This window comes from Cupriavidus sp. 21MJTG02-4 (assembly GCF_057798975.1).
This window is the reverse complement of record NZ_JBYOJP010000001.1, coordinates 170016-226354: the sequence shown is the minus strand read 5'-3', so window position 1 is coordinate 226354 and position 56339 is coordinate 170016. Positions and strand designations below refer to the sequence as shown.

Below are 56339 nucleotides of genomic sequence, written 5' to 3'. Positions count from 1 at the left end.
GGCTGCCAGCAGCATGGGCGCGCCAAGGCAAAGCAGGGCCAGGCGGCGGGATCGGTTCATGTTCGGCATTCAGGAAAGCGGGGCCGCCCTGGTGGGACGGCCCGCGACAGATGGCGCGGCCGGTCGCATGGACCGGCCCGGGCTTACTTGGACAGCAGGACGTTGTAGCGGCGCAGGGTATCGACCAGGATTTCGTTTTCCGGCTCGATCTTGGCGGCTTCGGTCCATGTCTTGCGGGCTTCGTCGCGCTCGCCGAGCTGCCACAGCACTTCGCCCAGGTGCGCGCCGATCTCGGCCTCGGGCGCCTTGGCGTAGGCGTTCTTGAGCAGTTCCGCCGCCGGCTGCAATTCGCCCATGCGGAATTTCACCCAGGCCAGGCTATCCATGATGTACGGATCATCCGGCCCGAGTTCGGAGGCGCGTTCAAGCAGCTTGCGCGCCTCGGGCAGGCGTACGTTACGGTCGGCCAGCGAGTAGCCGAGCGCGTTGTAGCCCTGCTTTTGCTCAGGCTGCAGCGCGATCACGCGGCGCAGGCCCTGCTCCATCCGGTCGTAGCGCTTCTGGCGCTCGTCCAGCATGGCCAGCTCGTAGATCCAGTCGGCATTCTCCGGCTCGGCCGTGATGCGTTCGTCGAGCAGCTTGCGCGCGCGGTCGTAGGACTTGGTCTCCATCAGCGTGGCGACCTCGGCCTGGCGGATCGCCATCATGCGCTGCGAGCGCTGGGCCGGATCGGGGATGTCCTCGGCGTCGCTGAGCATGTCGCCGAAGATGGCCTGGGCATCGTCGAGCTTGCCCATGCGTGCGAGCAGCTGCGCGCGCTTGGCCGCGGCGGCCGGTGCCAGGCGGCTGTCCTCGATGCGTTCGAGCCACTGGATCGCGCCGGCGTAGTCCTTGCGTTCCTCGGCAATCTGCGCCAGGTACTGGAAGGCGATGTCCGGATTGGCGGTGGGTACTTTCTCGGCCAGCTGCAGGTATTCCTTGAGGTACTGCTCGGCCTCGCCGAAATCCCGGGCCTGGAGGCTGGTCAGCCCCAGCGCGAGCGGCACGCGCGGGTCGTTTGGCGCAACCTTGCGCAGCGTCTCGAATTCCTGGCGCGCGGCTGGCATGTCATTGCGCATCAGGTACAGGCGCGCCAGCGTGATGTGGCCGCTGACCGACCGCGGCGACTTGTCGAGGAAGCGGCGCAGGCCGGTAATCGCCTTGTCGGGCTCGCTCTCGGCGCGCAATTCGGCTGCCATCAGCGCCGCGGGCTCGAAATCGGGGCGCAGCCGCAGCGCTTCATCGAGCGCCGCAAGCGCGGCTGGCATGTTGCCCGCGATCTCCTGTGCCCGGGCAATGGCAAGCTGCGTTTCGGGCAGCCGCGCATCGTCGCGGGTCAGCTCCTGCAGCAGCGCCGCGGCGCCCGCGGGATCGCTCGTGCGCGACATCTGCTGTTGAAGCTGGAGGATGCCCTCGGCACGATGGTTGGCGGGCACGCCGGCCAACTGCTGGACCAGCAGCGGCCGTGCGTCGCTCCAGCGCCCATTGAGCACCAGCAGGGTCGAGAGCACCTGGCGCGCCGCGGGCGAGCCGGGCGCGATGTCGCTCCACAGCCGCGCGGCGTCGAGCGCCTGCTGCGGGATGCGCGCATTGAAGGCGATCTCCGTCGCACGCTGGGCAAAGCGCGGGTCACGCGTGGAGCGGGCCAGTTCGACGTAGGTCCGATAGGCCGGGCCGACCAGGCCGCGCTGCAGCGAGATCTCGGCAGCCATCACGCTGTACATGATGTCGCCGGTCAGCGATACGTTCGGCAGCGTGACGCCGGCGGGCGCCTTGTCGGGCTGCGCCGGCGCGGCCTGGACCGCGCCGACCGCGCCAAGCGCCAGGCAGGCGCCCGCGATCAGGGACCGGATGTGGCGCCCGGTACTGGCCGCCGACCGAGCGGGCATGCCTGGGCGCACAGTGATGGCCTTCGCGGGGAAGTCCATGGCAGCGGGTCTCGCAACGGGATCCGGAAAAAGTTCCGACATGTGATGATTGCTCCGGCGCGTTCAGGCGTTCGAATGATAGGGGCATTGTAGCCTGCCGCTACAATGCGCTGCTTGCCGGCGCAGCAAGGCGTGCGCGCTTCCGGCAGGAGTTTGGAGCGGTAACCAACGGAGAGGTTCGATGCCTGAATTGCCGGAGGTCGAAGTGACCCGGCGCGGCCTGCTGCCGCATGTGGTGGGGCGGCGTATTGCCGACGTGATCGTGCGCCATCGCGGCTTGCGCTGGCCCATCGACGACGACCTGGAGGCACGCCTGGCCGGCCGCCTGGTGCAGCGTATCGAGCGGCGCGGCAAGTACCTGCTGCTGGAGTGCGTCGATGAAGCCACGGGCGATGCCGGCTGGTTGCTGGTCCACCTGGGCATGACCGGGACGCTGCGCGTGCTGCCCGATGCGCCGGCCGCCGGCACCCACGACCACCTGGACCTTGCGCTGGACGATGCCGGCGGCAACCGTATCGTGCTGCGCTTTCGCGATCCGCGCCGTTTCGGCGCCGTGCTCTGGAGCCCGCTGAGCGAGGCCATGCTGCCCGGACACCCGCTGCTGCGCGGGCTCGGCATTGAGCCGTTCGATCCGCATTTCGACGGCGACTGGCTGCACCGCCATACGCGCGGGCGTTCCGCGGCGATCAAGACCGTGCTGCTGGCCGGCAATATCGTGGTGGGCGTGGGCAATATCTACGCCTCCGAAAGCCTGTTCCGCGCGGGCATCCGCCCGACCACGCCGGCCGGCCGGCTGAGCCTCGCGCGCTGCGAACGGCTGGCGCTGGCGGTGCGCGAAACGCTGGCGCAGGCCATCGAACGCGGTGGCAGCACGCTGCGCGACTTTGTCGGCAGCGACGGCGCGAGCGGCTATTTCCAGCTCGACTGCTTTGTCTACGACCGCGCCGGAGAGCCTTGCCGGATCTGCGGCACGCCGGTGCGGCAGATCGTCCAGGGCCAGCGTTCGACCTTCTACTGTACGCACTGCCAGCATTGAAGCGCGGCGCCCTGGCGGCCAAGGGGGCGTCCCGCCGGGTGTCGATGGCTCGGCGCAACACTCTGCGGCCAAGGGGCGCGAATTCCACAAAAGCGCCACAAAAGCGCCCCGGAAACCTGTATCTTGTGCGCAGTCATAAAAAGTTACAAAAACACCGCACGCTTGCAAAGTCGGCACTTGCGCCAGATTGCCGGACAGGAACCCAGCCGAACCGCCGCCATGACCACGCTCGCACACCAATTTGAACAATACGGCGCCTGGAGAACCGGGGTACTCCAGTCGCTGGCCGAATTCCAGTCGTGGCTGCAGCAGCACGACCTCTACGACGCGACCGCCGAAGAACGCGTGCAGCGCATCCAGAGCGTGCTGCGCAGCGACCGGCTCAAGGTCGCCTTCATTGCCGAGTTCTCGCGCGGCAAGAGCGAACTGATCAACGCCATCTTCTTCGCCGACTACGGGCGCCGCATCCTGCCGTCATCGGCCGGGCGCACCACCATGTGCCCCACGGAGCTGCGCTACGACGAGCAGGAGCCGCCCAGCATCCGCTTGCTGCCGATCGAAACCCGGCTGCAGGAAGCCTCGACCGCGGATTTCCTGGAGGCCGGCACTTCAGCGTCGCACTGGCACTCGGTGCCGCTGGACCCGTCATCGCCCGAGGGCATGCTGGCGGCGTTCCAGCATGTGGTCGAGACCATCCGCGTGCCGCCGGCCCAGGCCGAAGCGCTGGGCCTGTACCACGAGGAAGACCCGGACGCCGCCTATGCGGTGGATGCCGAAGGCATGGTCGAGATCTCGCGCTGGCGCCACGCGGTCATCAATTTCCCGCATCCGCTGCTGCGCCAGGGGCTGGTGATTCTCGATACGCCGGGACTGAACGCGATCGGCACCGAGCCGGAGCTGACGCTGCGCCTGATCCCGGATGCACACGTGGTGGTGTTCGTGCTGGCCGCGGACGCCGGCGTGACCAAGAGCGACCTGGAACTCTGGCGCGGGCACGTGGGCGCCGGCCATCGCCGCGGCTGCCTGGCCGTACTCAACAAGATCGACGGCCTGTGGGACCCGTTGAAGTCGCAGGGCGAGATCGCCAAGGAGATCTCGGGCCAGGTCACCTCGACGGCGCAGGTGCTCGGCATCGAGCAGGGGCGCGTCTATCCGGTGTCGGCGCAGAAGGGCCTGGTGGCCAAGGTCACGCATGACCAGACGCTGCTGGCACGCAGCGGCCTGCCGAATTTCGAGCACGTGCTGTCCGAGCAGCTGATTCCGCGCCGGCGCGAGATCGTCGCCGACCAGGTCCATCGCTCGGTGCAGGACATGGCGCGCGGCGCGCAGCAACTGCTGCAGAGCCGCCGACGCGACATCGTCGAACAGCTGTTCGAACTGCGCGGCCTGCGTGGCAAGAACCACGCGATGGTCAAGCACATGCTGATGCGCGTGCAGAGCGAGAAGGAAGAGTTCGAGCAGAGCATCAGCAAGTTCCAGGCGTTGAGACTGGTGTTTGGCCGCCACAGCGCGGACATCATCAAGAGCCTGCAACTGCGCGACGTGCGCCGCACCATGCGCGAGGCGCGCGAGCAGATGAAGGAGCGCTTCTTCTCGCGCGGGCTGCGTGAAGACATGGACGCGCTGTTCGCGCGGCTGACCACGCTGATCACCGACGCGGATAACAAGATCGGCCAGCTGCACCAGCTCATCGACAGCATGTACCGGCGCTTCAATGCCGAGCATGGCTTCACGCTGCCGGCGCCGATGCAGTTCGTGACCTCGCGCTATGTCGCCGAACTCGGCGAGATCCTGCAGCTCGTGCAGTCGCACTTCGGCGCGGTCAACATGCTGACGCGCTCAAGGCCAAACCTGGTGCAGGGCGCGTTCGACACCATGGCCAGCCGCGTGCTGGAGAATTTCCGCGACCTGAACCGTGATATCGAAGTCTGGCTCAAGTCCGTGATGACGCCGCTGGAAGCGCAGGTGCGCGAGCATCAGAAGCAGCTGCGGCGCCGTGTCGATTCGATCGAACGCATCCACGAGGCCACCGACACGCTGGAAAGCCGCATCGCCGACCTGGAAGAAGTGCTCAACGGCCTGGACGAACGCAGCGGGCGCATCGAGGCCCATATCCAGCGCATCATCCGTCCGGACGGGGCTGACACGAAGGGCGCGCAGCTCGCCGTCGCCTGATCCCGGGCCGGGCGGTATATCATGTGGCGCCGCCTTCGAGCGGCGCTTTTTCTATTGCGCGGCCGCTTTGCCTGCCGTGCGATTCATGCGCCTGATTGTCCCGATGCCCCGCAAGTCCGCCCCCGCTGTCTCATCCGCCAATGCCAACGCCGGCGCGTTGCAGTCCGACATCCATGTCCCCGCCGACTTCGGCGCGCGCGTGGCCGACTGGCAGCGCGTGCACGGGCGGCACGACCTGCCGTGGCAGAACACGCGCGACCCGTACCGGATCTGGCTGTCGGAGATCATGCTGCAGCAGACCCAGGTGAGCGCGGTCATCGACTACTTCCAGCGCTTCATCGCGCAGCTTCCGACCGTGCAGGCGCTGGCCGCCGCGCCTGCGGATCAGGTGATGGCGCTGTGGGCAGGGCTGGGCTACTACTCGCGCGCGCGCAACCTGCACCGTTGCGCCATGCAGGTCGTCAGTGAGCATGGTGGCCGGTTTCCGACCGATCCCGCGGTGCTGGCCACGCTGCCCGGCATTGGCCGCTCCACCGCGGCGGCGGTGGCGGCCTTCAGCGCGGGCGTGCGATCGCCGATCCTCGACGGCAACGTCAAGCGTGTCTTTGCGCGCGTCTTCGGCATTCACGGCCACCCGGGCGAGCGCGCCATCGAAAAACGCATGTGGGAACTGGCAGAGGCCGCGTTGCCCGCGGCCGGGCCGCGCCAGGCGGACGATATGGTGGCCTACACGCAGGGCCTGATGGACCTGGGCGCAACCGTCTGTTCGCGCGGCAAGCCGGCATGCCTGGCCGATGCCGCGGCTTGCCCGCTGTCGGCGGACTGCGTGGCGCGCCGCGATGGCCTGACCGCCATGTTGCCAACACCCAAGCCGCGCGCGGCGATACCGGAGCGCAGTACCGTGATGGTCATGGTGCGCCATGGCCGCGACGTGCTGTTGCAGCTTCGCCCGGACAGCGGTGTCTGGGGCGGCCTGTGGAGCCTGCCCGAAATGCCCGTGGCAACGGTGCCGTTCGATGCGGAACTCGCGGAGGACGATGCACTGGGCTATGCGCGCGCCTTCGGACAACCCGCACGCGCGGCGCTGGCCGGCGAACTGGTCCATGTCTTTACGCACTTCCGGCTGCAGATCCGAGCGATCCGGGTCGACATGGCCGCGCTGTCGCTGCGTGAACCCGATTCGGGGCCGGCCCAAAGATGGCTTTCGCTCGATGATCTCGACGCGCTCGGCACGCCGGCACCGGTGCGCAGGCTGCTCGAACTGCAGGCTCGCGGCGGCCTGTTCTGAGTCGCGCTCGGCGAACCGGACTGGCTACACCATGTGGTGCTGCCGCATGTAGCGGTGCACGATCTCGATGCGCATGCCCGCGTCGGGCAGCTCCATCAGCATCTGCTTGGCCTTGAGCGGCACCGGCAGCAGTTCGCACAGGCGGTTGGTGACCCAGCTTGGGTCGTCCCACAGGTAGGGCTCGGCAACCGGCATGCGATCGGGCTGCTCGGCATGCAGCCGCGTGACGATCCGACGCAGCACCGTCAGGCATTCCCCCAGCAGTTCCAGCTTGCAGTCGATGATGTCGGCGGGCAGCAGCTCGGCGCTCGCCACGATCAGGCCGTCGTCGCGCTTGTGGTGCTCGAGCACGCGGAAGCGCTGCCGTCCGCGCGTTTCGATCAGCAGCACGCCAAGCTGCTCCATATTGCAATCGATGATCTCGGCCAGGCAACCGATCGATTCCGGCACGGTTGGCTTGCCCGAGCGCGCGACTTCCTCGCCACTGGCGATCAGGCATACGCCGAACGGCGCCGCGTCGCGCAGGCAATTGCGCACCATGTCCACATAGCGTTTCTCGAATACGCGCAGCGGCAGGCGGCCATCCGGGAACAGCACCGTGTGCAGCGGAAAGAGAGGCAGGTCGTCCAGCGTCAGCGGCGTCGCGTCGACGGGAGCGGTGTGGCGGAGAAGGTCTGTCGAGGACATGCGATGGCTGGTGTTCCACTGGATCGGGGAAACCGGCCGCCGGTTGGGGTGCGGCGACCGCCATGCTGCCAGGCTTGACGTACCTGGCGACACGGGAAAACCACGCACGCAGGCTATGCCGCCGGCGCGAGTTCCCGGTGTCTCACCAGCACATTACCATGCGCGCGGAAATAGTTGGCGAGCCTTTCCGCAATATAGACCGAACGGTGCTGTCCGCCGGTACAGCCGATGGCGACGGTCAGATAGCTGCGGTTATCCGCAATGAAGCTCGGCAGCCACTTTTCGACATAGGCGCGGATGTCTTCGGCCATGGCCAGCACCATCGGCTGGGCCTGGAGGAAATCGATCACCGGGGCGTCGCGGCCGGTCAGCGGGCGCAGCGCCAGGTCGTAGTAAGGGTTGGGCAGCGAGCGCACGTCGAAGACCATGTCGGCGTCGCTGGGCACGCCGTGCTTGAAGCCGAACGACTCGAACAGCAGCGTCAGACGCTGGCTGTCCTCGCGGATCAGTTCCTTGATCCAGCTGCGCAGCGTATTGGTGCGCACGTTGCTGGTGTCGATGCGGTGCGCGGACTCGGCCAGCGGGCTGAGCAGTTCGCGCTCCATCTCGATGGCTTCCATCAGCCCGCGGTCGTTGAACGCCGCCCGTTCTTCCTCGGAGCGGGGCGCGCCGTTGGTCAGAATCGACAGCGGATGGCGGCGACGCGTTTCCGAATAGCGCTGCACCAGTGCGTCGGTACTGGCCGTGAGGAACACGACCTCGACCTGATGGGTCTCCGCCAGTTGACGAACCGTGTCGGGCAGGTGGTCCAGCGATTCCCGGCTGCGGATATCGGTGGCGACGCCAAGGTGCGTATAGCCCTCGGCCGCAAGATAGCGGGCCAGATCGGGGATGAATTGGGCCGGCAGGTTATCGACGCAGTAGTAGCCTGCATCTTCAAGCACGTTCAGTGCGACGGATTTGCCGGAGCCGGAGATGCCGGTGATGAGGATGATGCGCATAGCATCGGAAGCATAGCATCCGGAAGTGGCCACGTCATGACAGCGGCCGCGCTGACAAAAATGGCGAACCGCGCGGTTCGCCATTTTGTCCGGATCGACAGCCAATTACTTCGACAGGCATTCCTTCATGAACGACTTGTAATCGTCGCCCTTCTTGCCCTTGCCTTCCTTGCTGCAGGCCGACATCTTTTCCTGCTGGGTCTTGGTCGGCTGCACGCCCTTGGCCGAAAGGCACTGCTTCATGAAGGCCTTGCGATCGTCGCCTTTCTTGCCGGCAGCCTGATCGTTGCAGTCCTTCATCTTCTGCTGCTGCGCGGTGGGCGCCTTGGCGGCGGATGCCGGTACTGCCTTGTCTCCGGGGCCCGGCGCTGCCGGCATGGCGGGCGCTGCAGGCGTGGTTTGGGTGGCGGGCTGTGCCATTGCGCCGGTGGCCAGCAGCGGCGTTACCAACACACACATCGCGATCAGTTTCTTCATGCTTGCTCTCCTGGCTGTGGAAAACTTCATGGCCGCTTTTCGCCACCCTGACAGTGAACGCTGCGGCTCCGGACTGGGCTCGATGCCCATTACAGCACAAAACGGAAGATATCCCCACCGCGTTGACTTATTTGTCAACGCCGATGTAAGCAATTGAAAACGTGTCGCGCCCGCTCAGAGCAGGCGGCCCTGCCCGCGCGAGACCGCATCGGCCTGCATCGCGGCGCGCTGGCGATCCATGAAATCGCGCAGCGTATCGATGCCGCGCAGGCGCAGGATGGTGTTGCGCACGGCGGCCTCGACCAGCACGGCGAGGTTTCGGCCGGCCGCCACCTGGATCTTGACCATATGGATCGGCAAGCCCAGCACGTCGAGGTACTGCGAATCGAGCGGCAGGCGTTCGAACTCGCCGTCGTTGCGGCGCACCAGCTGGACCACCAGCTTCATCTTCATCTTTCGCCGCACGGCGGTCTCGCCGAAGATGGTCTTGATGTCGAGCAGGCCCAGGCCCCGTACTTCGAGCAGGTTCTGCAGCAGCGGCGGACAGCGGCCTTCAATGAAATCCGGTCCCAGGCGCACGAAATCCACCGCGTCGTCGGCCACCAGGCCGTGGCCGCGCGAGATCAGTTCCAGGCCGAGTTCGCTCTTGCCCAGGCCCGACTCGCCCATGACCAGCACACCCATGCCGAGGATGTCGAGGAACACGCCGTGCATGGTCACGCGCGGCGCCGAGATTCGCGACAGGTACAGCCGCAGGTGGTCGATGACCGCCGCCGAGGAAACCGGCGTGGTGAATAGCGGCGTGGAAGAGCGCGTGCAGCGCAGCTCCAGGTCCGGCGGCGGCTCCATGCCGTCGGCCACGACCAGGAACGGCGGCTCGAGCAGGATCAGCTCGCCCATCTGGCGCTTGCGGGTTTCGTCGTCCAGACGCTGGTAATAGGTGATTTCGGGTTTGCCGAGCACCTGGATCCGGTTCGGATGGATCAGGTTCAGGTGGCCGACCAGGTCCGCGGCCGAGGTGGCCTCGCGGGCAAACTCCACGTCGAAGGCGCGATCCGCACCTTCCAGGCCAGCCACCCACGAGAGTTTGATGTCGGCTGCGTTGTCGTCGAAGATCGACTGCGAGGTGACGCCGGTGAGTTCCATGGGGGATGACTTTCGGGGCGGGGACTGTGCCGGATTTTACGATTGTCCGGTCTGTTGCCAGCCCAGGGGAGGGATCAGGGATGCCACTGCGTCAGGAGTTCATGGACCGCGTCCGGCGTGGCCAGGGTTGCCAGGCCTTCGCGCATGTCCCGATCCGACAGCAGCTGGGCAATTTCGGAAAGAATCTCGAGATGCTGCTGCGTAGCCTGTTCCGGCACCAGCAGGAAGATCAGCAGCGAGACCGGCTTGCCATCCGGCGATTCGAACGGGATCGGCTCGGCCAGCCGCATGAAGGCAGCCAGCGGTTGCTTCAGCCCCTTGATGCGCCCGTGCGGAATGGCCACGCCCGCGCCCAGACCGGTCGAACCCAGCGACTCGCGCGCGAACAGGTTGTCGGTCACGGTCGCCCGTGCCACGCCATGGTTGTTCTCGAATAGGAGCCCGGCTTGCTCGAATACACGCTTCTTGCTGGTGACGCTGAGGTCGAGGTTGATGTTGCCGGGTGGCAGCAGTTTGGCCAAACGATTCATGGGCGATGCGAGGATTTCAGTTAGCAGGCAGATCGGACTGCTCAGCCCGGAAACGAAGTGGGGCCGGATTGCGGCCACGCCATGGCTTCCCAGGCGTTCGGCCATTATAGAGCAGCGTCTCCCCTGTTCTTGTGCAATGCAGCGCCAGGCCCCTGTATGGCCTGGTCCGTGCTGGTGCCGCCACACCTGGGTACGGTGGTCGCGCCGGAGTCGCCACGCGCTATGTCTTGGAGAGCATACACCGTGCTGCGCCAGTTGCGAACACTTGTGTCCAGGACGCGCGCCCGGCCGGGGCTGCAGATGCAAAAAAGCCGCGCTACATGGCGCGGCTTGCTGTTATCAGTCCTGTTTCAGTGCCAGTCTTGCGACTGGCAGGCTTGATCATTGCTGCTGTAGTTGGGACTCGGCCATCTGGTACTTGACCGCTTCGCGGTCGTGGCCTTGCACGCGATCCTTATACCGAAGCACCTGGCGGTCCAGCTTGTCGACAAGTGCGTCGATGGCCGCATACAGGTCTTCGTGATGGGCTTCCACAAAAATGTCCTTGCCCCGAAGGTGCAAATTGATTTCCGCGTACTGACGCCTGTCCTTTTCCTTGTGATTGTCGACTGAGAGTAGCACGCTGACGCCAATGACTTGATCGAAATGCCTGACGATACGCTCCAGCTTCGTTTCCACGTACTCACGCAGCGGGGGCGTGATGTCCAGGTGGTGTCCACTGATCTTGAAGTTCATAGCGCTTCTCCTTCTGAAAGAGCTGCACCAGGCAGGCGGTGCAACTCGGCTACAAAGTCTTGCGGAGATTGACAGCAGGGATCTTCAGGGCTTCGCGATACTTGGCGACGGTACGGCGCGCGACAACGAAGCCTTGTTCACCCAGCAATTCGGCAATTCGGCTGTCGGAAAGAGGACTCCTCGGGTCTTCGGCTCCTATAAGTTGCTTGATCAAGGCGCGGATCGCCGTTGAGGAAGCCGCCCCACCGGTTTCGGTGGAAACGTGGCTGCCAAAAAAGTACTTCAGTTCGAAAGTACCCATCGGCGTTGCCATGTATTTATTGGTCGTCACCCGGGATATGGTTGACTCGTGTAATCCCAGTGTATCGGCAATCTCCCGCAAAACCAAGGGGCGCATCGCGATTTCCCCGTGCGTGAAGAAGTTCTTCTGACGCTCGACAATCGCCTGCGAAACTCGCAGGATCGTGTCGAACCTTTGCTGGATATTCTTGATCAGCCAGCGCGCTTCCTGCAGCTTTTGCTGCAGCCCCGCGGCACCGGATTCTCCCTTGGCACCGCGCAGGATCTGCGCGTACATGTCGTTGATGCGCAGGCGCGGCATCACATCCGGATTGAGCTGCGCGATCCAGCCGCCGCCGCCCTTGCGCACGAATACGTCGGGCACCACGAAGTCCGCTTCAGGGCGGCTGTAGGCGTGGCCCGGGTAGGGCGCGAGCGAGCGGATCAGTTCATGCGCGGCCTTGAGCGCCGCTTCATCAACCTGCAATGCTTTTTTCAGGCGCGTGTAGTCGCGCACGGCAAGCAGTTCGAGGTGATGGTTGACGATCGAGAGCGCCAGCTCGCGCTGCGGATGCTGCAGCCGGCGCAGCTGAAGGCTCAGGCATTCGGCGGCATTGCGCGCGCCCACGCCGGGCGGGTCGAAGCTTTGCAGCAGCGTGAGGATCGCCTGCAATTCGTCGACCTCGAATTCGAGTTCCTCGGGCAACTCGGTGCAGATCTCGTCGAGCGACGCGCTCAGGTAGCCATCGTCGTCGAGCGATTCGATCAGGAAGATCGCCAGGCCCTTGTCGCGCGTCGAGATCTTCAGCGGCGCGAGCTGCTCCATCAAGTGTTCGCGCAGGGTGGGCTCGGCGTCGCGCAGCTGCATGGGGGTCTTCTCGTCGTCCTCACCCTGCGGGCGCCGCGCGAAATCGTCCAGGCTCCAGTCGCTGCCGTAATCTTCGCTACCGCTGTCGCTATAGCTCTCATCCTCGCTGCCCGGGCTGCTGGCGTTCGCGTCGCTGTTGCCCTGCGGTTCGGCCGGTGCGGGCGCGGGTGCGCTCTGCAGGTTGACCGAGCCATCGGCCGCCACGCGCAGCGGGCTGTCGATCCAGTCGTTCTCGCGCTCCAGCAGCGGGTTTTCCGTCAAGGCCTGCTCGACTTCCTGCTGCAGCTCAAGCGTAGAAAGTTGCAGCAGCCGGATCGACTGCTGCAGTTGCGGCGTGAGTGCCAGATGCTGGGAGAGACGGAGCTGTAGCGACGGTTTCATGCGACCTATTCTATGCGCATCCAACCGATGTTGGAACGAAAATTGCTATCGCTGATGCTGCCTGATCGTCTCTGCCAAGCGCACCTGCCGCCCCAGGCTTCACATGCGGAAGTTCTCGCCCAGGTAGACGCGGCGCACCGACTCGTTGGCGATGATTTCGTCGGGCTGGCCCGATGCGAGTACGGTGCCTTCGCTGATGATGTACGCGTGGTCGCAGATGCCAAGCGTCTCGCGCACGTTGTGGTCGGTGATCAGCACGCCGATATTGCGCGCCTTGAGGAAGCTGACGATGCGCTGGATCTCGCCGACCGCGATCGGGTCCACGCCGGCGAACGGTTCATCGAGCAGGATGAAGCGTGGCGAGGACGCCAGCGCGCGTGCGATTTCCACGCGGCGGCGCTCGCCACCCGACAGCGACAGCGCAGGGTTGTTGCGCAGGTGGGCAATCTGCAGGTCGTCCAGCAGCGTATCCAGGCGGCTGTCGATCTCGGCTTTCGGCAGCGGCTTGCCGTTGACCAACTGCAGCTCCAGCACCGCGCGGATGTTCTCTTCCACATTGAGCTTGCGGAACACCGACGCTTCCTGCGGCAGGTAGGACAGGCCCATGCGCGCGCGCTCGTGGATGGCCAGGCCGCTGATGTGCTGACCGTCGAGCACGATATCGCCCTCGTCCAGCGCGACGAGGCCCACGATCATGTAGAACGACGTGGTCTTGCCCGCGCCATTGGGGCCGAGCAGGCCCACCACCTCGCCGCTCTTCACCTCGAGCGACACGTCCTTCACCACCGTGCGCGACCCGTAGCGCTTCTTCAGGTGGCGCACGACCATCGTGCTGCTGTCGGCACGGGCGTCGGGAGCGGCGGAAGCGGGCGTGGGGGCGAGCATTGCGGTATCGGTCATGGTGGCGGTGATGCGTTCGGGCGCGTGATTCAGGGCTTGCTGGACGGCGCGGGTGCCGACTTCAGGTCGAGGGGCGGGCTGGCGGCGGCACCGCTGGCCTCCTGGCGCGGCGAGAGCACGGCGCGCACGCGTCCCGACGGGTTGCCGGCCGACGTGTTGTCGCCGCCGCCGGCGGCGGTGTAGAACTCGTTGCGGCTGTCATAGGTCAGGACCGCGCCGCGGATCTCGTCGACCAGCTTGGCGCCCTGCAGCCGCGCCATGCGCGCGTGGCCGATCAGCTTGGACAGTTCCTGCTTGCCGTCGTATTCGATGCGGTCGCCCCAGCCGTCCATGTACTCGTCCACGCCTTCACGCTTCTGGCGGATATAGGCCTGCTTGCCGCCCTTGGCCGTGGCCACCGCGTACTGGTAGCCCTCCGGGTCGGTGCGGATCTCGGCCGCGTCCGACTTCAGCACCATGGTGCCCTTGGTCAGGACCACGTTGCCGGTCAGCGTGTAGATCTGCTTGACGTCGTCGTAGCTGGCGTTGTCGGCTTCCAGGACCAGCGGCTTGTCCCGGTCCGCGCGTTCGGCATGGGCGCCCAGCGGCGCCAGCGCGGCAATCGCGGTGGCCACGGCCAGCAGCAGCGGGGCGGCGCGCCGGCGGGACAGGGTCGTCAGGGAAGCAATCATGTTGGCAAGGGTCGCAGGAAAGCGGAGGGTCGGGCGCGATGCTCAGGTCCGCGGTGCCGCCCCGTCGGGCGCGGGCGGCTGTTGTTGTCAGGATCCCGGAGTCCGGGTGGGCGCACCAGTGATGATGGTGCCGCGTACGTTGCCCAGCAATTGTACTTCGCGGGTAACGTTGTTGAAGATCAGCCCGTTGGCGGTCATGACCGACGGGCCGCGCGTGAGCTTCACGGCCTTGTCGGTCTTGACGATGTCGTCATTCACCAGGACCTGGAAGTACTCCGACGCGGCCGTCATGAGCGGGTCCTTGGCGGCATCGGCGCCCTTTTGCCGCTCGATGAAGCCGTTGCCATACAGGTCGATCACCGAGCCCTCGGCGTTCATTCGGCCGCGATCGGCACGCGCGGTGACCGGCGGACGCTCGGGCTGGTAGGCGCGCATGGCGGGACGGGTGAACTCGTAGGTCTGGTCGTCGTCGAAGTGGACCATCTTGTCGCCGGTGAAGCGCATCTTGGTGCTGCCGTCCTGCGCGAGTTCGGTAGCCGAGAAACGCTCCATGTAGTAGTCGGGCTCGTGCTTGCGCACGGTCGGCGCCTTGGTGCCTTCCTGCTGCGTATTGACTTGCACCAGCCAGAACGTGCTGCCGGCCACCACGGCCATCAGCAGCAGCGGCAGCAGCCGCAGGACGATCCCGGTGAGGGAGGACAGGAGTGCCTGCATGGTTTCGTTGCGTTCGCGCCGCGCTTCAGATGACCTTGGCGCGGGTCAGGTCGTGGATGTGCAGCGCGCCCACCAGGCGCCCGTCATGGTCCACCACCAGCAACTGGTTGATGCGGTTGGCCTCCATGACCTGCACGGCTTCGACGGCGAGCTGGTCTTCATGGACCACTTGCGGGTTCCGGTGCATCACTTCGCCGATCGGCACGGTCTTCCAGTCGCGCGGGGTTTCCAGCAGGCGGCGCAGGTCGCCGTCGGTGAACACGCCGATGGCAATGCCGTCCGGGTCGACCACCGCGGTCATGGCCATGCCCTTGCGCGTGATTTCCATCAGCGCCTGGGCCAGTGGCGTGTTCTCGCGGACTTCCGGCACGGCGTTGCCGCTGCGCATGACGTCGCGCACGTGGGTCAGCAGCTTGCGGCCGAGCGCGCCGCCGGGGTGCGAGCGGGCAAAGTCTTCTTCGCCGAAGCCGCGCGCATCGAGCACCGCCACCGCCAGCGCGTCGCCGAGCGCCAGCGCGGCGGTGGTGCTGGCCGTGGGTGCCAGGTTCAGCGGGCAGGCTTCCTTTTCCACGCCGGCATCCAGGTGGGCGTCAGCCAGCTTGGCCAGGTTCGATTCCGGGTTGCCGGTGACCGAGATCAGTCGCGCGCCGATGCGCTTGACGATCGGGATGATCGACAGCAGCTCGCCGGTCTCGCCGGAATTTGAGAAGGCAATCAGCACGTCCTCGCGCGTGACCATGCCGAGATCGCCATGGCTGGCCTCGGCCGGGTGCACGAAGAAGGAGGGCGTGCCCGTGGAGGCCAGCGTGGCCGCCACCTTGCGGCCGATATGGCCCGACTTGCCGATGCCCGACACCACGACGCGTCCGCTGCACTGCAGGACGAGCTGCACCGCGTGCGCGAAGTCGGCGGTCAGGCGCCCGGAGAGCGCGGCGACCGCGTCGGCTTCAATCTGGAGGGTACTGCGGGCGAGCCTGAGTGCTCGATCCGCATCGAAATTGGCTATCATGGCGTCGAAGTATACCAACGAATGCGGCGACGCCCGGGCCGTCCCGGCGAGCGCCGCGCTTGCCGTGTTCCGCCGGCAGGGCGCCCGTGCCGGGGCACGGCCGGCCAGCCCTGCCGGTTCTTCCTGAGCGTCTTGATGCATTCTCCGCTGGAACTGACCCTGGTGCTGCTGGCTGCCGCCGTATTCGGCGTGGTCGCGTTCCGCATGCTGCAGCTGCCGCCCATGCTCGGTTACCTGGCGGTCGGCATCCTGATCGGCCCGCACGCACTGGGCCTGGCCAGCGACACGGCGCAGACCAAGTACCTGGCCGAGTTCGGCGTGGTCTTCCTGATGTTCTCGATCGGCCTGGAATTCAGCCTGAGCAAGCTGCGCGCCATGAAACGGCTCGTGTTCGGGCTGGGCGGCTCCCAGGTGGTGCTGTCGATGCTGGCCGTGGTGCCGGCGAGCTGGCTGTTCAACTGGCTGTTCCCGCTCTCCTGGCAAGCTTCGGTGGCGCTCGGCGGCGCGCTGGCGATGTCGTCCACGGCCATCGTCTCGAAGATGCTGTCCGAGCGCGTGGAGCTGGAAAGCGAGCACGGCCGCAACATCATCAGCGTGCTGCTGTTCCAGGACCTGGCCGTGGTGCCGCTGCTGATTGTGATCCCGGCGCTGTCGCGTGATCCGGGTGACCTGGCGGCGGCGCTGGGCCTGGCCACCGCCAAGATCGCCGTGGCGCTGGGCGCGATCTTCTTCCTCGGCCAGCGCCTGATGAGCCGCTGGTTCCACGTGGTGGCGGCGCGGCGGTCGCAGGAACTGTTCATGCTGAACCTGCTGCTGGTCACGCTCGGCATGGCCGCGCTGACCGAACGGCTGGGCTTGTCGATGGCGCTTGGCGCGTTCATGGCCGGCATGCTGATCTCCGAAACGCCGTACCGGCACCAGGTGGAAGAGGACATCAAGCCCTTCCGCGACGTGCTGCTCGGGCTGTTCTTTGTCACCATCGGCATGCTGCTCAACATCCAGGTGGTGCTCGAGCACGTCTGGCTGGTGCTATTGCTGCTGGCGGTGCCGATCCTGTTCAAGCTGGTGCTGATCGCCGTGCTGGCAAGATTGTTCGGCTCGCGCCAGGGCGTGGCGATCCGTACCGGCCTGGGGCTGGCGCAGGCCGGCGAATTCGGCTTCGTGCTGCTCAACCAGATCGACGGGCTGAACCTCGTCGACCCGGTGCTGATCCAGGTGATCCTGGCGTCAATGCTGCTGTCGATGCTGGCCGCGCCGTTCCTGATCCAGTACAGCGACGCCATCGTGCTGCGCTTTGCCGCGAACGAATGGCTGATGCAGTCGCTGAACATGACCCGCATCGCCGCGCAAAGCCTGCAGACCGAGAAGCACGCCATCATCTGCGGCTACGGGCGCAGCGGCCAGAACCTGGCCCATATGCTTGAGAGGGAGGGCATCACCTACGTGGCGCTCGACCTCGACCCGGACCGCGTGCGCGAAGCCGCGGCGGCCGGCGATACCGTGGTCTATGGCGACGCCGGCCGCCGCGAAGCGCTGATCGCGGCAGGTATACACCGCGCCGCGGCGATCGTCGTCACGTACGCGAACACGCCGTCCGCGCTCAAGGTGCTGCACCACGTGCAGGAACTGGCGCCGGCGCTGCCGGTGATCGTGCGCACGGTGGACGATTCGGAACTCGACACGCTGCAGAAGGCTGGCGCCACCGAAGTGGTGCCGGAGATCATCGAGGGCAGCCTGATGCTGGCCTCGCACGCGCTAGTGCTGCTCGGCGTGCCCATGCGGCATGTGCTGCGTGGCGTGCAGGAAGCGCGCGATGCGCGCTACAGCCTGCTGCGCGGCTACTTCCACGGCCGCGATGACGAGGAAGACATGGTCGAACGCGATTCGGTGCGCCTGCATTCGGTGTCGCTCGGGGCGGCCGCGACGTCGGTCGGCCGGCGCATCGGCGCGCTGGGACTGGAGCGGATCGGGGCCGAGGTCACGGCCGTGCGCCGCCGTGGCATCAGCGCCTTCGATCCGGAGCCGGACACGGTGCTCGAAGCGGGCGATATCGTCGTGCTGCGCGGTACGCCCGAGGCACTTGAGGCGGCTGAGTCGCGCATTCTCAGCGACTGAGCGGAATCGCAGCGGCGCGTGCAAGCGCCTAGTGCGCCGCTCCTGCCGGCACATCGACCCATGATGGCGGCAGGCTATCCAGCACGGCGCGTGCGTCCAGCGAGCGGATCGGAACGCCCTTGTCGGCAGGAATGCGGCCCTCGCCTTGCAGCATCAGGTAGCGCAGGCAGCACACCCGCAGGAATGACGAGAAATTGCCGGCCACTGCCTCATCGCCGCGATGCGCGGTGAGTTCGTCATGCAGCCGGGTAATGAGCTGGTTGACGGTCATGCCGTCGCGCTGCGCCAGTTCGTCGAGCACTTCCCAGAACAGGTTTTCGAGCCGGATGCTCGTGGCAACGCCATGCAGCCGCAGCGATCGCGCCTGGCATTCGTAGGACTGCGGGTTGGCGCGGATGAAGATCTCACACATCGTAACTCCCGTGCTGGCGGCGCCTGCCAGGTCTGGCCGCGCGGTGTTCGGAAGCCTCTAATGTACGATCCGCGTCCCCAGCACGGCAAGGAACTGAGCCAGCCACGCGGGGTGCGCGGGCCACGCGGGCGCCGTCACGAGGTTGCCGTCGGTGTGGGCCTGGTCGACCGGGATATCCGCATACTTGCCGCCGGCCAGCTTCACTTCCGGCGCGCAAGCGGGGTAGGCGGAGCAGGTGCGGCCTTCGAGCACGCCGGCGGCGGCCAGCAACTGGGCGCCATGGCAGACCGCCGCAATGGGTTTGTTGGCGCTGGCAAAGTGCTGCACGATCTCCAGCACGCGCGCGTTCAGGCGCAGGTATTCCGGCGCGCGTCCGCCGGGGATGACCAGCGCGTCATAAGCCGCCGGATCGATCTCGGCGAAGGTCGCATTGAGCGCGAAGTTGTGGCCGCGCTTTTCGGTGTAGGTCTGGTCGCCTTCGAAATCGTGGATGGCGGTGGCGCAACTGTCGCCGGCTTTCTTGTCCGGGCATACCGCATGCACGGTGTGGCCCACCATCTGCAGCGCCTGGAACGGGACCATCGTCTCGTAGTCCTCGGCGAAGTCGCCCACCAGCATCAGAATCTTTTTTGCCATCGCGGTCTCCTGTATGGTTACGGGTGTTTCGGCCGGCCCTGTCGGCCCGGCATGGCACCGGCAGGGCCATTTTGCGTGCGGCCCGCGCGGTCGGGGTGGTAACCCGTTACCACGGCCGGCGTTCCCCGGGGCGCGCGTGGCGCAACCTACATTTCACGATTCCCATGGCAGATTCCATCATCCAGTCCCCCGAGCTCGGCGACGTCACCGGCTACCTGCGCGACCGCATCCGTACCGTGCCGGACTGGCCCTTGCCCGGCGTGCAGTTCCGCGACATCACGCCGCTGCTGCAGGACCCCAAGACCCTGCGCGTGCTGATCGATGTCTTCGTGCACCGCTACATGGATGCGCAGCTCGACCTGGTCGCGGGCATCGACGCGCGCGGCTTCATCCTCGGTGCCATCGTCGCGTATGAACTGAACCTTGGCTTCGTGCCGATCCGCAAGAAGGGCAAGCTGCCGTTCCAGACCGTGGCCGAGGAATACGAGCTCGAATACGGCAGCGCCACGGTCGAGATCCACGCCGATGCCTGCAAGCCGGGCGACCGCGTGCTGCTGGTCGACGACCTGATCGCCACCGGCGGCACCATGATGGCCGGACGCAAGCTGCTGGAGCGGCTGGGCGCCACGGTGGTGGAGGGCGCCGCGATCGTCGACCTGCCCGAGCTGGGCGGCTCGCGCCTGCTGCAGAACGGAGGGCTGCCGCTGTTCACGGTGTGCCGGTTCGACGGCCACTGATATGGCCACGCGCCGACGCGCCAGCTGACCGATCGATTCCCACGGAGACCCCATGCCCGACTTGCTGCTGTTCCTGGTGACTTCTATCGCCATTACCCTCGCCCCGGGTCCGGACAACCTGCAGGTACTGGCGCGCGGCATGGCGCAGGGCCGGCGCGCGGGCGTGGTGGCGGCGCTCGGGTTTGCGGTCGGTTGCCTGTTCCACACGATGATTGCCGCGGTCGGCCTGGCGGCGGTCTTGCGTTCGTCGCCGCTGGCGTTCCAGCTGATCAAGTATGCGGGCGCGGCCTACCTGATCTGGATCGGCATCCAGGCACTGCGCGCGAAGGGTGGGCTTGCGCAGGGGGCCGATGTCGCCGCGGTGCCGCTGCGCAAAGTGTTCCGCCAGAGCGTGCTGGGCAACATGATGAACCCCAAAGTCACGCTGTTCTTCCTCGTGTTCCTGCCGCAGTTCGTGCATGCGGACGCCGCGCACCCGGCGCTGCAGTTCGTGCTGCTGGGGCTGGTGTTCATGCTGCAGACCGCCTTGGTGTTCTCGCTGTTCGGCCTGTGCGCGGGTTGGCTCGGCGCATGGCTGCGCCGGCGTCCGGCCACGGGACGCTGGCTCGATCGCGCGGCCGGCGCGATCTTCGTCGGCCTGGGCATCAAGGTCGCGCTGCCCTGAACGGACGCTTTACCGACGCATCCGGCGCGCGCCGGATGCGTGCGCTTCACGCCCCATGGCGTTGCCCCGACCCCCTGTCGCGCGCATAATGAGTCCTTGACAACAACATGATGACCGGGCGGAGCCTCCGAGCTGTAGCCGTCACCGGTCACACAGGGGCGCACGATGGGCGTACTTCTGCATCTTCTTTCCGGCGTGGCCCTGCTTGTCTGGGGCACGAACATCGTCAAGGTCGGGATTCTGCGCGTCTACGGCGCCAATCTCCGGCACGTACTCTCGACCAGCGTCGCCAACCGCTTCACCGCCTTCCTCGCCGGACTGGGCGTCACCGGGCTGGTCCAGAGCAGCAACGCCACCGCCGTCATCGTCAGTTCCTTCGTGGGCCAGGGCCTGATCGCCGTGGCACCGGCGCTGGCCATCATGCTTGGCGCCAACGTGGGCACCGCGCTGATGGTGCAGGTCTTCTCGCTGGACCTGTCCTGGCTGTCGCCGCTGCTGATCTTTGTCGGCGTGATCCTCCATCTGTCCTGGAAGGGCAGCAAGCCGGGCCACGTGGGCCGCGTGCTGATCGGCCTGGGCCTGATTACGCTGGCGCTCGAACTGATCTCGATCGCCACGCGCCCCATGGTGCAAGCCGCGGGCGTCAAGGTGCTGTTCGGCACGCTGACCGGCGATGCGGCGCTGGACATGCTGATCGGCGCGTTCCTGACCATCCTGTGCTATTCGAGTTTGGCCGTCGTGCTGTTCTGCGGCGCGCTGGCTTCCGCCGGCGTGGTGTCGATCCATGTGGCGCTCGCGCTGGTGCTGGGCGCGAACCTCGGGTCGGGGATCTCGGCGTTGCTGACCACGTCGGGCAACAACCAGCCCGGCAAGCGCGTCACGCTCGGCAACCTGCTGTCGCGACTGCTCGGCTGCCTGGTCGCTTTGCCGTTCCTGGGCGAGGCCGAGCGCCTGCTCGCGCTGATTGACCATGATCCGCAGCGCCTGATCGTCAATTTCCACTTGTTGTTCAACGTGGCGCTGGCCATCCTGCTGCTGGGCGCGACCGCGCCGCTGGCCAGGCTGTGCGAGGCGGTGCTGCCCGGACGGAACACCGGCGAAAGCCAGGTCACGCCGCGCCACCTGGACCCCGCCGCCTTGCCCACGCCGACCCTCGCGCTGGCCAACGCCGCACGCGAGGTGCTGCGCATCGGCGACCGCATCGAGCAAATGCTCGACAATATGCTGCGCGTGCTGCGCACCAACGACGCCAAGCTGGCGACCGCCACCTGCCGCATCGACAACGAGGTCGATGATCTCTACACCGCCATCAAGCTTTACCTGACCCGCATCAGCCTGGAAGCGCTGGATGAACGCGACGGCCAGCGCTGGACGGAAATCATCTCGCTGACGATCAACCTGGAACATGCGGGCGACATCATCGAGCGCGTGCTGGTCGACGCGAAGGAAAAGAAGATCGCCCACAACCTGATGTTCTCCGAAGCAGGCATGCAGGAAATCGCCGAGATGCATGCGCGGCTCGTGGCCAACCTGCGGATCGGCCTGTCGGTGTTCCTCAATGGCGATCTCAAGAGCGCACAGACGCTGATGGCCGAGAAAGCCAACTTCCGCGAACTCGAGCAGAAATACGCGCGCACCCACTTGCACCGCGTGGCTGTGCAGACCGCCGAAAGCATAGAGACGAGTTCGCTGCACCTGGACGTGATCAGCGAACTCAAGCGCCTGAACTCGCTGTTCTGCGCCACGGCCTACCCGGTGCTCGAGCAGGCCGGCGTGCTGAACCGCAGCCGCATGAGGGAAGACGACGCGCCCGGCGCACCGCCGATGCAACCGCTGACCACCGCGGCGCGCCAGTAAGCTAGAGCTTGTAGCCGATCTTGCGCAGCAGGTCTCGCCGCTCACGGACATCTGCATCGGTCTCGATGCCCAGCGGCGATCCGCCATCCACCACGCCCAGCACCGCCCGACCGTTTTCTGTCTGCGCGATGATGATTTCGGTCGGGTTTGCCGTCGCGCAGTAGATCCTGCAGACCTCCGGCACCGCGCGCACGGCGCCGAGCACATTGACGGGGAAGAACCCGTCGCCCAGGAAGATGAAGAAGGCGTGCCCCGCGCCGATGGTGCGGGCGTTCTCGCAGGCGAGGTCGATCAGTGCCTCGTCATTGCCCGACCAGCGCACCAGCCGCTTGCCCGAGGCCTCGCAGAACGCCAGCCCGAAGCGGATGCCGGGCACGGTGCCCACCAGCGCCTCGTGCAGGTCTTCCACCGTCTTGATGAAGTGCGACTGGCCGAAGATGAAGTTGGTCGCTTCCGGCTTGGTGACCGGTACCGAGAGGAGTTCCATGGCTGGCCTCCGGAGGTTGGCCGTGGCGGCCATCGCGGCCGTCCTTGCCGTTCATGGTAGGACTTGCGGGGTCGAATGCAAGGCGGTGCCGCTGCCCGGGTGCCTGGGCACGATCGGCGGAGCCTTCTCCATCTCGACGTCGGGAGAGATGATGCGCAGGCTCTGGTCCTTTGGCATGTACGCGCCAGAGAAGCCCGGCGTGGAAGGATCGAGAGATCGGCAGACGACTCCGTCGAACGCATTTGGGCCCAGCGTTACATCGCCTTCGTTGGTAATGTCCACCCCACCGTGCATCTGGCACCACCGCGCGTGGCGCTCATTGGCCTCGGGCAGTTGTTGCGATCGCAAGATGGTTCGTGAGCCATCTGAATTGTGAATCGCATTGTCGGGCGCATTCTGTGCATGGGCGAGGGCCGTGGCCGAGGCGAGGGCAGCGACCGTAGCCACGTTCGGGATTCGAGACCACATCGGCGTCTCCTCATCGTCGTGGAAAGGGAAGGCGTGATCTTTCACGCCTCCTTTCAACTTAGGACGAAGAGTGGATGCCGGATATCGGTTGACGTCCATGAGGCCAGCAATGTCACCTCATGTTGATGCGCCTCAAACGAACCCCTACCGCGCCAGCAACGGCTTCAAATACTTCCCCGTAAAGCTCGCCTTGCTCTTCGCCACATCCTCCGGCGTGCCGCGCGCAATCACCTGTCCGCCGCCGGCGCCGCCTTCCGGACCCATGTCGATCAGCCAGTCCGCGGTCTTGATCACGTCCAGGTTGTGTTCGATGATCACCACGGTATTGCCCTGGTCGCGCAGCTTGTGGATGACCTTGAGCAGCAGCTCGATATCGTGGAAATGCAGGCCCGTGGTGGGCTCGTCGAGGATATAGAGCGTGCGGCCGGTGTCGCGCTTGGACAGCTCCAGCGACAGCTTCACGCGCTGCGCCTCGCCGCCCGACAGCGTGGTGGCCGACTGGCCCAGGCGGATGTATCCAAGGCCCACATCCAGCAGCGTCTGCAGCTTGCGGCGCACCACTGGCACCGCGCTGAAGAACTCGACCGACTGCTCGACGGTCAGCTCCAGCACCTCGGAGATGTTCTTGCCCTTGTACAGGACTTCCAGCGTCTCGCGGTTGTAGCGCTTGCCGTGGCACACGTCGCACGGCACGTAGACGTCGGGCAGGAAGTGCATCTCGACCTTGAGCACGCCGTCGCCCTGGCAGGACTCGCAGCGCCCGCCCTTGACGTTGAACGAGAAGCGGCCCGGATCGTAGCCGCGTTCCTTGGCCGACGGCACGCCGGCGAACAGTTCGCGGATCGGCGTGAACAGGCCCGTGTAGGTGGCCGGGTTCGAACGCGGCGTGCGCCCGATCGGGCTCTGGTCTACGTTGATGACCTTGTCGAAATGCTCCAGTCCCTCGATGCGGTCATGCTGCGCCGGCTCCGCCGTGGAGCCGTACAGGTGGCGCGCCACCGCGTGGTAGAGCGTGTCGTTGATCAGCGTGGACTTGCCCGAGCCCGACACGCCGGTGATGCAGGTCAGCAGCCCGACCGGCACCTCCGCCGTGACGTTGCGCAGGTTGTTTCCGCTCGCATTGACGATGCGTAGCAGGCGTTCGTCGTCGGGCGCCGCGCGCTTGGCAGGAAGCTCGATGCGCCGCTGGCCCGACAGGTACTGTCCCGTCAGCGACGCGGGCGAGTCCTCGATCTGGCGCGGCGTGCCTTCGGCCACGATCATGCCGCCGTGCACGCCTGCGCCCGGGCCGATGTCGACCACGTAGTCGCTCGCGCGGATCATGTCCTCGTCATGCTCGACCACCAGCACCGAATTGCCGATGTCGCGCAGATGCTTGAGCGTGTCGATCAGGCGGTCGTTGTCGCGCTGGTGCAGGCCGATCGACGGCTCGTCGAGCACGTACATCACGCCCGTCAGGCCCGAACCGATCTGCGAGGCGAGGCGGATGCGCTGGGCCTCGCCGCCCGACAGCGTGTCGGCGCTGCGCTCCAGCGACAGGTAGTCGAGCCCCACGTTGTTCAGGAAGTTCAGCCGTGCGGTGATTTCCTTGATGATCTTGTCACCGATCTCGCGCTTCGCGCCATGCATGTCGAGCGTGAGGAAGTAAGTCAGCGTCTCGCGCAGCGGCCAGCCGTTGATCTCGAAGATGGCGCGCGCCTGCTCGCCTTCGCCGACCTTGACGTGGCGGGCCTCGGTGCGCAGGCGCGTGCCATGGCAGACCGGGCAGGGCTGGTTGTTCTGGTACTTGGCCAGTTCCTCGCGCACGGCTACCGAATCGGTCTCGCGGTAGCGGCGCTCCAGGTTGGGGATGATCCCTTCGAACACATGCGCGCGCACCGTGGTGCGGCCGCGTTCGTTCATATAGGTGAACGGGATTTCCTCTTCGCCCGAGCCGTGCAGCACCACCTGCTGTACCTTGGCCGGCAGCTCTTCGAACGCGGTATCGGTGTCGAATTCGTAGAAGGCTGCGAGGCTCTGCAGCATCTGGAAGTAGAACTGGTTGCGCCGGTCCCAGCCCTTGATCGCGCCGGAGGCCAGCGACAGGTTCGGGAAGGCCACCACGCGCTTCGGGTCGAAGAACGTGATCTGGCCCAGGCCGTCGCAGCTCGGGCAGGCGCCCATCGGGTTGTTGAACGAGAACAGGCGCGGCTCGAGTTCCTGCAGCGAGTACGAGCAGATGGGGCAAGCGAAGCGCGAGCTGAACATGTGCACCTTGCCGGTGTCCAGTTCCAGCGCCAGGGCGCGGCCGTCGGCCAGGCGCAGCGCCGTCTCGAACGATTCGGCCAGGCGTTGCTTGATGTCCGGACGCACCTTGACGCGGTCCACCACGACTTCGATGGTGTGCTTCTCCGTCTTCTTCAGCTTGGGCAGCGCGTCGACCTCATAGACCTTGGCCTCGGCCTCGTGCGTGGTGCCGCCGCCCGAGCGGATGCGAAAGCGCACGAAGCCCTGCGCCTGCATGGTGTCGAACAGGTCCGAGTGTTCGCCCTTGCGGTCGGACACGACCGGCGCCAGGATCATCAGCTTGGTGTCTTCGGGCAGCGCCAGCGCGGCGTCCACCATCTGCGCCACGCTCTGCGCCTGCAGCGGCAGGTTGTGGTCGGGGCAATAGGGCGTGCCGGCGCGCGCGTACAGCAGGCGCAGGTAGTCGTGGATCTCGGTGACCGTGCCGACCGTGGAGCGCGGGTTGTGGCTGGTGGCCTTCTGCTCGATCGAGATGGCCGGCGACAGGCCTTCGATCAGATCCACGTCCGGCTTTTCCATCAGTTGGAGGAACTGGCGCGCGTAGGCCGAGAGCGATTCCACGTACCGGCGCTGGCCTTCCGCGTACAGGGTATCGAACGCCAGCGACGACTTGCCCGAGCCGGACAGGCCGGTAATCACGATCAGCCGGTTGCGCGGCAGGTCGAGATTGATGTTCTTCAGGTTGTGGGTACGGGCCCCACGGATCTTGATTTCTTCCATATGCCCAAAAGGCCGAAAAGTCGTCGCCGGGCAGGCCGCCGGCCAGCGCGGCGCGCATGGACAGGTCGGTCTGACGGAAATCCCAAACTGAATTGCTGGAATGCGGGTGCTTCATGCGCCATCCGCAAGCGATGCCGCGGGTCGTTCCGATCACCGCGATCTGCCTGCCGATGCGCGCGCCGGCGGTCGCCCGCCGATCCCGGGTGACCCGGAAAGCGCGAAGAAGCAAACCTGTTAATATACCGAACTTCGGTTTCCCGGGTTGCCTGCACAAGGCGCGCACCTGTGGGAACCGGGCTGAATGCCGCGCTTGCCTGGTCGACCGGGATGGCAACTTCTGCCCCGGATGCCGATCGAAACAGCCATTGCCGCCAGCGCCGGCAACCAGCCTGACCCATTCCCACGATCGCCATGTCGCCGATCCCGTCTTCTTCCCCAGATGCCGCCGTTGCCGGCGATTCCAAGACCGAGCCCCAGCGCGAACGCATGACGCGTACCGAGTTGCGCGCCAGCCTCTCGCTGGCCAGCATCTTCGCGCTGCGCATGCTGGGCCTGTTCCTGATCCTGCCGGTCTTCGCGGAGTATGCGCGCGGCCTGCCGGATGGCCATGATGCCCAGCGCGTCGGCCTGGCCATGGGCATCTACGGCCTGATGCAGGCTTTCCTGCACATCCCGCTCGGCTGGCTGTCGGACCGCATCGGCCGCAAGCCGGTCATGGTGGCCGGCCTGCTGCTGTTCGTGGCCGGCGGCCTGGTGGCCGCGTTCTCGCACACGCTGTTCGGCATCACGCTGGGCCGGGCGCTGCAGGGTACCGGCGCGATTTCCGCCGCGATCACGGCCTGCATCGCCGACCTCACGCGCGAACGCCACCGCACCAAGGCCATGGCCATGGTGGGCGGCAGCATCGGGCTGACCTTTGCGCTGTCGCTGGTGATTGCCTCGCCGCTGCTGCATGCCATCGGCATGCCGGGCATCTTCGGGCTGATGTCGGTGCTGGGCGCGGTGGCCATCATCGTGACGCTGTTCGTGGTGCCGAGCCCGCCGCCGCCGCATCCGGTCCGGCTGCCGTTCCGCCAGGTGCTGCTCAATCCGGACCTCGTGCGCCTGAACGTCGGCGTGCTGGCGCTGCACGCCTCGCAGGTTGCCATGTTCATGGTGGTGCCCGCCATGCTGGCCGACGCGGGCATGCCGCTCGACCAGCACTGGAAGGTCTACCTGCCGGTGGTGCTGGTGTCCTTCGTGCTGATGCTTGGGCCGATGATGGCCGCGGAGCGCTATGGCCGCGTGCGGCCGGTGCTGCTGAGCGCGGTGGGACTGATGACCGCGGTCCAGCTGCTGTTCGCCGCCGTGCACGGCCTGTGGGCGATCGTCGTCGTCCTGCTGTTTTTCTTTGTCGCCTTCAACGTGCTGGAGGCCATGCAGCCGTCGCTGGTGTCGCGCTACGCGGCCGCCTCGCGCGGCGCTGCGCTTGGCGTGTACAACACCACCCAGGCGCTGGGCCTGTTCCTGGGCGGCGTGGTGGGCGGCTGGCTGCTCAAGCATGAAGGGCGCAGCGCCGTGTTCGTGGGTTGCGCGGTGGTGCTTCTGGTCTGGCTTATAATCGCCTGGAGCATGAAGCCGCCGCCGGCCAGGGGGCAGGCAAGTCCACAGGCGGCAGCCTGAAGCGGTGTCAGCCGCATCACTTTGCAACAGTTTCTGGCCGAATATGGCCTAGCATGACCGCGCCTCCCGACTACCTGGCCGGGGGCGCGTTGTTCGTTTACGTTGTCGCTTTTGCAGTCGTCACATCGTCACGAGCGTCGCAATGGCTGCGGGATCCTGGTAGTGAATGGCCCCGCGGTCGCCGCAGCTGCAGCAATCCGATTCAATCTACATACTGAGCGTATGCCACGCTTTTCAGCACAGCGCGTGGCTTTTGGAGAACTATCACATGGCATCGGTCAACAAAGTCATTCTCGTCGGCAACCTGGGCGCGGACCCGGAAACCCGTTACATGCCCAGCGGCGACGCCGTGACCAATCTGCGCCTGGCAACCACTGACCGCTACAAGGACAAGCAGTCCGGCGAAATGAAGGAAGCCACCGAGTGGCACCGTGTCTCGATGTTCGGCAAGCTGGCCGAAATCGCAGCGCAGTACCTGCGCAAGGGTTCGTCGGTCTATATCGAAGGCCGCATTCGCACCCGCAAGTGGCAGGACCAGAGCGGCCAGGACAAGTACAGCACCGAAATCGTCGCCGACCAGATGCAAATGCTGGGCGGGCGCCAGGGCGCTGGCGGTGGTGGTGATGAAGGCGGCTACGGTGGTGGCGGCGGCGGCGGTGGCTACAGCCGTGAAGCGTCGGGCGGTGGTGGTGGCGGCTACGGTGGCGGCCGCGGTCAGGGCGGCGGTGGCCAGGGTGGTGGCGGCCAGCAAGGCGGCGCGCGCCGTCCGCAACAGGCACCGTCGAACGGCTTCGAGGATATGGATGACGATATCCCGTTCTAATGGTCCGTAAGCAAAAAGTTTAAAGATCAACCCCGCCTTCAAGCGGGGTTTTTTCTTGCGTGCTCTTCGCAAAAGCCCCGCAAGAAACAAAAAAGCCCTCAGCGATAGCGGAGGGCTCCTGGAACTGCCAGTACTTCGCTTACGGCCGGTTGATCGAGATGTTGTAGAACACTTTGCTCGGGTTGACGCTGATGCCTACGGTAAGGCCGGAGTTGGCGAGATTCAGGCCAACGGTTTCGTTGACGCCCTGAGCCGGTGCGCGATAGCGCAGGCCGACGTAGGGAACGTTGTTCTGCCAGGTCTCGAAATTGGTGTCCGCACGTTGGCGCGTATAGGTATTGGCAGCGGTATCCACCGAAACGACCGTGTTCGAACCATTCGAGATATTGGTTACGCCGGTCGGGTCCAGCGTCGCATCCCAATACGTATTGACCGTTCCGACTGTCGGCAGGGCAAGCGTGCGCGGACGCGTCGCGAGCATGAAGCCGTTCTGGTGGACGACGGCGATGGCGAGTTGGCCATCGACGCCCTTGAACGCGAAGGCGCGAGCGGTGCCGCTCGGATCGGCGATATTGAAGCCACCGTCCGGATTGGAGGAGGCCGCGGGCAGCTCGGAGGCTGGCCATGCGTCGCAGGACGACAGGCTGCAGTCCGCACCGCTCGTGAACTTGCCAGTGCTGTCGATGCTGAACTTGACCAGACCGGTACCGAGGTTGCTGGCGTTGTCGTCACGTTCGAATGCCAGCGCCACCCAGTCGCCGGCGAGTTCGCTCAGCGGAATGTTCTGGTCCGGGATCACAAGGCTGGACGTGCCGCCCGCGCTCAAGCGGCGTTCGAGCGCGATGCCGGATTTTGAGGCCAGCAGCCTGAAGTCATTGTTGCCGAAGCGGCAGGCTTCGCTGCTGTTCGCCTCGAACTGCTCGACGGCGCTGGTCGAGTCGTTCGTCTGCGTCAGCTTGATGGCATCGATCGTGTAACGCTGCACGACATTGGTGGTGAGGCCGATCTTCTGGTACTTGCCGCTGCGGAACGTCGCGCAGGTGGTGGACGCCGGCTGCAGGATGGTCTGCACGCCGCCGGCCGAGCTGCCGGAATTGGACGCTACCGCGGTCGACAGGTCCGAGATGGACGTCTGCGAAGCCTTGAGCGTCTCGCCGAGCGTATCGAGCTTCTGGTCAAGCGCATTGCCCGGCGTATTGCCGTGCGCGGCGACGAGAGTGTCCTTGAGCGGATCGATGCCCGCCAGGTCAACCGTTCCCGTCAGGATCAGCTTGACGTTGTCAAGCGCGGTGGATACGCCATCCGTGGTCAGCTTTGCCTGGGCCTGCTCGTCGAAACTCGCGAAGAATTCCGCGGTGCTCTTGCCGGCGATCGACGCGGTGATCAGCTCGGTCAGCGGCGTGATGTTGGCCGTGGCCGTCATGCTGCTGCCGGCTTCGACCACGGAGTGGAGGGTGGTGCCGTCAGGTGTCGAAACGCTCAGCACGCACGGACGCTTGGCGTTAGGGATGTCGATCGAGAACGTGCCATCGGCCGCCGTCGTGGCGGTGCCGCTGCCCGAGGCGCACTTGGCCTGCACGGTCGCATTGGCAAGTGCCGCGCCGACTGCCGCCGTTCCCGCGATCTTGGTCGTGGGCGTCGTCGCGGCAGGCGTGGACGGCTGGCTGTCGGAGCCACCGCCGCAAGCGCTCAGCGCAGCCGCGGCAAGAGTGGACACAAGCAATTTGATCTTCATATTTTTTCTTCCCCCCGTTGTAGGAACTGGCCGTACTCACGCTCTGTCCGGAAAAACGTCAATCCGCGATAGAAGCCGGGGGCGATACTACAAATTTTGGAAATGCCGGTCGTCACCAATTTTGGTGATAGACATCCAATACATTTGGCGGCACGCCGGTGCGGGCAGTGCCGCCGCGGCAAGGCGCTGATCGTGAAAGAGCGGAACCCTTCTGAAGTGGGGGCATAAAGCGTCAGCCGGCGCCGCGATCTTTGGTAGGCTCCGCCAGAATCGGCACCAGACGCTGTCGCCGGGAACGCGAGATAGAACCCGGCGGGTCGATCGGGCGATGAGCAGGACAAGGTTTCCACGACCACGGGAGAGTGACGTGCCGTCAGTGAAATTCCGCCGCGCGATGGATGCGGCCGATCGTATCGCCGATGCATCGCCGCCTTGGGACGATATCCTGACCACGGCGCGCGACCTGATTGGCGCGGAAAGCGGCTCGCTCATCATGATGGACGGCGCGGGTCAGTTGCTGAACATTACGCACGTGGACATGTCGGGCCAGGCGCTCGATGAATACGTCCAGCATTTTCACAAGGTCGACTTCATGGCGGAAGCCGCCTCGCGCCTGGCTGCCGGCGCGTGGATCGACAGCAACGACGTCATGCCGCCCTTGAAGTCGCGACGGGCGGAATTCCACGCCGACTATATGCGCAAGCATGGCCAGGCCCAGAGTCTTGCCCTGATACTGGAGCGGGACAGCGAGCGGCGCACCGGCCTCACGTTCCAGCGGGCCACGGTGGTCGCCAATGCCACGGACCAGCTGACCGAAGGCGAAGCTGGCGCCTACGTTCGCCACTTCCGCAAGGTGTTGTCCACGCGGCGCCAGGCCATGGCGAACAAGGTGCAACTGCTCGAGGACACATTCGCCGCGCTCGGCGAGGCGACATGCCTGTTGTCGGCATCCGGGCTGGTACTCCATGCCTCGGCGCTTGCGCATGAACTGCTGGACAACCGGCAAGGTCTCTGCATTCGTCAGGGCCGGCTGCTCCACGCGGAGCCGGCTGTGCTCGCTCGCCTGCTCGGAAAGCTGCAACACGCGCTGCGCACCGGCCAGCGCACGGCCGCGACCGTAGCGCTGGACTGGGGCAAGACCCTCGGCATCGACATGGCGCCCGCGGACCCGCAGGTGAAGCTGTCGAACGAGCCGCTGGCGCTGGTTCGCCTGCGCGTCAACAGCGCGTTCAATGAGGTCAGCATTGACGACCTGATCTGCACCTTCAAGATCACGGCTGCCGAAGCAAGGGTACTTGCCGCGCTGATGGCCGGGCAAACACCGGCCGAGTTCGCGACGCAGAACGGGCTGTCCGAGAATACGGTGCGCACGCACATTACCAATCTGAAGGGAAAGATGAACTGCCGGCGCGTCGTGGAGCTGGTGAAGCTGGCTGCGCTGGTACAGCGCTGAGTGTTTGGCCATGGCCAAGGCCGCGTGCGTGGCATGCCGCCCCCGCTCTCGCATCATCGCCTTGGGCTGCTGCGTGGCGCTGTGGTCGGCATGGCGGTCCGTATCAACAACGGCGGCGCTGACGCTTCTCCTTCCTTCTCTGATCACATTCAGTCACTCCGACAAGAAGTGACGAAGTGACTTGCCGGCCATGCCGGCGAGACTGTCACGCTTTTCCGGCACAAAAGCCCTGCAACCTTCCCGACGGTAGCGCCCTATATTTATTTGACAGTATCTCAAATAACACCTAGATTATTGAGATGGTGACATTTATCGAAGGAGACAGCGTGACAGACCAGCAGAAGCCACAAGTGACGGCCGGCATGCGAGGCGCCTCATGGGACGCCCGCCTGATGGATCGTCCATACCAGATGGTGCCTTATGCGTTGACCACTGCCGACAGCCAGCGCACGCTTGGCTTCCTGTTCACCATGACCGGGAAGGAGAAAACTGTCGTCACGCTGATGCATCCGCGCGAGATGGCCATTACGCACTACCTCGTGCCGTTCGTGCTCGATGCCGGCTGCGCTTGCTGGGTGCAGGGTCCGCGCTCGATCGGCAATGACCTGCGCCTGGAGCATGAGATCGCGCTGTTCGATGTGGCCGCCGGCATGACGCATCTGCGCGAACTTGGCTACGAGAACATCGTGATGCTCGGCAACTCCGGCGGCGCCGGCCTCTATACGTTCTACAACCAGCAGGCGCTGACACCGCGCGAGCAGCGCATCGCGCGCACGCCGGCTGGCCGTCCGACGAACCTGGGCGAACTGCACATGCCAGAGGTCGACGCATTCATCCTCGTGTCCCCGCATCCGGGACAGGGCAAGTTGCTGATGAGCGGCATGGATCCATCCGTCATCGATGAAGACGACCCGATGCAGACCGATCCGACCCTGGACCCGTTTTCGAAGGCCAATGGCTTTGACGCCGAAACCGGAAAGGGCCACTACGCCCCCGACTTCGTCACTCGCTACCGGGAAGCGCAAACCGCGCGCGTGGCACGCATCGATGCGCGCGCCAGGGCGATGCTGCGCGCCAAGCACGAGGCCCGCGCCGCGCTCAAGACCGGCGTCGCCACGGAGGCCGATCGCCGCATGGGTGCGCATGCGCCGATCTTCCAGGTCTGGCGCACCGACGCCGACCTGCGCTCGTGGGATATCACGCTGGACCCTTCGGACCGGAAGACCGGTTCGCTCTGGGGCAAGGACCCGTTCACGTCGAACTGGGGCAGCGTCGGCTTCGGCCGCACGGTCACGCCCGAGTCGTGGCTGTCCACGTGGTCGGGGCTGTCGTCGAATGCCGCACTGGACAAGACGCTGGGCACGCTCCACCAGCCCACGCTGCTGATCGAATACACCGGCGACCAGTGCACCTTCCCCGCCGATATCCGCGAGATCTACGCGCAGATTCCCGCGTCCCGCAAGCGGCACCTCCGCGTGCGGGGCAACCACCACGGCATGGCCCTCGGCCGTGAGGAACCGTCCGGCCAAAGCATCGCTGGCCGGCACATCGTCGAGTGGCTGCGCGAGACCATGGCCTGACCCGGCACCGCCGGACAAATCCATAAAACGACAGAGGTAGACATGCTGCAACCCACCCACGTGCGCCCGTCAGTGCTGCTAGACGGCGTGCGCTATCCCGACGAAAACCGGCTGCGCCAGTATGTGGCGGACGGCTACCTGGGCACCGAGACGCTGGTCGGTGCCTTCCGCCAGTCGTTCCGCGACCACAAGGACCGGCTCGCGCTGGTCGGGCCGGAAGGCGAGTTCACCTACCAGGCGTTCGACGAGCAGACCGACCGGCTCGGCGCCGCGCTGCTGGCGCTGGGGCTGAAGCCGCTCGACCGCGCGATCTTCCAGTGCGGCAACTGCAATGAACTGCTGCTTGCCTTCTTCGGCTGCCTGAAGGCCGGCATCATCCCGCTGTGTTCGCTGCAGGCGTTCCGCAAGCTCGAGATCGGCTATCTCGGCAAGCTGTGCGACGCGCGCCTGCACTTCGTGCAGGGCGATGACCCGAAGTTCGATGACGTGGGTTTTGCCGAGGCCATGCAGGCCGAAGTGCCGAGCCTTGCCTTCATCCTCCAGGCGCGTGGGACACGCCGCGGTAGCGCCGCGCTGCTGGCGGAGCTGATTTGCGACATGCCGCTGGCGCGCGCGCAGGACATCCTGGCCGACGTCACGCATGAGCCTTTCCAGGCCGCGGTGTTCCAGTTGTCCGGCGGCACCACCGGCGTGCCCAAGATCATTCCGCGCTTCCAGAACGAGTACCTGTACAACATGCGCGCGGTGGCGGAATGGAACCGCTACACCGCCGACGACGTGCTGTTTTTTCCCACGCCGTACATGCACAACCTCAACATGGGCTGTTTTTTCGGGCCGTTCCTGCTGAGCGGCGCGACCGTGACCGTGGCACCCGATCTCTCCGAGGACACGCTGCAGGCCGTGGTGCGCGACTACGAGCCGACCTGGTTCGGCGTCGCCGGTCCGATCCTGAACCGCATCGCGCCGGTGCTGCTGCGATCCACGCCGGCTGACCGGCTGCGGCGCAATTTCATCGTGCCCAAGAACGCGGCCAACCTGACGCGCCTGACGGGGTCGCCGACGCACCACATCTTCGGCATGACCGAAGGCGTGATCATGTTCACGCGTCCGGAGGACCCGCAGGAGATCCGCGAGCAATCGGTCGGCTGCCCGGTCTCGGCGGCCGACGAAGTGCGCATCGTCCATCCCGGCACCGAGGACGACGTGCCCGACGGCGAGGCTGGCGAGGCACTGTTCCGCGGCCCGTACACGATCCGCGGCTACTACAAGTCCGAAAAGGAAGATGCCACGCGCTTCACCGCCGATGGCTTCTACCGCTCGGGCGACCTGATGTCGTCGGCCATGGTGGAAGGCAAGCGCTACTACTTCTTCCGCGGCCGCATCAAGGACGTAGTCGACCGCGGCGGCGAAAAGATCAATGCCGAGGAACTCGAGAACGTCATCAACGAACACCCGTCGGTGCTGGCGTCGGCCGTGGTCGGCATGCCCGACAAGGTCTACGGCGAACGCGTGTGCGCATTTGTCCTGCTGGAGCCCGCCGCTGCGGCAGCGGGGCTGACGCTGCCGGCCCTGACGCAGTTCCTCGAACAGGCCGGCCTTGCCAAATTCAAGTGGCCGGAGCGGCTGGAGATCATTCCCGAGTTTCCGCTGACGGCCTCCGGAAAACTCAGCAAGGTGCTGCTGCGTGACCGCATCGTGCAGCTTCTGCAAGCCGAGACGGAAAAGATCGCGGAAAAAGATGCCGTTCAGCAAAGCCAGTGAACAAGGAAGAGACATGACCCAATCCACGCAAGCCGCCATTCCCGCAGTCGCGCTGCACGGCGTCCACCACACCGCGCGGCCGACCTGGAAGCTGGCCGAGACCGTGCACTTCTACCGCGACCTGCTCGGCCTGCCGCTGGTCCACGCGATCTCGGCCAAGGGCTGGGGCCCGGACAACCACGCCGATTTCCTGCACTTCTTCTTCGATAGCGGAAACGGCAGCACCATCGCCTTCTTCTACTACATCGGCACCGAGCGGCCGGACTGGCTGACGGTGCGCGAGCACTACCAGGACCGCGCCACGCACACCGCATGGCGCGTGCGTGACGAGGCCGAGCTGCTGCAATGGCGCCAGCGCGTGGAAGCGGTTGGCATTCCGCTGCGCTACCAGATCCGCCACGAGGTGATCGAGTCGATCTACTTCAACGACCCGAACGGCTACCCGATCGAGATCACGTGGCAGGTGCGGCCATTCAGCGATGCCGACCAGCGCGATGCGGCGCTCACCCTCGAGGCGGCGATCGAACTGGAACGGGCTCGCGACGATGGCGCGGCCTTCGCGTCGATCGAGCCGGTCTGGCAGCGCAAGGCCGGCAATATCGAAGGACGGGGCGTCGACAAGGACAAGGCCTCGGTCTATGTGCTCGACGTCCCCGAGTTCGCGCCGCTGATCGACGTGGCACGCAAGACCGACGGCTACCGCACCACGTCGCTCGGCAATGGCTATGTGCGCATCGACGGCAACCCGACGCTGCAGTTCCGCCGCAAGGAACTGGGCTTCAAGCCAGCCGTGTGGTACGGCGCCCTGACCGGCGGCCTGGCGGGCGAGATCCGCCAGTTCGACATGGACGCGCTGGTCATCGCGCCGGGAGTCTCGCAATGAAAGCGACCATCATCGGCGGCGGGCCGTCCGGGCTGTTCCTCGCTATCCTGCTCAAGGAGCGCCTGTCGGATGTCGATATCGACGTCTTCGAGCAGAACCCGGAGAACGCCACGTTCGGCTTCGGCGTGGTGCTGGCCGACACCGGCCTGGCGAACCTGCGCTCGGCATCGCCGACCGTGGTCGACCGCCTGGCCAGGGTCATGCGGTTCAACGACCAGCATGCAATCGTGTGCCACGAGCAGCCGATTGTCATGAAGAAGCCGGGAGCAGGCGGCGGCGCGATCCCGCGCATCAGCCTGCTGGCGGTGCTGCAGCAGCGCGCCCGCGAACTCGGCGTGCATGTCACCTACAACAAGCGCATCGCCGACTTCAACGCCATCGACGCGGACCTGATCGTGGGCGCCGACGGCATCAACTCGCAACTGCGCACGGCAAACGAGGCCGGCTTCGGCACCACGCGCCGCATGCTGACCAACCATTTCGCATGGTTCGGCGTCGAGAAGCCATTCCCCAGCCCGGCGCTGGTGTTCCGCAAGCATGAAGGCGGCTATTTCGTCGCGCATTACTACCCGTACTCCGACTCGATGAGCACGTTCGTCGCCGAGTGCGACCACCAGACGTGGCTCGACTTCGGCATGGAGGACATGAGCGCCGAAGCGCGGCAGGCCTTGTTCGAGCGCGTATTCGCGCCGGAGCTGGACGGCTACGCGCTGGTGTCGAACAACTCGGCGTGGCGGCAGTTTCCGGTCATCCTCAACGCGAACTGGCATGTCGGCCGCCAGGTGCTGATCGGCGATGCATTGACGAGCGCGCATTTCTCGATCGGATCGGGCACGCGCATCGCCATGGAAGACGCGATGGCGCTGGCCGATGCCATCGTCGCGCATCCCGCCGATGTGCCGGCCGCGCTGCTGCAGTACGAAGCCGTGCGCAAGCCGGAGAAGGCCAAGCTGATCAGCGCCTCGGAGGCTTCGTACAACTGGTACGAGCACATCCGGGAGTGGATGGATCTGCCGACGCCGCATGAGTTCGTGTTCCGCTTCATGACGCGCACCGGCCGCGTCGATGCCGAGCGGCTGCGTGCGCAGTTCCCGGCGCTGATGGCGGAGCTTGCCGCAGGTGGCGTCACCGGCGACGCCGTAGTGGGGCAGCCATGATCAACGCCACGGAGTACGTGCTCAGCGAGCGCCCGTTCGTCGTCAGGCGGCGCGTGCGCTGGGGCGACTGCGACCCCGCCGGCGTGGTCTATACCGGGCGCTTCACGGACTACCTGCTGGGCGCGGTCGGACTCTATACCGCGCATATGGCCGGGGGCGACGGCAGGCTTGGCGAAGTCCACGGCGTCGGCACGCCGTGCAAGGCGATGCGCTTCGAATTCATTGGCACGCTGTGGCCCGATGATGTGATTGACATCACCTGCACGGTGGAAGCCATTCGCACGCGCTCGTTCGACATCCGATGCGTGGCGCGCCGGCCCGACGGCGCGCCCGTGTTCGACGCGATGTTCTCGCCGATCTGCGTGCGCCTGGACCGCCGCGAAGGCACGCCGATCCCGGATTCTCTGCGCGACGTGCTGAAACGCTTTCTTGCGCCCGCCCTCTAGCCGCAGCCTCAACCCCCTCGAACGTTCCCGGAATTTTCAACGATGAAGTATCGAATCGGACAGATCGTGCCCAGCTCCAACATCACGATGGAGCGCGAAGTCCCCGCCATCCTGGCCGCGCGCATGCAGGTGCTGCCGGAGCAGTTCAGCTTCCATTCCAGCCGTGTGCGCATGCACCGCGTGGTGGCCGAGGAGCTTGAAAGGATGAACCGCGACATGGGCCGCTGCGCATTGGAGCTGGCCGATGCGCGTGTCGACGTCATGAGCACGGCGTGCCTGGTGGCGACCATGTGCATGGGCATGGGCTACCACCGGCAAGTGATCGAGGACCTCGGCCAGGCGATGGCGGAGGCACCGTACCGGCCGCAGATCATGACTTCCGCGGGCGCGCTGGTCGATGAACTGAAAGACTTCGGCGCACGCCGCATCTCGCTGATGGCGCCGTACAGCGACGCGCTGACCAGGACCGTGGTCGAGTACATCGAACACGAAGGGATCGAGGTCAAGGATGCGATCAACTTCTCGATCCTCGACAATCTCGAGGTTGGCGAGCGCGATCCGCTGCAACTGCTGGAGGACGTGAAGCGGCTCGACGTCCGTGGGGTCGATACCGTGGTGCTGTCGGCGTGCGTGCAGATGCCGTCGCTGTCCGCCATCGAACCTGCCCAGCAGGCACTCGGCATTCCCGTGACCTCCACGGCCGTGTGTACGGCGCGGCAGATGCTGCGCCGGCTCGGCCTTGCCGCCACGGCGCCCGGCGCGGGCGCCTACCTCGGCAGCCAGACCGGATTGCGCTGACCGACCGTACCGCTTCGGCAGCCGCCCGCAGATGGCGGCGCCACCCTCCCGGAGACAAACCATGCACACCGCCCCCGACGCGCTGCAGCGCGTATCCATCCGCATCTATGCCAGCATCATCCTCGGCGCCGCACTCGGCATGCTGGCCGGCTATGCGCCGTTGTTCAACGCCACCGCCGGCGTGTTCGTCCGGCCGCTTGCCGCCGAGTTCGGATGGGGGCGGTCGCAGGCATCGCTGTCCTACGCGGCGTCGATGTTCGGCCTGGCCATCGTCAGTCCGATCGTCGGCGCCATGATGGATCGCTTCGGCATCCGCCGCGTGATTGCGTGTTCGGCCATCATATTCGGGCTTGCCACGTGCGCCATGGCGCTGCAGAACGGCAGCATGCTGACCTGGGTCGGGTTATCGATTGTCGTTGGGGTGTCGGGCGCCGCCACGTCGGTGCTGGGCTACCTGGCCGTGTTGCCGCAGTGGTTCGACCGGCGCCTCGGGCTGGCACTTGGCATCGCGATGTGCGGCCTCGGCGCCGGCACGGTGATCCTCCCGATGACCGCGCAGTACCTCGTGACGATGTTCAACTGGCGCACGGCTTATCTCGTCCTCGGCGCGGGCTCGGTGGTGCTGTCGCTGGTAGCGTGCGGGCTGCTGCGCGAGCGCTTTCCCGCCGGCAGCCGGGCAGGGCGGCCGGCATCGTCCGCGCCAGCCGGCGTGCCGCTGTCGGCCGCGGTGCGCAGCTATCGGCTGTGGGCGATCTGGCTGGTCTTCGTGCTCAGTTCGGCCGCCACGCTGTCGCTGGGACCCCACCTGCCGTCGCTGTTCGCGGACCGCGGTTTCGATGCGGCCATGGCGGCTCGCAGCGCGTCGATGATGGGCGTCGGCCTGCTGATCGGGCGCCTGATGACCGGGCTGCTGATCGACCGCATTCACGCGCCGCTGGTCGCGGGCGTGTTCTTCGTGGGCGGCGCCGTTGGCGTATTCCTGCTGCGCGGCTCGCACGACTACGGCACGCTGCTGGTCGCGACGATGCTGATCGGCCTGACCATTGGCGCGGAGGGTGACCTGATCTCTTATCTGGTGCGTTCCTACTTCGGGCTGACCTCGTTTGGTTCGCTGTTCGGCATCGCGTTCTCGGGCTATGGGCTTGGCGCGGTGATCGGGCCGATCGGGCTCGGGGCGTGGTTCGACCGGCATGGCAGCTACGACGTGCCCTTGCTCGTGTTGCCTTGCATGTTGCTGGCGGCATCCGGCCTGGTGCTGTCGCTCGGCCGCTATCGCATCGCGCAGCGGAAGGAGCCAGCCGCGGCGGCGGCCTCCGCGTAGCAAGGCGGCGACGTGGCAGAACCGGCGAACGCGGATAGAATTGGCACACCACCAATTCCGAGCCGGCCCGCTTCGCTCTCCATCATGCCCGCCGCACGCAAATCGCCCGCAGCCAAGGCTGCCGCACCGCAGCCGTCCAGCCCCGTACCGCGCCGGCGCGGACGTCCGCCCAAGACGGAATCGCCGATCGGCGCCGAACCGATGCTCAGCCGCACGACGATCCTGCAGCACGCGATCGAGCTGACCAGGACCACGCCGCTGGACCAGATTTCCATGGTGCAGCTCGCCAAGGATTTCGGCGTGGCCCCGGGGCTGATCCACTATTACCTCGGTGGCCGCGACCAGCTCGTCACCGGCGTGCTCAATGACTATTACCGCCAGCGGACACTGCGCCTGCAGCCGCTGACGGGCGACTGGCGCGCCGATGTCGAACGGATCTCGCGGCTCAGCTTCCAGGTCGCGATCGAGAACCCCGGCGTCAGCAACTATGTGGCGTCGCATAACCGGTACCGCCTGTTCCAGGATGTGCAGCCCGGTGAAACCGACTATGGGCTGGAGTTCTTCAACCGCATGACGTCGGCCTTCATGCAGGGCGATTTTTCGGCGGAGCAGGTCGCGCTGGCGTACCACCTGCTGGCGCAATACCTCGTCTCGGCCAGCATGGCTGAAGCGTCGCGGCAATTGCCGGCCTATCACCAGGCCTTTATCCAGAGCAAGCTCGACGGCGTATCGGCGGAGCAGTATCCCGGCGCACGCTTCGTCAGCAAGGCATTCTCGAAGCTGTCTTCGGACACGGCCTTCGAAGAAGGGCTGCGCATTACGCTCGACGGCATCGAAGGCTGGCCGCGCAATGCGAAGCCCGCAAAGAAGAAGGGCACGCGCGCTGCGTAGGCGGGCAGATTATTTTCTCCCCTCTCCCGCTTGCGGGAGAGGGGCCGGGGTGAGGGCGGGCCTTCCAAGAAGTATGGCGCATCGCATCGAGACATGCCGGCCCTCACCTCCCAACCCCTCTCCATAAATCGGAGAGGGGAGCCAACCGGCCGGTCCTTCGTGCTTTGTCGGCAAACAGGCCCCACTTAAGCGGCCACACTCCCTCTTACTGATTTCCCCTCACTGACTTTCGCAGCGCGGCAGGCGCTAGTGGTATCTACTTATTTGAGATGCAGTCAATAAAACTACAATGTTTATTTGAGTGCATATCAAATAAAGCGCCGGCCATTCGGGTCAGGCGCAACAGACGTCGGAGACAACATGAAGCGCCCCCTTCTTGCCCTGGCCTTGCTGGCCGGTTCCATCCTTGCGCCGAGCGCGCACGCGGACGCCTATCCGGACCGGATGATCCGCATCCTCGTCCCCTCCATTGCGGGCAGCGCGCCCGACATCATTGCGCGGCAGGTGGCGGAACGCCTGACGAGCGCATGGAAGCAGCAGGTGATCGTGGAGAACAAACCGGGCGGCAATGGCATCGTGGCCATGAGCGCATTGAAGCAGGCGCCCGCCGACGGCTACACGCTGGTCCTGTTCCACGCGGCCGCGGCCGTGACGACGCCGGTGATGTACAAGGAGGCGAAGTTCGACATCCAGCGCGATACCGCCGTGGCCGCCACGGTGGCCTACACGCCGATGATGTTCGTGGCGGGCACGGCCACTTCGTACAAGAACCTGTCCGACGTGCTGCGCGACGGCAAGGCGCATCCTGACGATGTGGTGATCGGCAGCCCTACGCGCGGCTCGGTGCCGCACCTGACGGCCGAGATGATGGGCCAGCTGCAGGGCACGAAATTCCGCCAGGTCAGTTTCAGTGGGACGACACAGGCGATCCAGGCCGTGGTGAAGGGTGATATCCCGGTCTATGTCGATGGCATCGCGCCGCTGCTGCCGCTCGTTCGCGCGGGGCGGCTCAAGGCGCTCGCCGTGACATCCGATGCGCCGTTGCCCGGCCTGGAAGGCATTGCGCTGGCCAAAGAGGCCGCACCGGGCCTGGTCGCCAAAGGCTGGTTCACGATCTTCGCGCCGAAGGGCACGCCCATGCCGGTGCTCGACCGGATCAATGCGGCGGTCAACCAGAGCCTGTCTCAGCAAGCCTTCATCGATCGCCTGAAAGACCTCGGCACATATCCGATGCCGATGTCGCGCGCGGACGGTGCTCGTTTCATCGACGCGGAGAAGGCGCGCTGGGAGAAGGTTATCGCTGACGCCGGCGTGAAGCCTGAATGAGTGCGACCAGACACATCACAACAACAGAGGAGATAGCAGAGTGAGATTTCATCGATTTGCAGCCGCCGTGGTGCTTGCCAGTTCCTGTTCCGCGTGGGCCCAGTCGGGCGTCACGCTCTACGGCGTGGTCGATGCGAGCATCGAGTACGTGAGCCATGCCGGCGCCGTGCCGACGGCCGCCAACGGGTTCAACCCCGGCCCCGCGCATGACGTGGTGCGGCTGACATCGGGCGGCATGTCGGGGTCGCGCTGGGGCCTGCGCGGCGTCGAGGATCTCGGCGGCGGCACGCAGGCGCTCGGCAACAGCTATGTGCTCGGCAACGGCGCCACGTCGATGGTCGGCGTTGCGCTCGGCATGCGGCACAAGTTCTGATGCTTACGGCTTGCTGACAGCGGCGCGCGCTGTCAGCGGCCTGCCTGCCGCGCATGTCCGTTGCCGCACTTGCGCGCATGCGCGCCGCTGCCAGTGCCGTCGCAGTCTCCTTCACGCATCATCTACGTGTTTTCCCCGGTGCGAAGGCCTGTCCCGTGTAAGAAGCAGGTAAGGGGCAGGCCTTACCTTATCGTCACGGACCGGGGCTGAGACCACCGCGCATGCGCTGCTGGCGCATGCACGGTCAGCCCACGGCAAGGCCGTAGCACGATTGGCAGGAGACACAGATGAACGAAGAACTGGTCGCAAGACTGAAGGCCAACCCGACGTATCGCGAACTTGTGCAGAAGCGCTCGCGGCTCGGCTGGGCGCTGACCGCGGTGATGCTCGTGATCTACTACGGGTATGTACTTTTGATCGCCTTCGACAAGGACCTGCTCGCCACGAAGACAGGCGCGGGCGTGATGACATGGGGCATGCCGATCGGCCTGTTCGTGATTATCTTCACCGTGGTCATCACCGGTCTCTATGTTCGCCATGCCAACCACGCCTATGACGAACTGACCGAGCAGATCAAGCGGGAGGTGGCATGAAAGCGAACCACGCAATCCTCGCCAGCGGCACGCTGCTGCTTTCGACGGCCGCGCTGGCGGCAGGGGGCGACCTTGGGCAGGCGGTCAAGCAGCCGACCAACTGGACCGCCATCGGCATGTTCGTGCTGTTCGTGATCGGCACGTTGTTCATCACCAAGTGGGCGGCCAAGCGGACCACGTCGGCCGCGGCGTTCTACACGGGCGGCGGCGGCATCACGGGCTTCCAGAACGGCCTGGCGATTGCCGGGGACTTCATGTCCGCGGCTTCGTTCCTGGGCATCTCGGCGGCGGTCTATGCCAACGGCTATGACGGCCTGATCTATTCCATCGGCTTCCTGGTGGGCTGGCCGGTCATCACGTTCCTGATGGCCGAACGGCTGCGCAACCTTGGCCGCTTCACCTTTGCCGACGTCGCCGCGTACCGCTTCAAGCAGGGACCGATCCGCGCCTTCGCGGCATCGGGCACGCTGGTGGTGGTGGCGTTCTACCTGATCGCGCAGATGGTCGGCGCGGGCCAGCTCATCAAGCTGCTGTTCGGCCTGGAGTACTGGGTCGCGGTGGTGATCGTCGGCGCGCTGATGATGGTGTACGTGCTGTTCGGCGGCATGACCGCCACCACGTGGGTGCAGATCATCAAGGCGTGCCTGCTGCTTGGCGGCGCCACGTTCATGGCCTTCATGGTGCTGGCCCAGTATCACTTCAGCCCCGAGGCGCTGTTTGCCAAGGCGGTAGAAGTCCATGCCAAGAAGGACTCGATCATGAGCCCGGGCAACTTCATCAAGGACCCGATCTCGGCGATCTCGTTCGGCATCGCGCTGATGTTCGGCACGGCCGGCCTGCCGCACATCCTGATGCGCTTCTTCACCGTGCCCAACGCCAAGGAAGCGCGCAAGTCGGTGTTCTGGGCGACCACGTGGATCGGCTACTTCTACATCCTCACGTTCATCATCGGCTTTGGCGCGATCGTGCTGGTCGGGACCAACCCGAGCTTCCAGGATGGCAGCGGCAAGCTGCTTGGCGGCGTCAACATGGCGGCGGTGCACCTGGCCAGCGCGGTGGGCGGCAACGTGTTCCTCGGCTTCATCTCGGCCGTGGCGTTCGCGACGATCCTGGCGGTCGTGGCTGGTCTCACGCTCGCCGGCGCGTCGGCCGTGTCGCACGACCTGTACCAGACCGTCTTCAAGCACGGCAAGGCAACCAGCGCCGAGGAACTGCGCGTGTCGAAGATCACGACGATCGTGCTGGGTATTGTTGCGGTGGTGCTGGGCATCGTGTTCGAGAAGCAGAACATCGCGTTCATGGTGTCGCTGGCGTTCGCCGTCGCGGCCTCGGCGAATTTCCCGGTGCTGTTCATGTCGGTGCTGTGGAAGGGCTGCACCACGCGCGGTGCGACGATCGGCGGCTTCCTCGGCCTGCTGTCGGCAGTCGTGCTGACCGTCCTGTCGCAGGCTGTCTGGGTAGACGTGTTCCACTTCAAGGATGCGCCGTTCCCCTACACCTCTCCGGCGCTGTTCTCGATGACGATCGGCTTTGTCGGCATCTGGATCTTCTCGCTGACGGACAGTTCCACGCGCGCTCGCGTGGACAAGGCGGGCTTCGAGGCGCAGGAGCTGCGTTCGGAGACCGGGATTGGCGCAGTGGAAGGAGCGTCTCACTGACAATTCCGGGATAACGGGGCGAGGATCGCGCTTGCCCTAACGCTTTCATCATGGCGCGCGCCGGCTCAATGCGCGGGCCTTCTTCTTGGCACCAGCATCTGCGCTGTTGATGTCGTCCCACCTGCCGACTACTGAGCCGCGCAGCAGCCGTAGGCGATGATGCGATGGCGTTCGCAGTGTCGGGCCACGGACAGTTTCGGGGCTGGTTCAATCATTGCCGGAGAGCCTGCAGGCGGACGCGCTCCACGCGGCAGGCAGCCGGGCATTCTCTGAAGTTCATACCCGTACGAAATTCTTCGCACACTACGATCAATATTCGTCCGCTAGGACAAGTAAACGCGCTTCTTTGCCTACTTTCTTGTCGCTCGGACAAGAAAGTAGGTCGCCGGCTACGCCGGCGAAACAGCAGCGCATGCCAAGCACGCCGCCCCCGCAATTTTCCGAATAACCTTTCTCTTTTGCGTAGACGGCACTGGGGTGCCAATGCGCAGGCCACGGCGCCAGGCAGTATCGCGATCGGCACCCATTCGGCAGCACGGCGCGCAGCACCTACGGCGCGAGCGTGGCTGCTGGCTTCCACTGGTAAGCCCGCTCATGCATCGGTCCGCACGCACATAAGGTGTGCGCGGCGCGGGGCGTCTGCTATCTTGGTTCGAGGATCAGCAACGTCCCGCCGTCGGCTGCATCGAGCAATGCGGGCGCTGGCCCCGCGCGCAACCGACGACGCCGGTGGTCACTTCTGCAGACAGCACAGGCCCCTCAGGGGCCTGCGTTGCCGGAGGCAACCGACCATGAAGCCCCAACCCTTCGCAGTGACTCCCGATGCGCATGCGCGCGCGCTCAACGTGGTCGGAGAGAAGATCACGGTGCTGGCGCCAAACACCGCCACGCAAGGCTATGAGGTCTTCCTGCAACAGGGCGAAGAGGGCAGCGGACCGCCGCCGCACTGCCACGACTGGGACGAGTCGTTCTACATCACGCGCGGCACCATCGACATCGGCTACGACGACCAGGTCATCACTGCCACGCCCGGCACGTTCGTGCATGTGCCTGCCGGCACCATGCATCACTTCAGATTTGGCGTCGGCGGCGGCGAGATGATCTCCGTCACCAGCCAGGGCGGCATGGCTTCCCGCCTGTTCACCCGGATCGATGAGGAGATCCCGCCCGGCCCGCCCGATATCGCCAGGCTGCTCGAGGTCGCGAGCGAGTGCGGCGTGACGGTCGCGGCCGGCGATTCACCGCACGCCTGAGCCCCCGGCCGTGACGACCGGCACGGCCTGAGTCCGGCCGCGGGTCTTGCCGGCTCGACGCGTTCCGCCACCCCCGGTAATAATCGCGGCATCGCCAAACTTCGGGGGTGGTGCGATGTGGCCTGTGCTGGCATGCAAGCGGATGCTGCTGTCGTCGATCGGGAATCTGCCTGGCAACTCAGGGCTGGCGGCAGTGGCCGTGACGATCGCCGCGCTGCTGTCGACGGCAGCGGGCGCCGCGGACTTCGGCAGCAAGGGCGGCCCCGAACCTGCCAATCTCGTGGAAATCGCCGATGCCCTGCGCGCCGATCCCTATGACCTCGAGCTGTTGATCAGCTTCGGTACTTCCAAGGGCGGCTCCGCTGGCCATATTGCCCTGGCCATTCGCGACCAGGTCCCCGGCGATGATGTCGTCTATTCGGCCAACTTCTATGCCGACCGCGACGCCAAGCACGCGGCGGGCCATTACACCGATGACCTGATGGTCGCCATCCCGAAGCAGGAATACCTGTTCAGGACGGTCTCCTCGGTGGCGCCGACGGCCTCGTTCGGCCTGGACTTCGGCGAGATCTACAAGCGCTCGGTGATTGGCGTGCGCGTGCACGGCGTGCCCGCGAGCGACAAGGCCGCGCTGGCTGCCTACTTCCGGCGCATCAATGACGATTACCACGGGCGCGCCCGGAACACCGAGTATCACCGGGGCGAGATCCGGTATGACTACTTGCGCCTGAATTGCGCCAAGACCACTGGCGCGGCATTCCGGTATGGCGCCGGCTACAAGGACCTGGCGGTGACGAGCGCCAGGATCCTGTCCGGACGCCGGGTGGTCGCCGCCGCCAACGCCAACGTTCCGACCGAGATGGCGATGAAGCTCATCCGCGAGTGGGGCGCGCGCGGCTACGGCATGGATGTCGTGCTGTACAAGAAGTATGGCGGATCGACCTATGTGGACCCGCTGGAGGAAGACCAGGTCGCCTTCAAGGATTTGCCCAATCGCTTTCCTTCGGTCCTGTCGCTGGATTTCCGCCGGGAGCAGGGCGCCTACAAGGACTTCGACAACCTCTATGCCATGTATCTGCTCTACAACCTGGGCCGGTACAGCGTGCGCGTCGACGAGCAGACGTTGCGGCTCGAAATCGAGAAAGAGAAGGTCCCGATGGCCTATGCCGAGGCCGCCGAGCTTGCCAACCGTAACGCCAGGTCGGACAGCCGGAATTTCCGGCGCGGCGTTCTGTTCCACCCGCTGGGTACCAGGGTGGGGGAGACGCCGGACAACACGCATCTTTACGATTATTCGGCGCGGGATGAAAAAGTGGGGAAGACCGCGCCATAGCGCCTGGACGCCGCGCAGCCGCCCCGCGCCGTGAAATACCGCGACATCTTTTCCACGGCGACAGGCGCGGGATGTCCTCCTATAGTTCGGTCCGTTGCCGCCGCACTGGCCGGCCGAAACCGAAACTGAAGGACCTGACATGACCTCACGCTTTCCCCGCCTGCTTGCCGCCGCCACCGGTGCGCTGATCGTCCTGGCCAGCACCCCGGCGTTGGCCGGGTGGTCCGGCCACGGAACGGCCTACACGCCGCGCGGCACCTACAACGGCGCGCACTTCGGCTCCTGCGGTGGCGGCAGCTGCTCGCATGCCGGTGGCGTGGTCGGCCCTTACGGCGGCCTGGCCACCAACACCGGCACCGTGACTCGCAACGCGCCGGGGCAGTTCTCGAACAGCGGCACCGCGACCGGCCCGAACGGCCGCTCGGTGCAGCACGATGGCAATACCAGTTGCGCCGGCGGCACGTGCTCGCACACCGGCAGCCTTACCGGGCCGGACGGGCAAACCGCCAATACCGCAGGATCGGTGACGCGCGAAGGTGCTGGCCAGTACGCCTCGTCAGGCACCGTGACTGGCGCGAACGGCAACACCGTGGGCCACTCGGCCTCGACGACCTGCGCCGTCGCGACCTGTGCGCGCTCGGGCACGGTCACCGGTGCGGATGGCGGCACAGTTACGCACGCCGGCAGCGCGACCAGCGTAGCGCCGGGCGTCGTGACCACGGGCGGCGGCAGCACCGTCGTCCACGGCAGCACGGCCGTTGCCACGGGCACCGTGACGACAGGCACTGCGGTCGTGGCCGTGGCTACGCCGCCGGTGGTTGTCCCGCCGCCACCGGCCACGGTCTATATCCCGCCCTCCCCGCCCTCACCGGCCACCGTCTATGTCGCGCCTCCGCCCGCAAAGGTGGTAGTCGCAGTGCCGCCGCCCCCGACGACGGTTGTCGTTGGCGCGGCTCCGCTGCCGCGCACCGTGTATGTCGCGCCTCGCACGGTGTATGTGGCACGCCCGCCGAGGGCCGCGGTCATGGTGCCGGGCCACTGGGCCGGCGGCATGTGGGTGCCCGCGCACATCGTGTAACGGATACCTCGCGCAGCGTCCTGCTCGACGGCGTGCGCCGGCTATACCACGGAGAACGATGATGGCAGTGCCCGTCTTGTGTATTGTTTCTCCAGGACGCCGTGGGGCGAGGCCTATGCCGGAGAACCCGCCATGGAGCAGGTGAACAGGATTATCGTGCTCGACGACGAAGCCGAGCTGCGCAATATGCTGCAACGCTTCCTGACCGGGCACGGATTCCGCGTGCGCGCGGTCGCCGACGGCAAGCAGCTCGACCGCCACCTGCACCGGGAGCCCTATGACCTGCTCGTGCTGGACCTGATGATGGAGCCCGAGGACGGCCTCGCCATCTGCCGCCGCCTGCGCGCCGAAGGGCAGACGCTGCCGATCCTGATGCTGACCGCCAAGGGCGATCCGATGGACCGCGTGGCGGGCCTGGAAACCGGCGCCGACGACTACCTTGCCAAGCCCTTCGTGCCCGATGAACTGGTGGCGCGCGTGCGCGCGCTGCTGCGTCGCCAGAAAATGGCCGCGGGCGATCCGACCGTGACCTCGCAAACGCTGCGCTTCGGCGATTTCACTTTCTATGTCGGCAAGCAGACGCTGATGCGGCGCGGCGAGCCGGTGGAGGTGCATTCCGCGCAGATGCTGTTGCTGCACGCGCTGGGCTCTTCACCCAACCGCGCCGTGAGCCGCGACAACCTGCTCGCGCGCGCACGCGGACGCGATCACGATGCGCTCGATCGCAGCATCGACGTGCAGATCCTGCGGCTGCGCCAGATCGTCGAGGACGATCCGTCCAAGCCGCGCTTTATCAAGACCGTGTGGGGCGTCGGCTACATGCTGGTGGCCGGCGTCGAGTCGTGATGCGCATCGGGGTGCCGCGCTCGCTGCTCGCGCGCAATATCGCGCTGCTGGTCGTGCTGGTGGCGATCACGCAGGCCTGTTCCCTGAGCGTGCTGCTGCATTTCGTGCAGCGGCCCCGCATCGAGCGCGCAGCCATTATTTTTTCCGACTACGTGAAGATGCTCGACGGCGTGCTGGGCGCCATGCCGGCAGGCACGGGCGGTGCGGTGGCGCAGCGGCTCGGCGCGCAATTGCAGGACCCCGAACAGGCTCCGCCGCGGGCGGACCCGAACGTGCTGCTGCTGTTCCGCACTTACCAGCGCGACGTGTTCCTGGAGGCCCTGCAGCGCCACCTGCCGCCCGACATGCCAGTGCGATGGCAGTCCGGCGATGACGAACGGCTATGGATCCGGTTGCATGTGGCGGACCTCCCGCGCTGGGTCGCCATGCCGATGACCGAGGATGCGCGCGCGGGCGGCATCGCCACGGCACTGGTGTTGTCGACCGCGCTGGCCTTGCTGGCCGCGTTGACCGGCTACCTGATCCAGCTTCACCTGAACCGTCCGCTGCGGGACCTGGCGCAGGCCGCGCGCCACATCTGCGCGGGCGAATCACCGCCGCCGCTGCCGACGGATGGCCCCACGGAAATCGCCCAGGTCAGCAGCGCCTTCAACCAGATGACGCAGGCGCTGCAGCAGGCCGAGCAGACGCGCGCGCTGATGCTCGCCGGGGTCTCGCACGATATCCGCACGCCGCTGACCAAGCTGCGACTGGCGATGGCCATGTCGATCCCGCGTGGCGCCGATGAGGACTTCGTGGCATCGGCCGAAGGCTATCTCGATCACATCGAGACCATCCTGCAGCAGTTCATGGACTATGCGGGCAGCGGCGAGAAAGAGCTGCCGCAGCCCGGGGATCTCAACGCGCTGGTCGGCCAGCTCGCGTCGGACTTCGCCGGGCTCGGCCATGCGTTCGCGCTCTCGCTCGGCGATCTGCCGCCGGTTCCGTACCGGCCCGTCAGCCTGCTGCGCCTGCTGATGAACCTGATGCAGAACGCGGTCGTCTACGGCAAGACCGGCCTCGGCGTGCGCACGTGGCGCGACGGCCAACACGCTTGCATTGCCGTGTGCGATCGCGGCACCGGCATCACGGCGGCGGAGTTGGAGCAGCTCAAGGCGCCGTTCAGCCGCGGCGCCAATGCGCGCAGCCACTCGGGCGGCACCGGCCTTGGCCTGGCGATCGTCGATCGCATTGCGCGCCTGCACGGCGGCTCGCTGCAGTTCCGCGCGCGCGATGGCGGCGGCCTGGAGGCCGTGGTGACGCTGCCGTTGCACACGCCAGGCGTTTAGCGCATCGGCGCACGTCATGGCGCCACGCCGTGACATCGCGCGAAATAATTGCCGCATGGCGCTTTGCAGAGGGAATTTCCATACTTTGGTCACCGAGACGCAACGCACCGCAACAACTCGCGATGACAGCGTTCCCGACCACTGAATGGCACCCGCCCCCGACAAAGGACCTGATATGCGTACCCCCTTCCAAGCTCTCGCCCTGAACACCAAGCGCCTGGCCGTTGCCGCCGTTGCTGCAAGCGCGATGCTTGCCGCCGGCTGCGCCAGCGCCGGCGTGACCGGCATCCAGCAAACCGGCCTGATGCAGCCGGTGCACGCGGACGTCATCTATGTGCATGCGTTCAAGGCCGAGGCGGGGCAAGTGAAGCTGGACGGTGGTTTCGCGCAGAAGCTGAAGACGATGGCCTCCGGGGGCGCGTCCGCCAGCACGCAGTCCGGCACGGCCGCGGAAGCCAGCGAACACGTGGCGGACGAGATCGTGCGCCAGTTGCAAGCCGAGGGGCTGCATGCCGTGCGTGCCGATGGCCCGGCCCCGGCCAATGCCAGCGCGTTGATCGTCGATGGCGATTTCAGCAAGATCGATGAAGGCTCCAGCCGCCGTCGCCTGCTGATTGGCCTGGGCGCCGGCAAGAGCGAAGTCGGCGTTGCCGTGCGGATCTCGTACAAGCCCGCCAACGGTGCGCCGGTGCCGCTGCAAAGCTTCGTTGCGACGGCCGACAGCGGCCATATGCCCGGTGTTGCCGAGACCGCCGGCGTGGGGGCGGCGGCTGGCCACATTGCCACGGCCGCCGCGGCCGGCACGGGCGCGCACGGCGTGTCCGAAGCGAAGCGCGACAGCATCTACGCCGACGCCACGCGACTGGCGGGTTCGATCGCCAGGCAGGTAACGGCCGCGAGCACGGAAGAGGGCTGGCTCTCGGTCGCTGCGGGCAACTGAGCGTGGTTCGAGTGCCTGGTGGGGAGCTCGCGTGAATGGGTGCCCGGCGAGGCACTCCAACGGCTGCTGAAAGCGCATGCGGCGATTTGTGACTAAGCTGGTAGTGGCTGTCCGGTTGCACCGGCAGTTCGCCCTTCCGTACGCAAGGAGATCACCATGAAGACAAAAAAAGCGCTACCCGCGCTGTTGCTGATCGCTGGCGTCCTCACGGCTTCCGCCAGCTTTGCCCAGCACAAGGGCAAGTCGAAGATGGCCGAGCCCGCTGCGCCGGCCTCTGCCGCTGCCACGTCGCCCTATATGCAGGTCCAGGAATGGAAGAAGGGCGATCGCCTGCCCACCGAGTTCCGCGACCGCCAGTATGTGATCGATGACTGGAAGCAATACAGCCTGCCGGCGCCGCGCAAGGGCACGCACTGGGTCGGGGTCGGTGCGAACTATTACCTGGTGGCGCCCAATGGCGTGATCCAGCAGGTGGGCGCCGGAACCTGACGCGGATCGCGTCCACTTCATCCTCCCGCAACAAAGAAACCGCCCGCGCGGGCTGACCTGCGCGGGCGGCGTTTCCTTGTGGTGCGGACAGCGTCAGATGCCGAGGATCTTCTTCGCCTCGAGCAGCGACTTCATGGCGTCATCATGCTGGCCGGCCTTGTGGTAGGCCTCGCCTTCGGCGCGCAGCTTCTGCACGCGTGCGGCGTCTTCCGGCGACAGCGCGGGCTTGGTCGAGAGCTTGGCGTCGATCGCCTTCATCTCGTTGGGACAGTTATGGGCCAGGGCAACGGTGCTGGCGCCAGCCAGCAGGATTGCCGCGAGGACAGAAAGAGTCTTGCGCACGTTCCCTCCCGTTCATGAGGTTGGGAAATCCAGCATAGTCGATGCGCGATGGCGGCGCCCGGGATCCTGCTGCGAAGGTGCCCCGGCAGGCATTCCGGTGTTATGTTCGAGGTACCGCACTGGCTGGCATCGTCCCGACCGTCCTGACCGCGCATGGAATTCACCGCCGAGCACTACTCCCTGGCCTTGCTGTGCGCCGCCATCCTGACCGTGACGGTGGTGGCCATCCACTATGAAGCGCTGCGGCTGTTCTCGGCGCTGCACCCCAGTCGCTGGAGCGGGCGCGTCAATATCGGCGTGCTGATCATGTGCATCATCGTGGTCCACTGCCTGGAGGCCATGGTCTTTGCGCTGGGGTTCTGGATATGCGACCACGGTCTTGGCCTGGGCGGCCTGACCGGCAGCCGCGAGATCACGCCGGTGATCTATGTCTACTTCGCCCTGGAGACCTACACCACGCAGAGCCTGGGCGATATCTACCCGGTCGGCGCGAGCCGCCTGATCGCCAGTATCGAACCGCTGGTCGGCCTGATCCTGATCGGCTGGTCGACGTCATTCACCTACGTGATGATGCGACGCGACTGGCAGTTCGATGAGAAGGTACACGCGGAGAGGCGCTCGGAGCAGTAGCGTCCCGGGCTGGGCGATACTACGTGCCGCGAGCCACGCATAACAAAGGAGAACCTGTCATGCAGAGTCGATTCAAACGGATGTTCCGCCTTGCCGCAATCCTTGCGCTTGGCACCGTGTGCAGCGCCCACGCGCAGCGGCAGGACGGCAAGGACGCCGCCGCCGCGGCCATCGGGAATGCGGTACAGGAAGGTTCGTCGCCGTACCGGCCCGAATCCCGCAGCGAATCGCTCGCCGCCGAATGCCGCGAACTGGCGGCGCAGATTGGCGGGGCACCCAAACGCGAGTACCAGGTCGGTGGTCAGTCCATTGAAACCGCCCAGGGCAGGGTAGTGCCCGAACTCGAAAGGGAACGACCCAAGAAGGAACTGCAGGAGACCTATCGGACCAAGTGTACGGATTGAGGGCTGGATTGCGCCCTGGCTGAAAGACGGAGGAGGGGAACAGGATAAGTAGAACAAGCGTTTCATGGTAATCCATGATGGAACATACGTTGCTAAACACCTAGCATCCCATCACCTCGACGGCGCCCCCAACATCGCCATTCAAAGGAGCCACCATGCATCCCATGAAACTCACCTGCCTGAGCCTGGCCATGGCCGGCACCCTGGTCGCCGGCGCCGCGCAGGCCGTCGACGTAGCCGGCAGCCCCACGCTGAGCAAGGTAAAGGCGTCCGGCACCATCTCGATCGGCCACCGTACGTCGTCGATCCCTTTCTCGTACTACGACAGCAACCAGAAGGTGATCGGCTTTTCGCAGGATCTCTGCGACCGCGTGGTGAACGAGGTGAAGAAGGAGACCGGCGTGGCCAACCTGCAGGTCCGCATGGTGCCGGTCACGTCGCAGAACCGCATCTCGCTCGTGCAGAACGGCACGGTGGACCTGGAGTGCGGCGTGACCACCAACCTGAAGTCGCGGCAGGAGCAGGTGGCGTTCTCGACCACGTTCTTCGTGGCCGGCACGCGGCTGCTGGTGAAGAAGGGCAGCCCGGTGCATGACTTCTCCGACCTGTCTGGCAAGGCGGTGGTCACCAATGCGGGGACGACTTCCGAGCGCATCCTGCGCAAGCTGAACGACGAGAAGCACGCCAATATCACGATCCAGAGCGCCAAGGACTATGGCGAATCGTTCCTGATCCTGCAGTCGGGACGCGTGGCCGCGTTCATGATGGACGACGTGCTGCTGTCCGGTGCCCGCACGCTCGCGCCGAATCCGGGCGACTGGGTGGTGGTCGGCACGCCGCAATCGTTCGAAGCCTACGGTTTCATGATGCGCAAGGACGATCCCGGCTTCAAGCAGCTGGTCGACGGCGTGCTGACCGGCCTGATGAAGAGCGGCGAGATCAATGCCCTTTACGACAAGTGGTTCCTCAAGCCCGTGCCACCCAAGAACATCAACTTCGAGTTCCCGATGAGCGAGCCGGTGAAGAAGGCCTACGCCAACCCGAACGACCACGCGTTCGAGTAGCCGGTGGTCAGCCGCGGTCAGCCGGCACGTAGGCGCCGGCGCGGTGCAGTTCGCCTTCTGCCTGTTCCAGCGCACGGATGGCGCCCTTGCCTTTACGTGCAAGGAGTTGCTCGACCAGGGCTTCGACCGTGGCGATGCCGGCCGTGATCGACGGGAAGAACGACGGGCTTTCCACCGAGAACAGCAGCGTGCAATCGGCGGCCAGCGCAATCGGGGCGACCGAGCTGTCGGTCAGGGCCACGACCTTGCAGCCGGCCTCGCGCGCCGCGCTGGCCACGCGGATGATCTCCTGCGAATACGGCGCAAAGCTGACCACCAGCACGGCGTCGCGCGGGCCGAAGGCGCGCAGCTCCATCTCCAGGCTGCCCGCATCGCCGCGCACCAGTTGCACGGTGCTGCGGAACAGCCGGTAGACGTAGTGGAAGGTGTACGCGATCGGGAAGCATGAACGGAACCCCGCCACATGCACGCAGGCCGCGGCCGACAGCAGTTCCGCGGCGGTCTGCAGGGCTTTCTCGTTGCCGGCGCCGATCTGGTCGAGATTGTTGTGCTGGGCTTCGAGCATCTCGCCGAGCATGCGGCTGGTGCCGCCGTCCTTCACCACCTGGCGGGCCCGGCGCGCGTAGGGCTGCGCGCCGCCGCGCAGGGCGTCGACAAACAGTTCGCGCAGGCCCTGCCAGCCTTCGAAGCCCAGATGCTGCGACAGCCGCACCAGCGTGGCCGGCTGCACCCCCGCACTGACGGCGATCTTGCGCATCGACAGCACCGGCACATCCTGGGGATGGTCCAGCAGGTAGCGCGCGCCACTCTGGAACTGCACGCTCAGCGTCGGATAGCTCGCGCGCAGCCGGGCTTCCAGGGCGTCCAGGTCTTCTGGCGGGGTGATGCTGGTGGACGACATTGAAGCTCCGGATCAAGGTTGTAACGATTGTTGCACAGCCGGGCGCGGCACGGCATCCCCCGGATGTGTGATGCGGCCTGCGCATTGGCCGACGACGGGCGTCCCGGCGCGCTTCCGACCCTGTGATCCATCCGATTCCCGTGACTATATTTATGCAACATATGTTGCAATTCGCGGCGCCTTCTCCTTATACTTGGGCACCGCGTTGCCGCGCTGGCTGTATATCGACCATCGGGTCCGGAAGCTGTAAGCCGGCGGCGCGCTGCCCGATTCCCGTTGCCTATTCCTCTTCTCATTGCAGGAACGATCGCCATGACCCACGTCTTTCATCGCAATCCCCGCCAGGCCCTGCCGGTCGCGGTCGCCGGCCACGGCATCGAGCTGGTTGACAGCGAAGGCCGGCGCTACCTCGACGCGTCGGGCGGCGCGGCGGTGTCGTCGCTGGGCCATGGCCATCCGCGCGTGATCGCGGCAATCAAGTCGCAGCTCGACACCATTGCCTACGCCCATACCTCGTTCTTCACCACTGAGGTGTCCGAGACGCTGGCGCAGACGCTGGCGGAGGCCGCGCCCGGCGACCTCGATCATGTCTATTTCGTCTCGGGCGGTTCCGAGGCGGTCGAGGCCGCGCTCAAGCTCGCCCGGCAGTACTTTGTCGAGCTGGGGCAGGGCAGCCGCCGCCATTTCATTGCGCGGCGCCAGAGTTACCACGGCAACACGCTCGGCGCGCTGGCCATCGGCGGCAACGCCTGGCGTCGCGAGCCGTTTCTGCCGCTGCTGGTGCCGGCCCATCATGTGTCGCCCTGCTACGCCTATCGCGACCAGGCGGCCGGCGAGACCGATGTCCAGTACGCGCAACGGCTGGCCGACGAACTCGAGGCCAAGATCCTGGAGCTCGGGCCCGAGAACGTGGCGGCCTTTGTCGCGGAGACCGTGGTCGGTGCCACGGCCGGCGCCGTGCCGCCGGTGGCGGACTACCTGAAGCGCATCCGCGCCGTGTGCGACAAGTACGGCGTGCTGCTGAT

The 56339-nt window shown here is 65.9% G+C and carries 53 protein-coding genes and 1 pseudogene (2 of these 54 cut by a window edge); 33 read left to right on the top strand and 21 right to left on the bottom strand.

Features of this window, described 5'->3' with window-relative positions; all coding sequences use genetic code 11:
* Together lolB and AC3FKH_RS01060 are read right to left on the bottom strand one after the other, a co-directional pair.
* Nucleotides 1-60, bottom strand: the start of a protein-coding gene (lolB, locus tag AC3FKH_RS01065; RefSeq protein ID WP_488672207.1) for a lipoprotein insertase outer membrane protein LolB. It extends 555 nt beyond the left edge of the window; the window shows 60 of its 615 coding nt (coding positions 1-60); the start codon lies at nt 58-60; its stop codon lies beyond the left edge, outside the window.
* Nucleotides 61-143: 83 nt separating this feature from the next.
* Complete coding sequence (locus AC3FKH_RS01060; protein WP_488672205.1) at nt 144-2009, bottom strand: tetratricopeptide repeat protein; 1866 nt, start codon at nt 2007-2009, stop codon at nt 144-146.
* Between the two features lie 139 nt (nt 2010-2148).
* Here AC3FKH_RS01060 and mutM point away from each other — a divergent pair, with 139 nt between their 5' ends.
* The 3 genes from mutM to mutY all read left to right on the top strand — a co-directional run bounded on the left by mutM (nt 2149) and on the right by mutY (nt 6466).
* The gene (mutM, locus tag AC3FKH_RS01055) at nt 2149-3003 is read left to right on the top strand and encodes a bifunctional DNA-formamidopyrimidine glycosylase/DNA-(apurinic or apyrimidinic site) lyase (protein WP_488672202.1); all 855 of its coding nucleotides are present in this window, start codon (nt 2149-2151) and stop codon (nt 3001-3003) included.
* A 219-nt stretch (nt 3004-3222) separates the two neighbouring features.
* A complete protein-coding gene (locus tag AC3FKH_RS01050; protein ID WP_488672200.1) occupies nt 3223-5178 on the top strand; it encodes a dynamin family protein in 1956 nt (651 codons plus the stop codon).
* 103 nt (nt 5179-5281) lie between these two features.
* Nucleotides 5282-6466, top strand: a complete 1185-nt coding sequence (gene mutY, locus AC3FKH_RS01045) for an A/G-specific adenine glycosylase (RefSeq protein WP_488672869.1) — start codon at nt 5282-5284, stop codon at nt 6464-6466.
* A gap of 24 nt (nt 6467-6490) precedes the next feature.
* On the opposite strand, the gene AC3FKH_RS01040 is transcribed toward mutY, so the two are convergent.
* The 11 genes from AC3FKH_RS01040 to AC3FKH_RS00990 form a co-directional block, all read right to left on the bottom strand.
* On the bottom strand, nt 6491-7153 hold the full coding sequence (locus AC3FKH_RS01040) for an LON peptidase substrate-binding domain-containing protein (protein WP_488672198.1): 663 nt from the start codon (nt 7151-7153) through the stop codon (nt 6491-6493).
* A gap of 113 nt (nt 7154-7266) precedes the next feature.
* Entirely contained in the window at nt 7267-8154 is an 888-nt protein-coding gene (gene rapZ, locus AC3FKH_RS01035; RefSeq protein ID WP_483710335.1) for an RNase adapter RapZ, read from the bottom strand.
* Between the two features lie 105 nt (nt 8155-8259).
* Nucleotides 8260-8631, bottom strand: a complete 372-nt coding sequence (locus tag AC3FKH_RS01030; RefSeq protein ID WP_488672195.1) for a PsiF family protein — start codon at nt 8629-8631, stop codon at nt 8260-8262.
* A gap of 174 nt (nt 8632-8805) precedes the next feature.
* Entirely contained in the window at nt 8806-9777 is a 972-nt protein-coding gene (gene hprK, locus AC3FKH_RS01025; RefSeq protein WP_483710337.1) for an HPr(Ser) kinase/phosphatase, read from the bottom strand.
* A gap of 74 nt (nt 9778-9851) precedes the next feature.
* On the bottom strand, nt 9852-10307 hold the full coding sequence (locus tag AC3FKH_RS01020; protein ID WP_488672193.1) for a PTS sugar transporter subunit IIA: 456 nt from the start codon (nt 10305-10307) through the stop codon (nt 9852-9854).
* Between the two features lie 381 nt (nt 10308-10688).
* Nucleotides 10689-11042, bottom strand: a complete 354-nt coding sequence (hpf, locus tag AC3FKH_RS01015; RefSeq protein ID WP_483731133.1) for a ribosome hibernation-promoting factor, HPF/YfiA family — start codon at nt 11040-11042, stop codon at nt 10689-10691.
* A 49-nt stretch (nt 11043-11091) separates the two neighbouring features.
* Entirely contained in the window at nt 11092-12570 is a 1479-nt protein-coding gene (locus AC3FKH_RS01010; protein WP_488672867.1) for an RNA polymerase factor sigma-54, read from the bottom strand.
* A 99-nt stretch (nt 12571-12669) separates the two neighbouring features.
* Nucleotides 12670-13470 (bottom strand): LPS export ABC transporter ATP-binding protein, encoded by an 801-nt coding sequence (gene lptB / locus AC3FKH_RS01005; protein WP_483710340.1) that lies wholly within the window; start codon nt 13468-13470, stop codon nt 12670-12672.
* A 29-nt stretch (nt 13471-13499) separates the two neighbouring features.
* Complete coding sequence (gene lptA, locus AC3FKH_RS01000) at nt 13500-14141, bottom strand: lipopolysaccharide transport periplasmic protein LptA (protein ID WP_488672190.1); 642 nt, start codon at nt 14139-14141, stop codon at nt 13500-13502.
* A gap of 87 nt (nt 14142-14228) precedes the next feature.
* Nucleotides 14229-14855, bottom strand: a complete 627-nt coding sequence (gene lptC / locus AC3FKH_RS00995) for an LPS export ABC transporter periplasmic protein LptC (protein WP_488672188.1) — start codon at nt 14853-14855, stop codon at nt 14229-14231.
* Between the two features lie 25 nt (nt 14856-14880).
* Entirely contained in the window at nt 14881-15864 is a 984-nt protein-coding gene (locus AC3FKH_RS00990) for a KpsF/GutQ family sugar-phosphate isomerase (protein ID WP_483710343.1), read from the bottom strand.
* Between the two features lie 135 nt (nt 15865-15999).
* Here AC3FKH_RS00990 and AC3FKH_RS00985 point away from each other — a divergent pair, with 135 nt between their 5' ends.
* The gene (locus AC3FKH_RS00985; RefSeq protein ID WP_488672187.1) at nt 16000-17979 is read left to right on the top strand and encodes a monovalent cation:proton antiporter family protein; all 1980 of its coding nucleotides are present in this window, start codon (nt 16000-16002) and stop codon (nt 17977-17979) included.
* Nucleotides 17980-18007: 28 nt separating this feature from the next.
* On the opposite strand, the gene AC3FKH_RS00980 is transcribed toward AC3FKH_RS00985, so the two are convergent.
* Both AC3FKH_RS00980 and AC3FKH_RS00975 read right to left on the bottom strand, forming a co-directional pair.
* Nucleotides 18008-18391 carry a ribbon-helix-helix domain-containing protein gene (locus AC3FKH_RS00980; RefSeq protein ID WP_483710346.1) on the bottom strand — a complete coding sequence of 128 codons (384 nt, stop codon included), beginning with the start codon at nt 18389-18391 and terminating at the stop codon, nt 18008-18010.
* Nucleotides 18392-18448: 57 nt separating this feature from the next.
* Nucleotides 18449-19027 carry a DJ-1/PfpI family protein gene (locus tag AC3FKH_RS00975; protein ID WP_488672185.1) on the bottom strand — a complete coding sequence of 193 codons (579 nt, stop codon included), beginning with the start codon at nt 19025-19027 and terminating at the stop codon, nt 18449-18451.
* Between the two features lie 164 nt (nt 19028-19191).
* Here AC3FKH_RS00975 and AC3FKH_RS00970 point away from each other — a divergent pair, with 164 nt between their 5' ends.
* The 3 genes from AC3FKH_RS00970 (at nt 19192) to AC3FKH_RS00960 (ending at nt 22285) form a co-directional block, all read left to right on the top strand.
* Entirely contained in the window at nt 19192-19764 is a 573-nt protein-coding gene (locus tag AC3FKH_RS00970) for an adenine phosphoribosyltransferase (protein WP_483731141.1), read from the top strand.
* A 52-nt stretch (nt 19765-19816) separates the two neighbouring features.
* Nucleotides 19817-20428 carry a LysE family translocator gene (locus AC3FKH_RS00965; protein ID WP_488672183.1) on the top strand — a complete coding sequence of 204 codons (612 nt, stop codon included), beginning with the start codon at nt 19817-19819 and terminating at the stop codon, nt 20426-20428.
* Nucleotides 20429-20593: 165 nt separating this feature from the next.
* Complete coding sequence (locus AC3FKH_RS00960; protein ID WP_488672181.1) at nt 20594-22285, top strand: Na/Pi cotransporter family protein; 1692 nt, start codon at nt 20594-20596, stop codon at nt 22283-22285.
* 1 nt (nt 22286) lies between these two features.
* On the opposite strand, the gene AC3FKH_RS00955 is transcribed toward AC3FKH_RS00960, so the two are convergent.
* From AC3FKH_RS00955 to uvrA, 3 genes are read right to left on the bottom strand one after another with little or no spacing between them, the layout of a single operon-like run.
* Complete coding sequence (locus AC3FKH_RS00955) at nt 22287-22772, bottom strand: adenosine-specific kinase (RefSeq protein ID WP_488672179.1); 486 nt, start codon at nt 22770-22772, stop codon at nt 22287-22289.
* A gap of 51 nt (nt 22773-22823) precedes the next feature.
* Entirely contained in the window at nt 22824-23339 is a 516-nt protein-coding gene (locus tag AC3FKH_RS00950) for a hypothetical protein (RefSeq protein ID WP_488672177.1), read from the bottom strand.
* A gap of 45 nt (nt 23340-23384) precedes the next feature.
* Nucleotides 23385-26246 carry an excinuclease ABC subunit UvrA gene (gene uvrA / locus AC3FKH_RS00945; protein ID WP_488672175.1) on the bottom strand — a complete coding sequence of 954 codons (2862 nt, stop codon included), beginning with the start codon at nt 26244-26246 and terminating at the stop codon, nt 23385-23387.
* Between the two features lie 411 nt (nt 26247-26657).
* On the opposite strand from uvrA, the gene AC3FKH_RS00940 reads away from it, so the two are divergent.
* Complete coding sequence (locus tag AC3FKH_RS00940; protein ID WP_483710353.1) at nt 26658-27908, top strand: MFS transporter; 1251 nt, start codon at nt 26658-26660, stop codon at nt 27906-27908.
* A gap of 268 nt (nt 27909-28176) precedes the next feature.
* The gene (locus AC3FKH_RS00935; RefSeq protein ID WP_488672173.1) at nt 28177-28731 is read left to right on the top strand and encodes a single-stranded DNA-binding protein; all 555 of its coding nucleotides are present in this window, start codon (nt 28177-28179) and stop codon (nt 28729-28731) included.
* A gap of 139 nt (nt 28732-28870) precedes the next feature.
* Here AC3FKH_RS00935 and AC3FKH_RS00930 read toward each other — a convergent pair whose 3' ends face one another.
* A complete protein-coding gene (locus AC3FKH_RS00930) occupies nt 28871-30466 on the bottom strand; it encodes a hypothetical protein (RefSeq protein ID WP_488672171.1) in 1596 nt (531 codons plus the stop codon).
* 367 nt (nt 30467-30833) lie between these two features.
* Between AC3FKH_RS00930 and AC3FKH_RS00925 the strand changes: the two genes are divergently transcribed.
* The 20 genes and pseudogenes from AC3FKH_RS00925 (at nt 30834) to AC3FKH_RS00830 (ending at nt 51973) form a co-directional block, all read left to right on the top strand.
* On the top strand, nt 30834-31919 hold the full coding sequence (locus tag AC3FKH_RS00925; RefSeq protein WP_488672170.1) for a helix-turn-helix transcriptional regulator: 1086 nt from the start codon (nt 30834-30836) through the stop codon (nt 31917-31919).
* 326 nt (nt 31920-32245) lie between these two features.
* Nucleotides 32246-33499, top strand: a complete 1254-nt coding sequence (locus tag AC3FKH_RS00920; RefSeq protein WP_488672169.1) for an alpha/beta hydrolase — start codon at nt 32246-32248, stop codon at nt 33497-33499.
* A 42-nt stretch (nt 33500-33541) separates the two neighbouring features.
* Nucleotides 33542-35260, top strand: coding sequence for an AMP-binding protein (locus tag AC3FKH_RS00915; protein ID WP_488672167.1), 1719 nt, complete (start codon nt 33542-33544; stop codon nt 35258-35260).
* Between the two features lie 13 nt (nt 35261-35273).
* Entirely contained in the window at nt 35274-36143 is an 870-nt protein-coding gene (locus AC3FKH_RS00910) for a VOC family protein (RefSeq protein ID WP_488672166.1), read from the top strand.
* Entirely contained in the window at nt 36140-37300 is a 1161-nt protein-coding gene (locus AC3FKH_RS00905; RefSeq protein WP_488672164.1) for an FAD-dependent monooxygenase, read from the top strand. Before AC3FKH_RS00910 ends, AC3FKH_RS00905 begins: the two co-directional genes overlap by 4 nt.
* Nucleotides 37297-37746 (top strand): thioesterase family protein, encoded by a 450-nt coding sequence (locus tag AC3FKH_RS00900; RefSeq protein WP_488672162.1) that lies wholly within the window; start codon nt 37297-37299, stop codon nt 37744-37746. The genes AC3FKH_RS00905 and AC3FKH_RS00900 overlap by 4 nt, the downstream gene beginning before the upstream one ends.
* A 42-nt stretch (nt 37747-37788) precedes the next feature.
* Nucleotides 37789-38544 (top strand): maleate cis-trans isomerase family protein, encoded by a 756-nt coding sequence (locus tag AC3FKH_RS00895; RefSeq protein WP_488672160.1) that lies wholly within the window; start codon nt 37789-37791, stop codon nt 38542-38544.
* 61 nt (nt 38545-38605) lie between these two features.
* Nucleotides 38606-39865 carry an MFS transporter gene (locus tag AC3FKH_RS00890; protein ID WP_488672158.1) on the top strand — a complete coding sequence of 420 codons (1260 nt, stop codon included), beginning with the start codon at nt 38606-38608 and terminating at the stop codon, nt 39863-39865.
* 84 nt (nt 39866-39949) lie between these two features.
* Entirely contained in the window at nt 39950-40756 is an 807-nt protein-coding gene (locus AC3FKH_RS00885; RefSeq protein WP_488672157.1) for a TetR/AcrR family transcriptional regulator, read from the top strand.
* A 360-nt stretch (nt 40757-41116) separates the two neighbouring features.
* On the top strand, nt 41117-42082 hold the full coding sequence (locus AC3FKH_RS00880) for a Bug family tripartite tricarboxylate transporter substrate binding protein (protein WP_488672155.1): 966 nt from the start codon (nt 41117-41119) through the stop codon (nt 42080-42082).
* A gap of 40 nt (nt 42083-42122) precedes the next feature.
* Nucleotides 42123-42407, top strand: a pseudogene (locus AC3FKH_RS00875) (porin); the annotation flags it as partial.
* A gap of 335 nt (nt 42408-42742) precedes the next feature.
* Nucleotides 42743-43048: a DUF485 domain-containing protein gene (locus AC3FKH_RS00870; RefSeq protein WP_483710370.1), complete on the top strand. Its 306-nt coding sequence runs from the start codon at nt 42743-42745 to the stop codon at nt 43046-43048.
* Nucleotides 43045-44706, top strand: a complete 1662-nt coding sequence (locus tag AC3FKH_RS00865; protein ID WP_488672153.1) for a cation acetate symporter — start codon at nt 43045-43047, stop codon at nt 44704-44706. Before AC3FKH_RS00870 ends, AC3FKH_RS00865 begins: the two co-directional genes overlap by 4 nt.
* Nucleotides 44707-45497: 791 nt before the next feature.
* Nucleotides 45498-45959, top strand: a complete 462-nt coding sequence (locus tag AC3FKH_RS00860) for a cupin domain-containing protein (protein ID WP_488672151.1) — start codon at nt 45498-45500, stop codon at nt 45957-45959.
* Nucleotides 45960-46074: 115 nt separating this feature from the next.
* Complete coding sequence (locus AC3FKH_RS00855; RefSeq protein WP_488672150.1) at nt 46075-47292, top strand: hypothetical protein; 1218 nt, start codon at nt 46075-46077, stop codon at nt 47290-47292.
* Between the two features lie 139 nt (nt 47293-47431).
* Nucleotides 47432-48370, top strand: coding sequence for a hypothetical protein (locus tag AC3FKH_RS00850; protein WP_488672148.1), 939 nt, complete (start codon nt 47432-47434; stop codon nt 48368-48370).
* A gap of 132 nt (nt 48371-48502) precedes the next feature.
* A complete protein-coding gene (locus AC3FKH_RS00845) occupies nt 48503-49216 on the top strand; it encodes a response regulator (RefSeq protein ID WP_488672146.1) in 714 nt (237 codons plus the stop codon).
* A complete protein-coding gene (locus AC3FKH_RS00840; protein ID WP_488672865.1) occupies nt 49216-50544 on the top strand; it encodes an ATP-binding protein in 1329 nt (442 codons plus the stop codon). The genes AC3FKH_RS00845 and AC3FKH_RS00840 overlap by 1 nt, the downstream gene beginning before the upstream one ends.
* 175 nt (nt 50545-50719) lie before the next feature.
* A complete protein-coding gene (locus AC3FKH_RS00835) occupies nt 50720-51484 on the top strand; it encodes a DUF4410 domain-containing protein (RefSeq protein WP_488672144.1) in 765 nt (254 codons plus the stop codon).
* Between the two features lie 156 nt (nt 51485-51640).
* Nucleotides 51641-51973, top strand: a complete 333-nt coding sequence (locus AC3FKH_RS00830; protein ID WP_488672142.1) for an RcnB family protein — start codon at nt 51641-51643, stop codon at nt 51971-51973.
* Between the two features lie 93 nt (nt 51974-52066).
* Here AC3FKH_RS00830 and AC3FKH_RS00825 read toward each other — a convergent pair whose 3' ends face one another.
* Nucleotides 52067-52315: a hypothetical protein gene (locus AC3FKH_RS00825; RefSeq protein ID WP_483710378.1), complete on the bottom strand. Its 249-nt coding sequence runs from the start codon at nt 52313-52315 to the stop codon at nt 52067-52069.
* A 153-nt stretch (nt 52316-52468) separates the two neighbouring features.
* Here AC3FKH_RS00825 and AC3FKH_RS00820 point away from each other — a divergent pair, with 153 nt between their 5' ends.
* The 3 genes from AC3FKH_RS00820 to AC3FKH_RS00810 all read left to right on the top strand — a co-directional run bounded on the left by AC3FKH_RS00820 (nt 52469) and on the right by AC3FKH_RS00810 (nt 54413).
* On the top strand, nt 52469-52945 hold the full coding sequence (locus tag AC3FKH_RS00820; protein ID WP_488672140.1) for an ion channel: 477 nt from the start codon (nt 52469-52471) through the stop codon (nt 52943-52945).
* 59 nt (nt 52946-53004) lie between these two features.
* Nucleotides 53005-53349 carry a hypothetical protein gene (locus tag AC3FKH_RS00815; protein ID WP_488672138.1) on the top strand — a complete coding sequence of 115 codons (345 nt, stop codon included), beginning with the start codon at nt 53005-53007 and terminating at the stop codon, nt 53347-53349.
* A gap of 164 nt (nt 53350-53513) precedes the next feature.
* Nucleotides 53514-54413, top strand: coding sequence for a glutamate/aspartate ABC transporter substrate-binding protein (locus AC3FKH_RS00810; RefSeq protein ID WP_488672863.1), 900 nt, complete (start codon nt 53514-53516; stop codon nt 54411-54413).
* Nucleotides 54414-54420: 7 nt separating this feature from the next.
* Here the strand turns inward: AC3FKH_RS00810 and AC3FKH_RS00805 are convergent, their stop codons facing one another.
* Nucleotides 54421-55314 (bottom strand): MurR/RpiR family transcriptional regulator, encoded by an 894-nt coding sequence (locus tag AC3FKH_RS00805; RefSeq protein ID WP_488672137.1) that lies wholly within the window; start codon nt 55312-55314, stop codon nt 54421-54423.
* A 312-nt stretch (nt 55315-55626) separates the two neighbouring features.
* Here AC3FKH_RS00805 and AC3FKH_RS00800 point away from each other — a divergent pair, with 312 nt between their 5' ends.
* Nucleotides 55627-56339, top strand: the 5' portion of a protein-coding gene (locus AC3FKH_RS00800) for an aspartate aminotransferase family protein (RefSeq protein ID WP_488672136.1). The gene runs 613 nt beyond the window's last position; the window shows 713 of its 1326 coding nt (coding positions 1-713); it begins with the start codon at nt 55627-55629; its stop codon lies beyond the right edge, outside the window.

Bases quoted from the DNA above. Each gene is read 5' to 3' on its own strand.
- AC3FKH_RS00940 (WP_483710353.1), top strand. From the start codon at position 26,658: ATGTCGCCGATCCCGTCTTCTTCCCCAGATGCCGCCGTTGCCGGCGAT.
- AC3FKH_RS00970 (WP_483731141.1), top strand. From the start codon at position 19,192: ATGGCAGATTCCATCATCCAGTCCCCCGAGCTCGGCGACGTCACCGGC.
- AC3FKH_RS00865 (WP_488672153.1), top strand. From the start codon at position 43,045: ATGAAAGCGAACCACGCAATCCTCGCCAGCGGCACGCTGCTGCTTTCG.
- AC3FKH_RS01020 (WP_488672193.1), bottom strand. From the start codon at position 10,307: ATGAATCGTTTGGCCAAACTGCTGCCACCCGGCAACATCAACCTCGAC.
- AC3FKH_RS00890 (WP_488672158.1), top strand. From the start codon at position 38,606: ATGCACACCGCCCCCGACGCGCTGCAGCGCGTATCCATCCGCATCTAT.
- AC3FKH_RS00900 (WP_488672162.1), top strand. From the start codon at position 37,297: ATGATCAACGCCACGGAGTACGTGCTCAGCGAGCGCCCGTTCGTCGTC.
- mutM (WP_488672202.1), top strand. From the start codon at position 2,149: ATGCCTGAATTGCCGGAGGTCGAAGTGACCCGGCGCGGCCTGCTGCCG.
- AC3FKH_RS00820 (WP_488672140.1), top strand. From the start codon at position 52,469: ATGGAATTCACCGCCGAGCACTACTCCCTGGCCTTGCTGTGCGCCGCC.
- lptB (WP_483710340.1), bottom strand. From the start codon at position 13,470: ATGACCGATACCGCAATGCTCGCCCCCACGCCCGCTTCCGCCGCTCCC.
- AC3FKH_RS00830 (WP_488672142.1), top strand. From the start codon at position 51,641: ATGAAGACAAAAAAAGCGCTACCCGCGCTGTTGCTGATCGCTGGCGTC.
- AC3FKH_RS00910 (WP_488672166.1), top strand. From the start codon at position 35,274: ATGACCCAATCCACGCAAGCCGCCATTCCCGCAGTCGCGCTGCACGGC.
- AC3FKH_RS00955 (WP_488672179.1), bottom strand. From the start codon at position 22,772: ATGGAACTCCTCTCGGTACCGGTCACCAAGCCGGAAGCGACCAACTTC.
- AC3FKH_RS00990 (WP_483710343.1), bottom strand. From the start codon at position 15,864: ATGATAGCCAATTTCGATGCGGATCGAGCACTCAGGCTCGCCCGCAGT.
- AC3FKH_RS01050 (WP_488672200.1), top strand. From the start codon at position 3,223: ATGACCACGCTCGCACACCAATTTGAACAATACGGCGCCTGGAGAACC.
- mutY (WP_488672869.1), top strand. From the start codon at position 5,282: ATGCCCCGCAAGTCCGCCCCCGCTGTCTCATCCGCCAATGCCAACGCC.
- AC3FKH_RS00950 (WP_488672177.1), bottom strand. From the start codon at position 23,339: ATGGACGTCAACCGATATCCGGCATCCACTCTTCGTCCTAAGTTGAAA.
- AC3FKH_RS00850 (WP_488672148.1), top strand. From the start codon at position 47,432: ATGACCTCACGCTTTCCCCGCCTGCTTGCCGCCGCCACCGGTGCGCTG.
- AC3FKH_RS00975 (WP_488672185.1), bottom strand. From the start codon at position 19,027: ATGGCAAAAAAGATTCTGATGCTGGTGGGCGACTTCGCCGAGGACTAC.
- uvrA (WP_488672175.1), bottom strand. From the start codon at position 26,246: ATGGAAGAAATCAAGATCCGTGGGGCCCGTACCCACAACCTGAAGAAC.
- AC3FKH_RS00885 (WP_488672157.1), top strand. From the start codon at position 39,950: ATGCCCGCCGCACGCAAATCGCCCGCAGCCAAGGCTGCCGCACCGCAG.
- AC3FKH_RS00840 (WP_488672865.1), top strand. From the start codon at position 49,216: ATGCGCATCGGGGTGCCGCGCTCGCTGCTCGCGCGCAATATCGCGCTG.
- AC3FKH_RS00880 (WP_488672155.1), top strand. From the start codon at position 41,117: ATGAAGCGCCCCCTTCTTGCCCTGGCCTTGCTGGCCGGTTCCATCCTT.
- AC3FKH_RS00835 (WP_488672144.1), top strand. From the start codon at position 50,720: ATGCGTACCCCCTTCCAAGCTCTCGCCCTGAACACCAAGCGCCTGGCC.
- AC3FKH_RS00805 (WP_488672137.1), bottom strand. From the start codon at position 55,314: ATGTCGTCCACCAGCATCACCCCGCCAGAAGACCTGGACGCCCTGGAA.
- AC3FKH_RS00855 (WP_488672150.1), top strand. From the start codon at position 46,075: ATGTGGCCTGTGCTGGCATGCAAGCGGATGCTGCTGTCGTCGATCGGG.
- hpf (WP_483731133.1), bottom strand. From the start codon at position 11,042: ATGAACTTCAAGATCAGTGGACACCACCTGGACATCACGCCCCCGCTG.
- AC3FKH_RS00980 (WP_483710346.1), bottom strand. From the start codon at position 18,391: ATGTGTGAGATCTTCATCCGCGCCAACCCGCAGTCCTACGAATGCCAG.
- AC3FKH_RS00965 (WP_488672183.1), top strand. From the start codon at position 19,817: ATGCCCGACTTGCTGCTGTTCCTGGTGACTTCTATCGCCATTACCCTC.
- AC3FKH_RS01010 (WP_488672867.1), bottom strand. From the start codon at position 12,570: ATGAAACCGTCGCTACAGCTCCGTCTCTCCCAGCATCTGGCACTCACG.
- AC3FKH_RS00930 (WP_488672171.1), bottom strand. From the start codon at position 30,466: ATGAAGATCAAATTGCTTGTGTCCACTCTTGCCGCGGCTGCGCTGAGC.
- AC3FKH_RS00960 (WP_488672181.1), top strand. From the start codon at position 20,594: ATGGGCGTACTTCTGCATCTTCTTTCCGGCGTGGCCCTGCTTGTCTGG.
- AC3FKH_RS00905 (WP_488672164.1), top strand. From the start codon at position 36,140: ATGAAAGCGACCATCATCGGCGGCGGGCCGTCCGGGCTGTTCCTCGCT.
- lptC (WP_488672188.1), bottom strand. From the start codon at position 14,855: ATGCAGGCACTCCTGTCCTCCCTCACCGGGATCGTCCTGCGGCTGCTG.
- AC3FKH_RS00985 (WP_488672187.1), top strand. From the start codon at position 16,000: ATGCATTCTCCGCTGGAACTGACCCTGGTGCTGCTGGCTGCCGCCGTA.
- AC3FKH_RS00870 (WP_483710370.1), top strand. From the start codon at position 42,743: ATGAACGAAGAACTGGTCGCAAGACTGAAGGCCAACCCGACGTATCGC.
- AC3FKH_RS01040 (WP_488672198.1), bottom strand. From the start codon at position 7,153: ATGTCCTCGACAGACCTTCTCCGCCACACCGCTCCCGTCGACGCGACG.
- hprK (WP_483710337.1), bottom strand. From the start codon at position 9,777: ATGGAACTCACCGGCGTCACCTCGCAGTCGATCTTCGACGACAACGCA.
- AC3FKH_RS01060 (WP_488672205.1), bottom strand. From the start codon at position 2,009: ATGTCGGAACTTTTTCCGGATCCCGTTGCGAGACCCGCTGCCATGGAC.
- AC3FKH_RS00810 (WP_488672863.1), top strand. From the start codon at position 53,514: ATGAAACTCACCTGCCTGAGCCTGGCCATGGCCGGCACCCTGGTCGCC.
- AC3FKH_RS00815 (WP_488672138.1), top strand. From the start codon at position 53,005: ATGCAGAGTCGATTCAAACGGATGTTCCGCCTTGCCGCAATCCTTGCG.
- AC3FKH_RS00895 (WP_488672160.1), top strand. From the start codon at position 37,789: ATGAAGTATCGAATCGGACAGATCGTGCCCAGCTCCAACATCACGATG.
- rapZ (WP_483710335.1), bottom strand. From the start codon at position 8,154: ATGCGCATCATCCTCATCACCGGCATCTCCGGCTCCGGCAAATCCGTC.
- lptA (WP_488672190.1), bottom strand. From the start codon at position 14,141: ATGATTGCTTCCCTGACGACCCTGTCCCGCCGGCGCGCCGCCCCGCTG.
- AC3FKH_RS00935 (WP_488672173.1), top strand. From the start codon at position 28,177: ATGGCATCGGTCAACAAAGTCATTCTCGTCGGCAACCTGGGCGCGGAC.
- AC3FKH_RS01030 (WP_488672195.1), bottom strand. From the start codon at position 8,631: ATGAAGAAACTGATCGCGATGTGTGTGTTGGTAACGCCGCTGCTGGCC.
- AC3FKH_RS00915 (WP_488672167.1), top strand. From the start codon at position 33,542: ATGCTGCAACCCACCCACGTGCGCCCGTCAGTGCTGCTAGACGGCGTG.
- AC3FKH_RS00845 (WP_488672146.1), top strand. From the start codon at position 48,503: ATGGAGCAGGTGAACAGGATTATCGTGCTCGACGACGAAGCCGAGCTG.
- AC3FKH_RS00860 (WP_488672151.1), top strand. From the start codon at position 45,498: ATGAAGCCCCAACCCTTCGCAGTGACTCCCGATGCGCATGCGCGCGCG.